This is a genomic window from uncultured Porphyromonas sp. (assembly GCF_900541275.1).
Classification (GTDB): Bacteria; Bacteroidota; Bacteroidia; order Bacteroidales; family Porphyromonadaceae; genus Porphyromonas_A.
In genome coordinates this window covers 1-45,781 of sequence record NZ_UQJH01000012.1, presented here as the reverse complement: position 1 = coordinate 45,781, position 45,781 = coordinate 1, and the positions used below count along the sequence as shown (strand labels likewise).

Here is a 45,781-nt window from a genome sequence, read left to right as displayed (position 1 = left end):
CTTTCTTGCTGTTCATTTCTGCTCCTCTATGTGTGTACTTTTCTAGGACACCACATCGGTATTAGATATGCCCCATAAGTAGACGGCAAAATCGGGCATCCTCTCAAGCCTAATCGGGAGCTCGGTCGGAGTGCCACAGCCCGTCGGGACGGCAGCTTCACTATCCCTTTGCGTGAGATAGCTTCCTTGAGAGCCAAAGTCGCAGCAAAACAGAAAGAAAATCGCTTTGAAATATATAGATTACACTTTGTAAGTAGAAAAAGTGTATATTTGCCATGTGAACAGAACTCAAATATCAATATAACTATGGGGCAAAGTCGTAAAGATAAGTACGTAAGCAAGGCCATTGACATACTCAAGCAAGAGGGCTTCCTCCTCTCTCTGGATGAGATGGCAGCAAGGATGGGCGTCACGAAGAAGACGCTCTACAACAACTTCTCCTCCAAGGAGGAGCTACTCAAGGAGTGCGTCCATGCCATCTCCGGTGACTTCCAGAGCGCCATTTCGCTGCTTGACGATGGGGAGAGGTCTGCCATAGAGAGCTTGGTCCTGTGCTTTAAGCAGCTGGATCGGCTCTTTGAGACGCTCAATCCCGTCTTCTTCTCTGACCTGATGCGCAACAACCCACATCAGGCGATGCTGGAGCATGCGATCGGATCCAATTTCTTTGGTGGCAAGATGCAGGCTAATCTACGACGAGGGGTGGAGACCGGACTTTACAGAGCTGATCTGGACATCCCCTTTATGTGCGAGTATCTCTCGTACTCTGTCTTTGGCTTCTACATCAATGCCGTGGTGCGTAATAAGCTACTCCCCGCAGGGAGCTACTTTGCCACCATACTGGGGTACCACCTGCGCGCCATCGTCTCCGAGGAGGGAAATCAACTCTTATACACCACGTACCATGATATCATCCAATAATCGCTTGGTGATGCTCGTCCTCGGCCTGCTCCTGCTCTCGGTCACAGGGCACGCTCAGGAGAGCTACACGCTACAGCAGTGCCTCGGCTATGCCGTGGAGCACAATAGCAATGTCAAGAAGTCCGCCCTTGACCGTGAGAAGGCTGAGCGAGCCCGTCAAGAGGTGCTCGGAGCTCTCCTGCCACAGATCAGCGGGTCCGCAGGGCTTAATGACAACCTGAAGAAGGCAAAGTTTATCATGCCCAACTTCATGAATAACTTCCTCCCCGAGAAGATGCGCGACCCCAATGCGTCAGAGTACATGACCATCGAGATGGGGACAAAGTATAGTGCCAATGCGGGCTTGGCGCTTAATCAGCAGCTACTCAATATGTCGCTCTTCAATACCCTCGACATTGCCAAGGTCTCCAAGCAGATGGCAGAGCTGGGCGCCCTCTCGACAGAGGAGGATGTGATCGCTCAGACCGCTACCCTCTACTATGGGGTCCAGGTCACTCAGTACGCTGCGTCACAGATGCTTCGGAGTGTGGAACTGGTGGAGCAGATGCTCCGCATGATGGAGGTCAACTACGCCTCCGGCTTGGTCAAGAAGGTGGATGTGGATCGGCTGAGGGTCAATCTCACCAACCTCAAGACCCAGCAGTCAGCGATAGAGAGCGGGCTCGAGGTGCAGAAAAACCTGCTCAAGCTCCAGATGGGCTTTGAGGTGACAGAGCCTATGACCGTGCCGCCCCTCGACCTCGGCCTCATGGCTCAGCAGGAGATTGCCACGGTAGGCTCCCCCACCTTTGACCCCATCAGGCATATAGCTTATATGCAGCTGCAGCAGAGGGAGAGGATGGCCGAGCTGCAGGAGCGGGCGAAGAAGTATGAGTACCTCCCGACGCTCTCCCTGGCACTCAACCTGCAGTACAATCACATGCGCGATCAGCTCTTCGGCGGGGCAACCAACTACGGCTACCCGACCGCCATGGTCGGGGTGAGTCTCCGGATGCCGATCTTCAGTGGCGGCTCTCGCCTCGCCAAGGTGCGCGAGAGTCACCTCGACCTGCTCAAGGCGCAGGAGGATCTGCACGCACTCGACCAGTCGCTTAGGATGGCTAACCTCAATGCCTCCCTTAAGCTCAGAGACACTCAGCGGACCATCTCCCTACAGAGGGATAACCAAACTCTCGCTGAGCAGGTCCTTGACTTGGCGCAGAAGAATTATAACCTCGGCGTCGCCTCTCTCTCTGATGTCCTCAATGCGAGCCAGTCTCTCGTGCAGGCACAGATGTCCTACGCCAGCGCCCTTGGGGATTATATGAAGGCCTTCATCGACCTCAAGAAGAGCCGGGGTGAGATACGAGACCTTATGGAATAATAGTCACACTTCATCATAATCACATTGTCATGAAACGAAAAATCTATCTCCCATTAGCCATCGTGCTGGCCATTGGTCTCATCGTAGTGACTTTGGTCCTCAATAAGAGGGCTACCGCTGCCAAGACAGAGGGCCTTATGGAGGGTCAGTCGGCAGTGGCTGTCCGCACCGAGACGGTAAGTGAGAGCGACTATAGCGCATCCTTTGTCTCCAATGGACTCGTGGCAGGAGCACACGATCTATCTGTCGTCGCCGGCACCGGTGGGCGAGTCGTGTCGGTCTATGCCGACGAGGGCGATCGTGTCGCTAAGGGGAAGCTCCTTGTACAGCTCGATGTGGAGACGCTGAGAGCCGATGCCGAGTCCGCTCGTGTCGCTTATGAGGCGGCGAAGCGAGACTATGAGCGATATAGTCAGGCACACAGCCAGGGCGGTGTCACCGACCAGCAACTCAGTGCGATGAATACCCAGATGGTAGCGGCTGAGGGTCGCTATGTCGCCAGCCGTCGCCGGCTGGCCGATGCCTCCCTGCAGGCGCCCATCTCAGGCGAGATCTATAAGCGGTATGTGGAGGTCGGCAGCTATGTCAATCCCGGTGCCAAGCTCTTTGATATCGTCGATGACTCGCAGCTCAAGGCTACCTGCTTCGTGACCGAGCGTCAGCGGCTGCAGCTCTCGGAGGGACAGACCGTCTCTGTGGCAAGCGAAGTCTATCCGGACCGGACCCTCTCCGGTCGTATCTCCATGGTGGGAAATAAGGCAAATCATGCCCTCGCTTTCCCCGTGGAGGTGGCGCTGGACAAGGAGGGTATGGAAGGACTGCGACCCGGTATGTATGTCTCGGTGTCCTTTGGCAGCAGTGAGGAGACGCACGGGATCCTGATCCCTCGCCGAGCCATCATCGGCAGTGTCAAGGATGCTCACGTATACGTCGTCGAGGAGGGGATTGCGAGAGAGCAGACCATTACGGTCGGTGGTCTCATCGGTGACCGGATCGAGGTCCTCAGTGGACTAGAGAGTGGTGACTGCATCATCGTCTCCGGTCTGATCAATGTGTCGGATGGTCTGCCCGTCAAGGCGGTTAATGACTGACAAGCAGAGTAAAGTATGAAAATCGTAAAGACATCTATTGAGCGCCCGATATTTGTCACGGTCCTCTTTATCCTGCTGACCGTGCTGGGCTTCCTGAGCTTTAGGAGCTTGAGCGCAGAGCTGATGCCGAAGTTTACGCCGCCGCTGCTCAACGTACAGATCATCTATCCCGGTGCCTCACCGACAGAGGTGGAGAACTCTCTGACGAAGAAAGCGGAGGAGGTCCTCTCGAGTATGGAGAGCATCGACCAGATGCAGTCCTACTCCTTTGAGGGTATGTCGATGATTATGGTCTCCTTTGACTTTGGGACCGATATCGACAAGGCGATGACCGATGCGCAAAATCGGCTCTCAGCCAGGCGTGCGGAGCTGCCTCGGGATATTATCTCTCCGATGATCTCTAAGGTATCGGTCGATGAGAAGCCTATCCTGATCCTATCTGCTACAGCGGACATCGGGTCGACCGACCTTTTTGACCTCATCGACAAGCGGGTCGTCCCCGAGCTGTCGCACATCAAGGGCATCGCTAATGTGGGGCTGGTCGGCGGCGTGGAGCGTGAGATCCAGATCAATCTCGACAAGGCCAAGATGCAGGACCTCGGCATCACGCCGGTCATGGTACAGGGTGCCATACGTGCCTCCAACCTCGACTTCCCCACCGGCTATCTCATGAGCGATGAGTCGCAGATGGCGGTTCGCCTCTCCGGTAAGATCACCTCCATCAACCAGCTCCGCAGGCTGATCCTCCGCAACGTCAATGGCACAGCCATCCGTCTCGAGGATGTCGCTGAGGTGGTCGATGGGGTCAAGGACCCGGTCAAGATGGGGCGTGTCAATGGTCAGGAGGCGATCCTCCTCAATATCCTCAAGCAGTCAGACGCCAACGCCCTCGACGTGAGCAAGGCGGTGGCGGGGCAGATCTGGACGCTCGAGGAGCGCTACGCCGCTGATGGCCTTAGGATAGAGGTGGCGCAAGATACCACCACCTTTATCCGCAATGCGATCAGCTCTGTGCTCACGGATCTCTTGCTCGCCATCCTCTTGGTGTCGCTGGTGATCCTGCTTTTCCTCCACAATGTCCGCAACGCCCTGATCGTGATGGTCGTGGTGCCAGTGTCCCTGATCGCCACCTTCATCGGGATGAGGCTCTTTGGCTTCACGCTCAATATGATGTCCCTCCTGGCACTCTCGCTGGTGATCGGCGTCTTGGTGGACGATGCGATCGTGGTCATCGAGAACGTCTATCGCCACATGGAGATGGGGAAAAACCGAGTCCGCGCCACCTGGGATGCCATGAATGAGATCGGCATCACCGTCATCTCGGTCACCATGGTCTTGGTGGTCGTCTTCCTGCCGATCATCTTCACCAATTCACTCGTCTCGGACATCCTCCGGCAGTTCTGTGCCGTGATTGTGATAGCGATCCTCTTCAGCCTCCTTGCCGCCCTGACTCTCGTGCCGCTGCTCACCTCCCGGCTGGGGAATGTGCAGTCCCTCAGGAGGGATAGCTTCATCGGTCGGATGCTCAGCGGCTTTGAGGAGGGCATCAGTCGCTTTGCAGAGCTTATCTCCACGGTGACCCGCTGGGGAATGAGTCACCGCTGGACGCTGGCACTCATTGTCGTTGTACTGATGGCCGGTGTGATGGCACTTTTCCCACTTGGTTTTATCAACTTTGAGTTTCAGCCCTACATGGATCGGCACGAGTGCATCATCCAGCTGGAGATGCCCAAGGACATATCTTTGGAGGAGTCCAATAAGCTGGTGCGCAAGGCTGAGGGCTGGCTCATGCATCGACCTGAGGTGGAGAAGGTGGTGACTATGGTCGGCCTGACCAGTGATAACGGTCAGAGCAGCAAGGGGACACCCTATCTCGCTGAGATGAATGTTAAGCTCAAGAAGGTCCCCGGTGGCACCGAGACCTATGTGGCTAAGATCCGGAAGCCTCTCTCGGACTATCTCGTGGATGCACGTGTGAGGGTCTGCAATGTCAGTATGACCGGTACCGTCTCCAAGGCATCCGTGGAGTATGTGATCTCCGGTACCGACAAGGACTCGGTGGCTCTCTATGCCGATAAGGCGCTCTCAGCGCTGAGTACGATCCCGGGCGTGATACAGCCGTGGCTCTCCGTCGAGAATGCCACGCCGGAGGTCACAGTGCGAGTCGACCGAGACAAGATGTCCAATCTTGGGCTCACCCTGGACAATGTAGGTATGATGATGCAGACGAGCTTCCAGGGTAATGATCAGCCAAGGTATACGGAGGGGGACTATGAGTACGCGATAAACATCCGTGCCGATAAGGTCTCTCGCCGATCCATCGAGGATGTCGCCGGACTTATGGTCGTCAATGGCCAGGGCGATCTCATCCGGCTCTCGCAATTCGCCGACATCAGCCTCGGTATCGGTCCCAGCCGACTGGAGAGGTACAATCGCAACAGCTCCGTCACGCTGCGCGCTCAGGCCTACGGTGTGCCTGCCGGCGCAATTGCCAAGGAATTCATGTCCCGGCTTGATGGTGAGGACTTGCCCGGTGGGGTGCAGATACAGACCACCGGTGATATGAAGAAAATGTCCGACTCGATGAGCGTCCTCATGACGGCGATCCTGCTCTCGCTCCTCTTCATCTATCTCGCGCTGACGCTGCTCTACAACAACTGGACCGACCCGCTCGTCGTGATGATCGCCATCCCGCTCTCGATCGTCGGTGCCCTGCTCGCCCTCGCCCTGACCAATACTGCCATGAGCATCTACGCCATGCTCGGTATGGTGATGCTGGTAGGTCTGGTCGCCAAGAATGCGATCCTGCTGGTCGACTTCGCCAACGAAGCACGCGCCGAGGGACAGCCGGTGGACGAGGCACTGATACAGGCGGTCAAGCTCCGTACGCGTCCGATCCTGATGACCGCCCTCTCGACCATCATCGGTATGCTCCCCGTGGCTCTCTCGCACGGCTCAGGCGCTGAGCTCCGTACCGGTATGGCGTGGGTGATCATCGGTGGTATGGCTCTCTCTACCCTGCTGACGCTGATCGTCGTGCCGGCACTCTACAAGGCTTTCCACGCCCGACAGAGGTCCGGCACAAAGCAGAAGGTGGACATCGAGGCCCTGCTGACGGAGTAAAAGGCAAAGCATATAAACAAGTAGTGGGCGGTGCAGAGATGTTTCTGCACCGCCCACTATTAGGATACCTCCTATTCAGGGGAGGCTATCAGAGGCCGAGCTTAGCGCGAAGGGCCTTGGGGAGAGCGTCCTTGTGGATGGCGATATTCATCGTCTTGCCGGCTACAAAGGCAGGGGTAACGTACCAGATGCCCTTGTACTTGCCACTCTCGCCCCAGGAGTTCTTGACCATATAGAATTTCTTACCATTCTGATCCTTGGCGATACCGTAGATCAGCATGCCGTGGTCATCGGTCAGCTCGAGGGTGTCAAAGCCCTGCTGGCGATACTCGGGGGTCACCTCGATCTCCTTGATACCGGGCTTGGAGATGCGCTCCATCACCATGCGGTGACGCTGGTTGTCAGAGGCACCTACCCAGCGCTCCTGATCGGAGCCTGCATTCTCCGGCAGGTCCAGGTCGGCGAGGATGCCGAGACCATCGCGGGTAAATCCGGGCTCGCTCACGTCCGTGCCCCAGGCGATGGTGAATCCGTTATTGATCGCATTGTCGATCGTCTCCATCAGCTCGTCGAGGGTGACGTTGTAGCTGGCGCTGTGACGCCAGTTGTCGGGGATCGGGATGATATAGGGCTCGTAGAGCGGCTGGCTCATGTAAGAGGTGAGGGATACATAGTTATTCGCATCGATCTTCATGGCCTTGCGGAGGCTCTCCGGGGTATAGGTCTTACCATCTACAGTGAAGGTCTTGGGTGCCACGCCGAGGTAGGAATCGATGATGCCGTCGAAGGCCTTCGTCCAGACGGGAGAGAGGCTGTTGCGACGATCCATCTGGTTGACCAGTCCGTCGAGGAAGCCCTTGGTGATGGCGTAGAGCTCCTGGTGGTTGTGGCGCTTGGTACCGTAGTTGAGTCCCTGCATCTCAGACATCGGGATGATGCCGTAGTGCTGCACGGCGTAGATGACGTCGTAGAAGCTTCCGCCCTCGGCAAAGTTCTGGTTGCCGTGGTAGCGCACATAGTCACGCGCCTTATCCTTATAGGACATAGAGGCGGTGTACATAGGTGCGGTGACCAGCTTGGGACCACCCTGACGGATGGACTCAGCCTCGAGGAAGGAGTGGGTGCTGAAGGACCAGCAAGTACCGGTGGATGCCTGATCCTGTACCGGGGTGATCTCGCATGCCTTCACGGTCGTGAAGACATACTCGTCAGACTTCTGATCAGAGGTCTGTGCTGCAGCCGTGAGGGTAAAGGTTCCTGCGACGGCAAGACTCATCAGTAGATAAGAAAGAGTTCTTTTCATGCTGTGATAAAATTAGTGGTTTGAAAAACTAAAATGTGGTTGAATGATATACTTAGCTGTAGGGCTTCAGGTCGAGATCCTCTGCCAGTCGCTCGACCCACTTATTCTTCTTGACGAAGTAGTCATACTTCTCGGCCGGTGTCGTGGGTCCCAGCTCCCTCGGGTCGTTGACCACGGGGAAGGAGATCGTCAGGAAGTCATTGCTGAGACTGTCTCTGAGGTACTGGAGCAGCTGATCCGAGACCTTCTCCATCTCCGCTTTCTCCGTCTCGCTGAAGACCTTCATCTCCAGTGAGTAGGGGGGCGTGAAGACCGGTGGATGATCCTTCATCGCCCCGGCAATCAGACGATCCACGTGGGGCTGATGTCGATAAGTCGTCCACGCTGCCTTGAGTTGCTCCTCGGTAAAGGGATTATTCCTCTTAGGCTGATTGGGCAATGGGGACGCAGTAGGCTGTCCCTGATCAGCGGTGCGCCGTCCCGTGGAGAGCGAGAAGCCATAGCGGCTCTGTGCACTCTGCTGAGAAGCGTTCCCGCTCGGCTGGTGATAAGGTGGTACCTGCGGTGACTGCTGTTGCTGCTGCGGAGTACCCCATTGCGGTTGCCCCGCGCTCTGCTGAGGTGCGCTCTGCTGAGGCGCTGCCTGCTGAGGTGCGCTCTGCTGCGGTGCGCTCTGCTGCGGTGCGCTCTGTTGAGGCGCTGCCTGCTGCGGTGCGACCTGCTGGGACTGTGGGGCATTCGGCTGGCTCTGTACCGGTGTGGGAGTGGCTTGAGCCTGCTTCGGTGGGGTGGTGGTCTCCGCTACCTCAGCGGGAGACTTTAGCTCGCTTGTCGGTGAGAGCTCGCACATATGGAGGAGAGCCACCTCGAGGGCAAGCCTTCGCTCGCTACTGCTCTTATACTTGGAGCCAAAGGCGGTAGAGATCTTCAGGTAATTCCAGATCAGTCCCGGCTTCAGGGCAGTGCTCACCTTGCTTAGGCGTTCCTTGATCGACTCCGGAGCCTCCACGAGGGCGATGGTATCCTTGGTCCGAGCCACGAGGAGATTGCGGAGGAAATTGGAGAACCCCCTCATCACCACGTCTGTGTCGTAGCCACGGCGGAGGAAGTTGTCCACCAGCTGGAGCACCTTATTATGATTGCCACGGGTGATGTAGTCGAGGAGTGAGAAATAGCCGTCCTCATCGAGGAGGCTTAGGTTTTTCCGCACCCCCTCGACCGTGACTGAGCCGTTGCCAAAGCCGGTGATCTGGTCAAACATACTCAGCGCATCGCGCATCCCGCCGTCGGCGCTGAGTGCGATCAGCTGGAGTGCCTCCTTATCCGCCTTGATCCCCTTATCCTTAGCCACATACTCCAGGTGTCGGGCAATATCATCGGAGGTGATCCGACGGAAGTCGTAGACCTGACAGCGTGAGATGATGGTCGGGAGGACCTTCTGCTTCTCCGTGGTGGCGAGGATAAAGATGGCATGCGCCGGCGGTTCCTCGAGCGTCTTCAAGAAAGCATTGAAGGCACTGGAGGAGAGCATATGCACCTCATCGATGATGTATACCCGGTACTTCCCTGTCGTAGGGGCGATGTAGACCTGATCGATGAGGTTACGGATGTCGTCGACGGAATTATTGGAGGCCGCATCGAGCTCAAAGATATTGTACGACCGCTGCTCATTGGCAGCGATGCACTCGCTGCACTCATTACACGCCTCACCCTCCGGCGTGCGATGCTCGCAGTTGATGGTCTTGGCAAAGATGCGGGCGCATGAGGTCTTGCCCACTCCTCGTGGACCGCAGAAGAGGTAGGCGTGGCTGAGCTTATCCTCCTTGATCGCATTGAGGAGCGTGGTGGTCAGTGCCTCCTGCCCCACCACGTCTCTGAAGGTGGAGGGGCGATACTTCAGTGCCGATACGACAAAGTCACTCATCGTCGATTACAGAGATGAGGCGTCAAAGTTGATCGGCAGTAGGTCTCGGCAGTCCTCGACCACAAGTGCCGACTCGGGCCCTGCGAGGATCACGGGGAAAGGGTGGTGATGGCGGTCAGCCATCTCCAGCATCACCTGGCGGCAGCCTCCGCATGGGGCGCAGGTCTTGATGATCGTGCCATCCTCCTTTGCACCCACGATCACGAGCGAAGTGACGGGGTCATCGGGATAGAGGGCACCCGACTGGAAGAGGGCGGTCCGCTCGGCGCATAGTCCGAGGGGGTAGGAGGCGTTCTCCTGATTGGTCCCAAGGACAATCCGTCCGCTCTCCAGACGGAGGGCGGCAGCGACGTGGAAGTGGGAGTAGGGGGCATAAGCTCCGGAGACAATCTCCTTCGCCTTAGCCACAAGCTCCTGATCCTCCGGTGAGAGCCGGTCGATCGGTAACTCCCTGACAGGTATCTCTATATCTCTACGCTCTGACATAAATTCGCTTTGCTTAGTACTCGTAGCGATAAAGATACGAAAATTCTCCCGATTTTTTGCCCTTTTTACTCTTCCTTTACGACCTTTATAGAGGATAAAAGAGCGGCAGGAGCCAGACCATCGCTGCTATGACGATGATCTGGAGTGGAAGTCCCACCCTCACATAGTCCATAAAGCTATACCGCCCGACACTCATGACCATAGCGTTGGGCGTCGTGGATATGGGGCTCATAAAGCACATACTTGCCGATACGGTGACACCGATCATGAAGGGTAGGGGATCCACTCCCAGCCCTGTCGCAGCCTGGAGAGCAATGGGGGCAAAGAGGACCGTCGTGGCGGTGTTACTGATGAACATCGATAGTACCTGCGTACCCAGCATGATCCCGCCGAGGACAGCGTAGGGTCCGTAGGCACCAAGTCCGCTGACAATACCGCCCGAGATCACCGTGGAGAGGCCGGTGTTGTCCATCGCAGTGGCGAGCGACATCATACAGGCGAAGAGGATCACACTCTCCCAGCTGATGGTGCTGACAGCATCCTTGGCGCTGCGGAAGCATCGGGTAAGGATCAGTAGCGCATCGGCAAGGAGGACTGCAATCACCGGTGGAAGCCACTCGAAGATCATAGCCAGGATCATCAGCAGGATGATCACCGCTGCCAGCGGTCCGCGCTCGCTGATGATTGCCTTGGAGGCCTCCGCGGAGGGCTCGCCCAGCACGATCAGGTCCGGCTCCTGGCTCCCAAGTCGCTCGATGTCCTCCCATGTGCCCTGCACCAGCATCATATCTCCCTCGTGGATCCGTACTCGGGAGAGTCTCTGCGTGATGTAGGAGTTGTGTCGCTGCAGTCCGACGACGCTTATGCCATAGTTTTGTCGGAGCTTTGTCTCGCTGATCTGCATGCCGATGAGTCGGGAGCTGTGCTTTACCACCACCTCGGCGAGCCCATACTCGCTGAAGGAGAGCTGTCCCGAGAAGGGTCTCTCCTCATCGAGGAAGGTGAGGCCTGTCTCCTCTGCCAGCCGCCGGACATCCTCGTATGCCCCGCTTACGTGGAGTACAAAGCCTCTCTCGAGGGTGGTCTCCGCTGTAGGTACCGTGGCGCGGGCACCTATGTGGACCCCCTTCACTCCGATCACGCTGCAGTGGAAGCGGCCCGTCAGGTCTGCTTCCGAGAGGGACTTTCCTCTCAGGTTACTGCCCTCCTCGATCCTCAGTCGATAGAGATCCTCCAGGAGGTTGTACTGATTACTGAGCTGCTCCGGGCTCTTACGCAGCCGTCGTCCGGTCGCATGACCATCGCTTCTCCTGCTCAGCACCTTGGAGAGCGGCCAGAGGAGAGCCCCGCAGAGCAGGAGGATGATCAGCCCGACTGGCAGGGTGGTGAAGAATTGTAGTCCCTCTCTCCCCGACTCGATCAGGGCATTGTGGACGATCAGTGTAGGCGGCGTGCCGATCAGCGTCATCATCCCCGAGATACTGCAGGCAAAGGCCATCGGCATCAGTAACCGGCGTGCATCCACGCCCGATTGCGAGGCTATCGTCACCACGATCGGCATAAGTATGGCGACGGTGCCGGTGTTGCTGACGAAGAGTCCCACGATGATCGTCACGAGGATGACGAGGTAGAAGAGCCTTAGCTCACTCTCCCCGGCAAGGGAGAGTACCTTATTGCTGATCAGTCGGGCGAGACCGGTCTGGGTGATGGCGCCCCCGACGATGAAGAGCCCGGCGATCATGATGACGACCGAATTGGAGAATCCTGCCAAACCCTCCTCCGGCGTGATCACTCCTGTCAGCACGAGCGCCACCATCGAGCAGAGCGCGATCACGTCCGACCGGATCCGCCCCCACATCAGTAGTACTGCCGTAAGTAATAGGATGATAAGAACTTGTACCATCGAAAATCAATTGTTGTGCGGTGGTGATTATTCTCTGTCGGTTTTCTACAAAGATACTTAAAAAGACCTTGTCTCCTGACTTGTTACCCCGATCATATTAGGATGGAGATGACGCATTTGAGCCTTACTGAAGCCATTCAAATGCTCCATCTCTGCCAATAAATTTAATCCCAAGAAAAACCATCATTGCCTAAGATGGTGCTTGCCGAACATAATATGGCCGGCTCGCAGTTTGATCTGCCGGGAGGGGGGTAGAGTTGATCCGAGAAGGAACGAACCAATACAGTAGCTTATAGAATGAAAGAGACCGGGGCTCACTTCGGCAGCACTATCGCAAAGGATCTCCTCCGGGACAAATGCCGATATTAGCTCCCTTATCTCTGTTGCTTACATAGGCCCTAACGGACTTTGCTGTGGAGCTCATAAGGGGAGTGGTGCCCAATGCCCGATGGATAGGCAGTCTATCTAATACCGATATTAGTGAAGTCTAATATCGGTATTAGGCTTCACTAATATCGGTATTAGAGATTTCCCTGAGGAGTGGGCTGTTTGGGTACGGGTGTTTCACTCTCCGGGTAGGCTTGATGGTGCGACGCCATTGCGGGTGCTTCGTTTCCCACTCTTCACAGTGAGTTGAGTGGCTTATGTGCCACTCATATGCGTCACCCCTGCCCCGATCACAGGACCGATCTGGGGGCCTGCCCGTCAGTAGACGCGACTGCATTTTTCATAATATGCTTATTATGCTTAACTTTGCGCACGCAAAAATTGAAGATTGAGATAACGTAATGGAAGCAGCATGGGAGGCGATATGGTCCTCCGGTACACCGATACAGACCATCCTACTACTCTGTGTGGTCTGTGCTATGGGCGTCTACTTAGGCAAGGCTAAGATCAAGGGCTTTACACTGGGCGTGACTTGGGTCTTCTTCGTAGGGATCCTTTTTGCGCACTTCGGTGCGCGGGTCAATGGGGATATGCTTCGGGTGATCCAGGACTTTGGGCTCATCCTCTTTATATATGCCCTCGGAGTGCAGGTGGGGCCGGGCTTTGTCTCGTCATTTCGTCAGCACGGGGTTTGGCTCAACCTCTGGGGCTTAGTGCTGATCGCCGGTGGCTTTGCGATGCTCTTTATCCTCCTCGAGACTACGGGGCTGGACCTATCCGGGCTCATCGGTACGCTCTCCGGTGCAGTCACCAATACGCCTGCCATGGCGGCCGCACAGCAGGCGGCGACGACGGCGCTCTCTGATCCGGCGGAGATCCTTCGGTCGACCAATGATATGGCGATCGCTACCGCCATCACCTATCCGATGGGCGTGGTGGGGGTGATCCTCGTCCTCGCACTCCTCAAGCGCCTTTTCCCCCACAAGACCGATCAGCACAGCACGCTGGTGGACAGCGAGTCACAGCATACGGCACGAGAGTATGTGGTCTCCAATCCCGCCCTCGATGGTCAGAGGATGAGTAGCTTGCAGGATATTCTGGGCGGGCACTTCATCGTGTCACGGCTCTTCCGTGACGGGGAGTATATCACACCGACCAAGGACACGCTCCTCCATACCGGAGACCACCTCCGGGTGGCTAGTGAGCGGGGTGATGTGGAGCGACTGACCTACCTCTTCGGTGCCGTGGAGGATCGAGAGGATGAGCTGAAGTGGGACAACGACCGCGATCCGCTGGTGATGCAGCGCCTCTTGGTGACGAAAGAGTCCTGCAATGGCGTGAAGCTGAGTCAGCTGAGGATCCGTAGTCGCTTTGATGTCAATATCACCCGAGTGACACGCAATGGCATGGAGCTGGTCGCGCGACCCAATCTTCGGCTCCAAATGGGTGATCGCCTGAGTGCCGTAGGTCGGGAGAAGGACATCAAGGAGCTGGCCAACGTCGTGGGTAACGAACTGAAGCCGCTGGATACGCCCTACGTGGTGTCAATCTTCCTCGGCATAGCGTTGGGCTGCCTGCTGGGTATGATCCCGGTCTATCTGCCGGGACTTGCCGCACCGCTGCGGCTGGGGCTGGCGGGCGGTCCGATCATCGTCGGTATCCTGATGGGGGCTTATGGTCCGCGCTTCAAGATGAATATCTACATTACCACAAGTGCCAATCTGATGCTGCGTAACTTAGGTCTAGCGCTCTTCTTGGGCGGTCTGGGTCTCAGCAGCGGGCAGCACTTCTGGGAGATGCTGGTGAATGGTCCCGGTCTGGAGTGGTTTGCCTGGGGTACTGTGATCACTGTCGTCCCGACGCTGATCGTAGGGCTGGTGGTGCTTAAGTGGACCAATATGTCTTACAATGTCGCCTCAGGGATGCTCACCGGTGCGATGGCCAATCCCATGGCACTCAGTCTCGTCAGCGATGGCGATGACGATGATGATCCGACGATCAGCTATGCCACCGTCTACCCGATGGCGATGTTTGCGAGGGTGATCCTGAGTCAGCTGGTGGTGGGACTCTTCCCCGGACTCTTGTGATTTAGTGCCTGAGTAGGCTTGGAGATTTCAGAAAATCATCCTACCTTTGCAGAGCAAAAGGGGACGGGAGGAAATGCTTGAATAGCTCAGTTGGTTAGAGCATCTGACTGTTAATCAGAGGGTCCTTGGTTCAAGTCCAAGTTCAAGCGCAGGTTGAGTAAGCGGCTGAGAGATCACTCTCAGCCGCTTACTTCGTTTGTTGGCAACTGCCACCTCGAGACCTACAGAAGTACCTACGGGCGGCCGAGAGCTCTTTTCTCGACCGCCCGTAGGTGTCTTATGTAGGCGGTATGCTTACTTCCTCAGTCGCACATTGAGCTCGTCCTGAGCCATATCCCTGAGCTTGCTCAGCTGCTCATCGTCCGGCTCCCGCTCCAGCCCCTCCTGTGCCGTGTCGAGGGCGTGGGCGTAGTCACCGAGACGGAAGTAGCTCTGGGCCGCCTTACGGAGGTAGAAGAGGTACTTCGCGATGTCCCTCTTCTTCGCGCAGAAGTTGATCACCTCCTCCACGACGTCGATGTGAGCGGAGTACTCGCCGAGTGCAAAGTAGGCGTTCTCCAGGACGAAGAGCGTATTGATGTTATTGGGCAGCTCGCTACGCTTCTCGTTGATGAAGTCGAGTGCTGAGTGCCTCGTGGTCTCCTTGACCTCCAGATCCTCTGTCGCGGTGTACATACGCACATAGGTGGTTATCGCCTGCTTGATCGCCTGCTCTACGCGCTTCCCCTCCTCGATCGAGGCTAAGAAGCCCTTGAGTGCTCCCTCAAAGTCTTTCTCGTTCATGAGGCGGATCCCCTCGTTGTAGGCATCGTCCCCATCCTCGGGGTCACGATCCTTGTCCAGCACTTTCTCGAGAGCCTCGAGTACCTCCTTGGCACTTTGGTTCTTGGGGTACTTATCCGTGATCAGGCGCAGGAGGTTGCGCGACCGAAAGAGGTCCCCCTGCGTGGTCCGCTCCATCACGGTATCCAGTAGCTTGTCCACCGTCTGGGGACGGACGATAGCCTTCGCCGTCAGCCCCTTGTGGTTGGAGGCGGGGAGGAATACCACCTCAATATTCTCTCCGGAGAAGTCTCTGAGAGAGCTGTCGATAATATCTGATCGATTAAAGTAATAGCGTCGTCCGTCTGAGATGTCGATGAAGCCAAATTGGTAGGATGGTCGGAGCTGCACGATCTTGCCGATGGGGGAGATCACCACTTGGTCCTCTTTCCTGCTGGCACTCTTTGCCTGGACATAGGCTTCGCGGACGCCCTTGACCGCCTCCTCATTTCTCTTTTTTGTCTCACCCTTCTTGCTCCAGTCGTTGAGCAGAGACGGATCCCGCTCTGTCAGCACTGAGAGAGGGACGCGATCGCCCGGCTTGTATTTGGTAAAAGGCTTGGCCGGCTCTGTCTCCTCGGGTGAGGTCTCAGTGGGCGACTTCTCCTGCTCCTCTTCTTTTTCGGGTGCGGCATCGTCCCGGGCATCGTCGGGGCGGGTCTGCTCGCTGATGGAGGAGAATGTACGTATGCTAGACTCGCTGATGCCCTTGACTTGATTGTTGCTAAGTCTCAGGACGATGTAGTCGGGGCCGATGAATTCGATCTGACCCTGTACCGTCTCAGTGTCCGTGGTGATCTCGATGGGATCACCGACTGTGAAATTGGACTTTAAAAATTCGATCATAATAAACTCAGGTAACCTCAGAGGAAATCTAAGCACAATAGGTGCCACCACTCTAAGTATTACAAATGTAATAAAATCATCGCATAAGTTCCTTTCGGAATAGGCAAAAGAGGGGTGGAGGGGGCCTTTTTCGACTTAATCGCATCAGGGAGAGTGAGCTTGATGGCGTTCGTTGCAATTTGTGTAACTTTGCACGCACATTTTAGGACGAAAAAGATGGAAGAAAATAAGATCAGAAATATCGCGATCATCGCTCACGTCGACCATGGTAAGACCTCTCTCGTGGATCGTATGCTGCAGGCGGGTAACCTCTTTAGGGACCCGAGTGAGAAGCTGGAGCAGGTACTGGACAGCAACGATCTGGAGCGTGAGCGAGGTATCACGATCTTCTCCAAGAACGTCTCCATCCAGTACAAGGACTACAAGATCAATATCATCGACACCCCCGGGCACGCTGACTTCGGGGGTGAGGTGGAGCGCGTCCTCAATATGGCGGATGGCTGCCTCGTGCTGGTGGATGCCTTTGAGGGTCCGATGCCGCAGACCCGCTTTGTATTAGAGAAGGCCCTCCGCATAGGGCTTAAGCCGATCCTCGTCATCAATAAGGTGGATAAGCCCAATTGCCGACCCGATGAGGTGCAGGAGAAGGTCTTTGACCTGATGTTTGACCTGGACGCATCTGAGGAGCAGCTCGAGTTTCCCACCTTCTACGGCTCTGCCAAGGAGGGCTGGATGAGCACCGACTGGCATAAGCCGACGAAGGATATCACTGAGCTGCTGGACGGCGTGATCAAGTATATCCCTGCGCCACCCATCAACGAGGGACCGCTCCAGATGCTGATCACCTCCCTGAGCTACTCCTCTTATGTGGGGCGTATCGCCATCGGTCGTGTCCATCGCGGCACGATCCGCGCAGGGCAGGAGATTGCGCTGATGAAGTCTGATGGCACGATCGAGAGGCAGCGGATCAAGGAGCTGGATATCTTCAGCGGTCTTGGTCGGCAGAAGGTGGACGAGGTGCACTCCGGCGACCTCTGTGCCGTGATCGGCATTGACGGCTTCGAGATCGGAGAGACCATCGCCGACCCCGAGTCCCCCGAGATGCTCCCCACGATCGCCGTCGATGAGCCTACGATGAGTATGCGCTTCACGATCAATAACTCCCCCTTCTTCGGTCGTGAGGGCAAGTACGTCACCTCGCGTAAGATCGAGGATCGGCTGATGCTGGAGACGGAGAAAAACATCGCTCTCCGTGTAGAGCAGACCGATAGCGCCGACAGCTGGATGGTCTACGGCCGTGGCGTCCTCCACCTCTCCGTCCTGATCGAGGAGATGCGTCGTGAGGGCTATGAGCTACAGGTGGGTCAGCCTCAGGTGGTCATCAAGGAGATCGATGGTCAGAAGTGCGAGCCTATCGAGGAGCTGGAGATCGAGGCTCCCGAGGAGTGCGCCAGCAAGTTGGTCGACCTCTGCATCCGCCGCAAGGGAGAGATGGTGGCTATGGAGACCAATAACGGTCGTGTCAGCGTCACCTTCCACATCCCCTCTCGAGGGATCTTTGGGCTCAATAACGCTGCCCTCACGCTCTCGAGCGGTGAGGCCATTATCTCGCACCGCTTCCTCTCCTTTGAGCCCTGGAAGGGGGATATCCCCGGTCGCACCAATGGCTCTATCGTCTCGCTGGAGACCGGCAATGCCTTCGCCTACGCACTCAACAACCTGCAGGACCGCGGACGCTTCTTCATCGCTCCGGGTGAGGACGTCTACGAGGGTCAGGTGGTAGGGGAGCACAATAAGGACAACGACCTCCCCTGCAATGTCTGCAAGTCAAAGAAGCTGACCAATGTACGTGCTGCCGGGAGTGACGACAAGGTGGTGCTCGCACCGCCCATCATCTTCTCGCTCGAGGATGCGCTGGAGTATATCAAGTCGGACGAGCTGGTGGAGATCACCCCGAAGAGCCTCCGTCTGCGTAAGATCCTCCTCAGTGAACTCGATCGCAAGCGGTCAGGAAAGTAAGCAGGCACATTGCGGAGTTGCGATAAAATCGTAACTTTGCGTCACGAAACCGGTGGGGGAAGGGTTTTGCGGAAATAGCTCAGTTGGTAGAGCGCAACCTTGCCAAGGTTGAGGTCGCGAGTTCGAGTCTCGTTTTCCGCTCTTTTGATTCACCGCCCGAATGGTGGAATCGGTAGACACGAAGGACTTAAACTCCTTTGACCCGAATAAGGTCGTGCGGGTTCAAGTCCCGCTTCGGGCACAGAGAGAGAGGGGTGGGGGAGAGTCTTCTCTTGACACAGATAAAAGCGCACGTCAGGCACTACAGTCCGACGTGCGCTTTTTTTGCTCTCTTCTCGGCCTTACTCTGTGAAGTAGTGCCTGGCGATGCGACTCGAGAGGCGGGAGAGGATCTCGTAGTGTATCGTGTCGCAGGCATCGGAGAGCCGGGTGATGGGGAGCTGGTCGTCAAAGATCACCACCCGACTGCCCTCGATGGCGGTCGGTGCGTCGGTGAGGTCGAGCATCACTGCATCCATACAGACGTTGCCCACCGTGGGGACGAGGGCGCCTGACTCCGTCCGGAAGAGCGCCCGACCGTTGCCCAGCTGCCTTGGGAGCCCGTCCGCGTAGCCTATCGGGATTACTCCTATGCGGGAGTCGCGCTTGAGGAGTCCCTTGCGCCCGTAGCCGACAGTGGCACCGGCGGGTAGATTGCGTGTCTGGAGGATCACGGAGGATAGTGACGCTACCGGCTCCAGCCCCATCGGGTCCACCTGCAGGGGGGAGAGCCCGTAGAGCCCACACCCGAGCCGGACCATATCGGACCTGTAGTCCGGGAAGCGTGTCATGCCGGCGGTATTGAGGGCATGCTTGAGGAAGGGGTGAGGTAGCGCCTGACGAAGTCGCTGCTCCACACGATCAAGCATCGCCAGCTGTCGGTAGGTGTAGTCGTCCTCAGTCGGCTCGTCTGCGACCGAGAGGTGGGTGAAGATCGAGGCGACGCGGACCGCACTGGTCCGTGAGAGGATGGTCAGCACCTCCTCCACCTCATCCTCGTCAAATCCGGTCCTGTGCATGCCCGTATTCCACTTCAGATGGATGGGGTAAAGGTGGGCGCCATACCGCTCAGCGGCCGAGATAAAGTCGAGGAGGAGGTGCTTATTGAAAATATTTGGCTCCAGGTGGTTGCTCATGATCTGCTCATACGACCCCGGCTCCGGATTCATCACCATGATTTGCGTGGTGATGCCGAGGCGGCGCAGCTCTTTCCCCTCATCGCAGACAGCTACGGCAAAGTAGTCCACCCCACCGGTCTGCTCGAGGTATCGCGCCACCTCGTTGCTCCCGAGACCATAGGCGTTGGCCTTAAGCATGCAGGTAAATTTCATCCCCTTCGGAAGGTGTGCTCGGTAGAGGTCGAGGTTGTGTCCGAGACGAGAGAGATTGACACTAAGGATCGTCTGGTGCACTCGCCGGACCATCCTCCTCACGATCTCCTCGAGATGGCTCTCGTGAGCGCCCTTGATCAGCACCACGTGATCAGCGAGGTACTCCTCCGGATGGTCAGCGAGGAAGTCCTCCGTCGTGCGGTAGTATCTCGCACTGGGGTCAAAGGAGGCCCGGTACTGTCCCATCTCGTCGCCTATCAGTATGATCTCGGAGAGGTCAAAGTGGCGGAGGAGACTCGAGATCGTGGAGTAGAGCCCCGTCTTGTCGTGGCTGCTCTCGCGGAAGGCTGACAGAATGACGGCAGATGGCTTGGAGAGTAGCTCTTGTCGGCGCCTAAGGGCAGAGAGCGCGATGGAGAGGGAGTCGAGATCGGCATTGTAGGTGTCGTTGATGATCGTCATGCCATGCTCCCCCTCCAGGGTCTCGAGGCGCATGGAGACCGGCTCCAGCCTGCGGGTAAAGGAGAGATCCTCCAGTCGCTCCGGCGCCAGCTCCGTCAGCACGGAGAGTGCCAGGTAGCAGTCCTCGATCGTCCCGTCGTCAAGGAAGGGTAGCTCGAAGTGAACCTCCCTTCCATTCAGAGTCGCATCCACATCCACGCCTCCGGGAGTATGCACCTCCTTGCAGATCGAGAGGACCGCATCCTGACGACTTCGGCTCCAGCCGGTGAGTACAAAGGGGTAGCTCCCCTCCCGCAGGACGGTCTCCAAGTCAGGATCCAAATCAAGGCAGCCATAGACCCGGTCGCAGTGGCGGAAGAGCTTAAGCTTCTCCCTGATCAGCGCCTGCCGGTCGGGGAAATTCTCCATATGGGCCGTCCCAAGGTGGGTCAGCACTCCCAACGTCGGCAGTATGATCCGCTCAAGCCGATCCATCTCGCCCGGTCGTGAGATGCCCGCCTCGATGAGAGCGAGGTCGGCGTCATCGCTGATGCCCCAGAGGGAGAGCGGCACGCCGATGGCAGAGTTGTAGCTACGAGGGGAGCGAGCCACATTTCGCACCCCTCCGATCATCTGATAGAGCAGCTCCTTGACGGTCGTTTTGCCATTACTCCCCGTGATGCCGACGACAGGCATCGACAGCCTGTGGCGGTGGAGGGAGCCCACCTGCTGCAGGGCGGCGAGGGAGTCTGGCACCACGATGAAGGAGGCATCGCGGTACTCATCGGTCGGGAAGTGCCGGTCCGATATGACAAAGGCACGCACCCCCCGGCTGTAGAGTGGCTTGATGTACCGATGCCCGTCCTGCTTCTGGGTGACGAGAGCAAAGAAAAGTGTCCCCTCAGGGAAAGTGAGTGCCCTAGAGTCGGTCAGGAGGGTGGTGATCATACGGCTGTCTCTGACCGTCGGGCATCCCAGTGCCGAAGCTATATCGGTGATAGTTACTGATGTCATAGATGTGATAGTATCTCTTGTATCCGCTGTATCTCACGATCGAGATAGTCTCTCGGCAGCTCTGCTCGGATCTCAAGGAGGGCACTGAGGAGTGAGTTGTAGTGGTCTCGTAGGCTGCCCGGACTGTCTGTCAGCGGTCTGTGAATGAGCTGCTTGCGCACTCTCGCCCACCTCTGCAGCGTGGGCCCGCTCTCCTCTCGGAGGTAGCACTCGCGGAAGCGCTCGATGATGTACTCCGCTGCTTGGTCGCTGGGATGCGCCATATCTCTGTCGTAAAACCGGTAGTCCCTCAGCTCGTCCTGCATGATCTCATACGAGGGAAAGTAGGAGACCCGATCGGGGAAGAGCTCTGTGAGACTCTCGGCAGCCAGCAGCAGGATCGCCTTGCTGAGGCGACTCTCGTGCGCCCCATCCCTGTAGTGAGGGATCGGGCTGACGGTGAGGAGGATCCTGATGCGGGGTGCCTGCTCGATCAGTAAGGGGATCAGTCGGCTCCAGTCGCTGACGATCTCATCGACCGACAGCCGCCGGCGGGTAAAGTCCTCGGCGGGCAGCTTGTGGCAGTTATTGACCACCTCCCCCTGTCGCTCGTAGACCCAGGCGGTGCCGAGGGTCAGGATGAGTAGGTCAGTCTCCGCAAGTGCGGTCCTTGATCTCTCAAAGGCCTCCTGCATCCCCTGTAGAGCCATCTCCCTACTACTGTGAGAGAAAGCCCCATGGTGCATCATAGAGTGCCACCGACCATCTCGGAGGATCATCTCCTTCTCACGCGGTGCTCTGCCTGAGAGCAGACGCTCCATACCCTGAGCGATGGAGAGAGGGTTGTACATGATCCCATAGGGCGAGTCCGATACATCGTAGAGCTCTCCCATAAGGTAGTCCCTCAGACGGGTGGAGAAGCAGGAGCCCCAGAGCGCGAACCGATCTCCTCGGTCGTAGAGCCTATCCGGCTTTTTTATCTCGATGACTTTGCGAAAAATCATACCCCAAAGGTACCGATAAATACCGCTATGTGCATTGAAAAACGATCGCAAAAAGGGGGCAATGAGGAGCCTTCCCCTCAGCCTTTTCTCTAATACCGGCTAATTCGCATTTTGATGTGCTGGGACGGGAGGGGAAAAGAGATTACCTTTGTTGAGGAGACAATAGATAATAGATGAGGAAGTTGTTAAGAGGCTATGGAAGCAGCAGAGATAAGGGAGCTGATATCGGCATTTGTTCCGGAGGAGATTCTTCACGACTTTGAGCTGAAGGAGGTGAAAAAGGAGTGTGGGGTGTACCGACTCTATATGGAGACGAGAAGGACGATGAGAGCCATTATCCTCCGGAGCTGACGGAAGCCAAGGAGGTGGTCCGATGTGGCTATATGAATCCCTGCGAGATCCAGACTTTTTCAGCCGGTTGCGAGGCATTCATCTACATACGACGGCGGCGGTGGAAGGAGAAGGGTGGTCGAAAGTCCTTTTTCAACACCTATAAATACACGATCGAAAGGATCAAATGCACACCGAAGTTCGGTGCTTTTTTAAAAGAAATTGGTCGAGGGGAAGCCGATAAGCATTGGTAGTATCGCCTATGTCCTCGGGACGGAAGCGAAGCGTCTTGACCGGTGGTACAAGGATTACCTGAGTGGTTTTCGTGAGGCAGATCGGGACGGCAGGATCGGTCGAGACGACATTGAGGTCCGGCGAGAGGGCTGTCGAAAAAAGATAAGGGTGCCGATCCTAATTTGTAAGGACAAAAAAGCATGAAGTCGAAAGAAAGTTCCTCACATATGGCATGCCGGAAACAAAAGAACAGAGCTCAATGGGGACAAGTCCAAACTTGACCTGGTAGTGAGGATTGATAAACCAAAGTCTACTGTCAAGGATCTCTAATTTGGACTCTTCACAGAGTCTGAGAAAGCTTTCCACGGACACACCGGACTCCTTGATCTCCAATAGCTCTCTAATTGTACCCTCTCTTTCTCCAGCCAATGAGAGCAATCCTCTATAAACCTGCTTGGGCAAAAGATGTATCCACGGCAGGTGCGAGATGATCGGATGGTCACACATTTGCTGATGCCCTCCAAAAGGCATTTGCCAAGCAGGAAATCCTATGAATGCGACACCAGACCTCTCCTTTAACAGCGCACCTAAGCGTTGCATGAATGGCAACTTTTTGGACGGACTAATATGCTCTATGACATCGTGACAAATCACCACATCAAAGCCTCCACAGTCTAATGGACAGTTAAGGAAATCATCTGTCAAAAATACTCCTTGAGCCTTGTTAAGCCTGAAATATCGCTTTGCAAGAGCGATTTTCTTCTCCGATAGATCAACACCGGTAACCCTCGCTCCGGAACGGAAGAAGGGGAGCAGATTGCCCCCCTCGCCACAGCCAATCTCAATAATGTCTAAAGACTCAAGAGAACCAACAAAACTCCTGACATAAGGCAAATAGAATGCCTGAGAGGTCGCAACCTCTTCGCCGAAATAGGCGAGCCTATCCAAATGACGTCGCTGCATTACAATATAGTCACTTGACCACCGTATTCAATATCAAAGGGCGCATCAATAGTCAACTCCCTATCATATTTGAATGTCAAATAGCCATTGGAGAACACTTTTACATGGTCTGAAACAATCCTCCCTCCACTCACGGACACATCACTATACACTTGTTTATTCTGAAAATAAACTACCCCCTCGTCATTATAGGTTGAGGCTGTCAACAAGGCTGAATAAGCATCAAGCCTTCCATAGCCAACTTCATTATTCCAATCACCATACTTATCCTGTCTTGAAAAATCATACGCAGGAATCTTTACGGCAGTCTTGCAAAGGATCTCATTCACCTCCGACCTATTCAGAAAGGGGTACTTAGAGAGAACAAGTGCCGCTACTCCAGCAACGTGAGGACATGCAGAAGATGTCCCGTTAAACTCTAGGAAATAGTCGCTAGGATCATACCCTCGAGAACCTTGGATATCGGTTGTGGGAATAAAAACCCCTGGAGCAATTAAATCGAGTCCTTCCCCGTAATTTGAACCCCAGTTAATATTGTCAAATGCCATTGGTCTCTTTCTATTTCCATTTGGATCCATTGCTCCGACAGCTAAGACTTCTGAAATAGCACGGGCAGGGTATGAAATCTCAGCAAGATCCTCGTTGCCAGTCGCAAACACCACAATACAACCGAGACCATTTCTTCCTGTATTAAGAGATCGTCGAATGGCATCCTCCAGTATGCTCATCCCTGCAGATCCACTACCTCCCCAAGAGTTAGAAATAACAGCTACTCCTTGTTCTACTGCAAAATTGAACGCATTAGAAATAGCTTCGTATATCCCTACCCTATCACTAAAGTTAATACTTATAGGAAGTATAGGGCACTCGGGAGCTATACCCGAGATCCCGAGCGAATTACTACATCTAGCACCTATTATGCCGGCACATGCAGTCCCGTGGCTTCCATAGATTTTGCAAGGAGATGTTCTTGAAACCGCATCGTAACTCCTTGAAAAGAGGTTTAAGTCCGGATGTGTCAGATCAACCCCTTCATCTATCACTGCGACTACGATGTCCTTGCTACCAGCTGTTATAAGGCGAGCGTTTTCGTAAGAAATGTCAACACCAAGCGTGCCATTTCGTTGACCTGTATTGTTAAGCCCCCACTGAAAATGATAAAGTGGATCATCCAAAGTGGTATTGAGCATACTCCTAAGAGGAAATAGATCCGGCTCCGAAGCCTCAAACCTCTTCGTTTCAGCAAAAAGATTGGCATAGTCTAAGGCATCCCGATCCCCTGGTGCATAAAGACAAGAGAGCACAAACCATAACGGCATAAACTCATTCTGCCGCACCACGGTCAGCCCATAAGTCTTGGCCAAATTCCGCAAAAAGGTCTCGTCTCTTGGTGTCTTTAGTTTCACATATACAGTATAGCCTAAGCCATACTCCTCACCAGAGCTGTCCTTTAAGGTAGATGTTCTGTATACGATATCATTGGAGGAAAGCTTTTGCAAGGATGTGGTGGGGACGACAGCCCATCCGAGACCAGATTCTATAGCATTGGGAGCACCCCCCCCGCTTGGTGTTTCAGCAGACAACACAGAGCCTGAAAATATGGCATCAGACCTCTTTTCTGATGAGAATGATGAGATGTCGCGATAGACGACAAACACTTTCTCAAATGTAGGGGTTAGGAATAACTTCTCTCCTCTATAGTAATAAAAGCGCGTAGCAACGTTACGAGCCTCTGTTTTGGTACTGCGTTGCTCTGATGAAGTGACAGCACTCATCTCCTCACCGATTGGATCAGAGCACCCAAGAAGGCAAAACAGTCCACAAAACGCTACAAGAGCGTAAGGTAGCTTAAATCTCCGAATCATAATCAATGCAAGCTCTGCAAATAGTTGACTTCTCGCTTAAGGTCTTCAACCTGTGAAGAGAGACTCTTCACAGATTCAATGAGAACAGGAATAAGTGCATCGTAGTTAATGAGCTTGTGGCCCTCCTCATCGGTGTATACGATTTCAGGAAGAACTGCTTCTACTTCTTGGGCAATCAATCCAATCTCCTGCGATCCGGTAGCTGTACGCTTTAGCAAGTACCGTTCGTCTGCAAATCTATACGTCACCGGCCTGAGCCGATTAATGATCATCAAACCATCACTGAGTGACCGAATGTTCGTTTTGGCGCGAACATCTGAGTAGGTGAATACTTTTTTCACCTGTATGCTATTGAAAGAACTGGTTGCAGTATTATAGAAAACCACCTGATCCCCTGTGCCGGAGATCCTTGGGTTTGAAGGCATAACATCCATCTTGAGGAAATTACCGCCTTTGCATGTAAAAAACAAGCCGTCGGTGACCATAGTAAGCCCATATGAGTCATATGGCTTTATGTTACCGATGGTAATCTTGTTCAGAGGACGAAACCGCACTTGTGCGGATACGTCTTTTGTGCTTATCAGCGAAAACACAAACAACGCTAAGCAGATAGGGACAATGTGATCAATTCTCATAAGACTATAAATGCTAAGGGTTATGATTATAAGTTTTAGCAAAGGTAAACAAATTCTTCATTCTAAAAAAAACAATACACAATGTGGGTCTGTCCCCTCAGCCTTTTCTCTAATACCGATATTAGTGTGATCTAATATCGGTATTAGGCGAGACTAATATCGGTATTAGATCACGCTAATATCGGTAAAAGAAATTGCCCTTGTAGGAGGGTGACTCAGAGGACCTCAGCCGGGCGCATCGGTGGAGGGAGCAAAGGGGGTGTCTCGGCAGGTGATCTCTTTGCCCAATGACCAAAGAAAGAGGGATGCATCCGCTCGGACACATCCCTCTTTTTCGCTTGGTTATCCGACCAAGGTCTGTGGATTACTCCATGGTCTCAGCGACCTCAGCCTTCTTGACGAGGGTGTAAGCCTTTACATCCTCGGGGAGGGTGCCGTCGGCATTGACGACGATCAGGTTGCCCTGCTCATCCTTCTGCATGCGGATGAAAGGGGTAGCCTCGGTCTCCTCATTGATCTGGCTCATCAGGACGATGATGCCATTCTCATCGATGGTGAAGGTACCATTGTCATGGAACTTCTGCTCACCATCGCTGACGAGAGCCTGATCGTAGGTGTAGCCACCCTCGGGGGTAACTACAAATACGGTACGAAGACCGGAGGCGTCTGCTGCGGGCAGCTCGCCCTCGTAGGTGCCTACATAGGGAGCAGCTACGGCGGCACGTACAGCGGCGATAGAGTCCTGACGTGCTACCTCAGCGAGAGAGTCAGCCTTGGCCTGTGCCAGAGCTGCGTCCTCCTTGCTTTGCTTACCATCGCAAGCAGCCAGACCGAGTCCGAGTGCCAGTGCGATTGATGCGATTGCGAAAATCTTCTTCATGATTATAACTACTTAATTATAGTGATAAGTTTCTGCTCTTGTTGATTCTGAAGTTAGTAGTTAGCTAGCGAACCAATTATTGTGCAAAGGTAAGCAATGATTTTGAATTACGTATATAAATTTGCAAGAACTTTTACCTCCCCGCATCCATCACAGTATCTGTAGGATAAGAAGTACGAGACCGATCACTAGGGAGACAATGTTGGTGTACTTAAGGAGCTTATTGAGCTCCGTGCCGCGCCATCGGTAGATGCAGATGGTCAGTGCAGCGACGAGAGGGGCAATACTCAGCACTATGGCGGTCAGTCCCAGACTCTCGGTGGCGAGGTAGATCCCGGCGGTTAAGAGTATCACCGTCAGGAGACTATTGAGGAGGTACATCGTGGGGCCAAAGCGCTCCCCCATGCGGACGATGATTGTCTGCTTGCCGCTCTCCCTATCCTCTGCATAGTCTCGGTAGTTGTTGCAGACGAGTATGTTATCCTCCCAGATCCCTATGCCGACCGACATCAGGAGGAGGTAGAGCGGTGGGGTGCCACCGATAGCTTCGTAGGTGGCAAGTATCGGCGTCATCCCGTAGAAGAGTACCACTGCCACGTCTCCCAGCCCGTGGGTGGAGAGTGGGTAGGGCCCGTAGGAGTAGGCGTAGACACCGACCAGCACCAGCAGTCCCACTGCGATGAGCCACCACGCTCCCGTCAGCAGCACTGCCGCGAGACCGGAGAGGATGGTGATCCCGGTGGAGATCACCATAGCGATCAGCATCTCTCGAGGGGTCACCTCCCCGGTCACCAACACTCGGCGGAAGCCGATCCTCTGGTCGGTGTCTTTCTCTCCCTTGTAGTCGAAGTAGTCGTTGGCAAAGTTGCTGGTGATCTGCGCCGATAGCGCGACTAGCAGGGCGAAGAGGTAGGGCCAGAAGTCGAATACTCCCTCAGCGATCAGCGCTCCCAGCACCACCAGCATCGGTGCGATGGAGGCGCCCAGGGTGTGTGGCCTTGTCGCGTAGACCCAGGTGCTAAGCCGATTATTCATCCCCTGGCTCCATGAAGAGGTGCTTGTGGAGCTGATTCATCGCCAGCTCCTTGTCCTCCGCTCGCACCACTACAGAGACGTTGTGGTCCGATCCTCCGAAGGAGATCATCCGTACCGGGAGATCCTTTACCGCCTCGATGACGCGGGACTCAAAGCCGACGTTTTTCCAATTGAGGTCACCGGCAATACAGAGGATAGTCATCGGGTAGTCGAGGGTGACGGTGCTGAAGCGTCGGAGATTGGCGAGGATGTCCTCCAGCCGGTCCGTGTCGGTGATGCTGACCGATACTGACACCTCACTGGTGGTGACCATATCGATCGGGGTCCTATTGGCCTCAAAGACCTCGAATACCTTGCGTAAAAAGCCGTAGGAGAGCAGTAGTCTCGTGCTGCGGATCCGCAGCACGGTGACGCCGTCCTTGGCAGCGATCGCCTTGAGTGCACCCTCGTCCATGCGGTTGGAGATCAGGGTCCCTTTTGCCTGCGGCTCCATGGTACTGAGGAGCTTGACCGGCACATTTGCCATCTTGGCAGGGATGATGCAGGAGGGGTGGAGGATCTTGGCACCGAAGTAGGCCAGCTCGGAGGCCTCGTCGTAGTGGAGTGTCCTCACGGGTCGGGTGTGCTCCACGACACGCGGGTCGTTATTGTGCATCCCGTCGATGTCGGTCCATATCTGGATCTCCTTGGCATCGAGGACGGAGCCGATGATGGTGGCGGTGTAGTCGCTGCCACCGCGCTTGAGGTTGTCCATCTCGGAGTAGGCATTGAGGCAGATGTAGCCCTCGGTGAGGAAGAGCGTCTCCGTCGGGTAGTCGGCCATCGTCTGCAGGAGCCGGTCCTGTATGCGCGGGAAGTCCGGCTCCCCATACTGGTCGGTGCAGATGAAGTCGAGTGCGCTGAGTCGGATCGGGTTCTTCCCCTGCTCCCTGAGGTAGAGCTCCATCATCCGCACGGAGATGATCTCGCCCTGACCAAGGACCTGCTTGGTCTCGTAGTCACTGAAGAGTCGCTCCGTCTCAAAGCTCCTGAGGAAGCTCATCTTCTCGTCGACGAAGACCTTTGCCAGTGTCTGCGACTCCTTGCTCTCGTAGAGGGTGTCGATGGTGTGGTAGTACTTCTGCTCCAGCTCGTCGATCAGGCTGAGTGCGCCCTGGACATTGGAGTGGGCAAAGTGGTCACTGATCTCGACCAGCGTATTGGTGACGCCACTCATAGCACTGAGGACGACGATCTTGAAGCGATCGTCCTCAATCAGTGTGGCGACATACTTGATGCGATCGGCGGAGCCTACCGAGGTGCCGCCAAATTTCATGACTATCAGCTCTGAGAAATCTCTCATCTCTCTGTACTCTCTTGCTCCTTCGGCTCCTCCACCGGTGTGCGGACGGTCATCTCGTGCAGCTGCTCGTCCTCGATCTTGAGGATGCGGGAGGGATACTTCCGCATCATCTCGTAATTGTGTGTGCTCATGATCACGGCTGTGCCACTCTCGGTGATCTTCCGGAATAGCTGGAAGATCTGGTCCCCGGTCTCAGGGTCAAGGTTTCCCGTCGGCTCATCGGCGAGGATGAGCTTGGGCTTATTGAGCAGGGCTCGAGCGATGACCATACGCTGCTGCTCACCGCCCGACAGCTCGTGGGGGAGCTTGTAGCCCTTGTGGTCCATCCCCACATTTGCCAGCACTTCATCGATCCGGTGGCTGATCTCTCGCTTGTCGGACCAGCCGGTGGCGCGGAGGACGAAGCTCAGGTTGTCCTCGATCGTGCGGTCGTGCATCAGCCGGAAGTCCTGGAAGATAATCCCCATCTCGCGCCTCAGGTAGGGGATCTGTCGCCTCTTGATCCGCCTTAGGTCAAACTTCCCGAAGTGTGCCTCTCCATCGCTTATGGGCACGTCAGCGTATATCGTCTTGAGCAGCGTAGACTTCCCCGATCCCACGCGTCCGATCAGATACACGAGGTCACTCGCATTGATCTGAAGGTCTGTGTGGCGTATGATGACATTCTCCGCTCGGCGGATGGTGACGTCGCGATACTCGAGTACAGAGTTTTCAGCCATAATCATTGATTGCTGTATAGTAAGAGTCCTACTAAGGATCTTAGGCAAAGGTAGCGATTTTCATTCTGTTGTGGGAACGGCTCGCGAGACTCTAAAGCAAAGGGACTGCATAGAGAGTTACCCTCTCTATGCAGTCCCTTTGCTTTACCAAACTTTTCTCTAACCTTAGCTCTCGCTTAGTCGATACTGATGGCTCTCTCGATGCTCGGCTTCTCCTCAGGCTTTACCTTGGGGATCACCACCTCGAGGATGCCGTCCTCCATCTTGGCTCGGATGCTGTCAGCGTCCGCATCCTCGGGGAGGGAGAAGCGCTGCATCGAGCTCTGGTGGTAAAACTCCCGACGGAGGTAGTGTACCGGCTTCTGGTCGGTCGTGGCCAACTGCTTGGAGTCTGTGGCCTTATCCTCATCGGTGTTGGCCGTCTTTTCCTCGCTCTTCTTGTCCAGCGAGATCACGAGGTTGCCGTCCTGGTCAAGCTTCACATCCACATCCGCCTTTGTGAAGCCGGGTGCCGATACCTGTAGCTTGTACGCATCCTCCTCCTCGATCACGTTGGTCGCGGGGCTGGAGGTTCCGCGCGTAGTGCTGTAGTCGGGACGGAGGAAATTATCGTTGAAAAAGAGATCGTTGAAGAGATCAAATCCTGTACGTGTCATAATCCTTATGCTTTGGTTGGTTTACTATCCTATTCAGTCTCAGGCTCAGAAGCCATCGACACTAAGTATAGGACAAGATCGATGCCGGATGCACCGATCTGACAGTTAGGATGTTATGCTGACAAAGCTGTCCGACCCCAATGTCCGACGCAGAGACAGGATGTCCCTTGGAGGCATCCGTTTTGTCACGGATGTGTCACTTATGTCGTCCCGTAGGTGTGGATGCTACCCTTGGCGGAGGGGAGGTAATTGACCCCATACCAGCACATCTGCAGGAAGAGAAAGCTTAGGATAAGCAGCCAGATCGAGGTCCTGAGGTCTGCCGGGTGAAACTTCCTGTGGTGGAGGAAGAGCAGGTACGCTGCGAGGGTTATCGCTGCCCAAGTCTCCTTTGGATCCCATCCCCAGTAGGTCCCCCACGCTGCTTTTGCCCAGATTGCGCCGAGGATAAGCCCGATCAGGAGAAATCCGATGCCGGTGTAGGCGAGATTGTCCATCACCCTGAGCAGCTCCGTATGGTCGCCGGACCTCTTATACGCAGCGTAGAGCCCGATAATCAGCGAGATGCCAAGCATCCCGTAGGCAAACATATAGGAGATCACATGGGGGACAAAGTAGGGGCTCGCAAGTGCCGCCATCATCGTCTTGGAGTGGATCTGAGGCTTGACGATATTGATGATGATGAAGACTGTCGCCAGTATGGTGCTGAAGGAGAGGATCCACCGATACCTCCATCGGCTGTAGACGAGGATACCAGCAATCAGGACGAAGAAGGAGTAGAGCAGTCTCGTCTCGCCCTGTGTCCGCATCGGCGGTCGCCCCAGGCTGACCCACATACCGGCAATGAAGTAGGTCATGACGAGGAGTGCTGCGGTGGAGAAGAGTAGAGCGAGAGGTCGACGCCTGGTCCAGCCCATACCGGCTCCGACGGCGGAGAGGAGTATCACTGTCACGCCGTACCATACGAAGTGGTCCCAGTGGGTCTGGGATAGTAGGTTGAGTATCTGATCCATCACTTATCCGTAGGCGGGCTAAATATGAGTAAGATCGCCCCGAGCAGGAGCATCACCAAGCCGATGTAAATGTGCGGCATATAAGGGTCTCTCACCAGCTCCAGTTGAGTCAAGTCGCTCCACCGCCCCTTCCGCTCGTCGTAGCTGAGCTGATAGATGTACCAGTCGCCGAGTCGTAGAGGACTATTGACAGAGATTGTTGCCTGACCGCTACTTCCCTCCCGGGTGTAGTAGACGACGTCGGAGTAGTACTGCTTCGGCTCGCACTCCGGCATCACGAGGGTCAGACTGTCCTCCAGTGAGAGAGCACGATAGGGGATGAGGTAGCTCCCATTGCTGACCCATCCCGAGACAAGTTCGTCTCCGTCTCGTGAGACTATGACGTGTGCCGCCGTCGTCGCACCATCGCTGCCCCACTCGACATAGCGCAGGGTGTCGCCACTCATAACCGGTGCGGCAAGAGGAAGTCGATCATCTACCGTCACGTGCCACTGACCGAGCAGACCACTCTGCGGGAGTGGCTGGTCAAGGAGCAACTCAAGGGGTGTGCCGCCCTTTCCCTTTACCAGCCCCTTTGTGCCGTCAAGGAGCATCAGCTTAGGCGGATACTCCTCCATCCGGAAGTCCTTAAGCTCGATCGCTATCGGTAGCTCCACCGGCTCCTGGCGCCCATCGATCAGTCCCCTCCACTCAGTGTCGCCCTCGGTAATGGTCATCCGGTAACGCTCTATGGCACTGGAGCTGAGGAGGGCAAAAGTGAGGAAGTAGGCGAGTCCCAGGTGATTGAGCACAAAGGCACCATCACGGACCGGTCGGCGGAAGTGCCACACGCGGCGCATCGTCACGCAGAGTAGGACAAGTAGCAGGTAGAGGTATGAGGTGATGAATGGATAGGAGTGTACCACTGAGGTGGCTCCCATATGATGAAGTACTCCACCCATCCCGATGGCCATCTCCGGTGGCACCTGCGTCGTCAGTCCTGCCACTAAGGTCACCCCCATAAAGAGGGTGATGCTGCAGATGGTGGCTGCAGGGCTAAAGAGGTATCGGATCGCCTCCGGCACCACTCTCCGCTCCCTGAGACCAGTGCAGATCCCCGCTGTCAATAACAGGATGATGACAGCTCCGATGACGGTCGAGTGGGGGATCATCCCTCCCGGTAGCGGACCGAGGATGCCCTGCCAGAGAAGTGCGATCAGAAGCAATCCGCCTGTGATGACCCAGCCCTCTCTGTAGCCCCACCTCCCGCTCCAGAGGCTCTTTCCCTTACTCATCGCAACGGCTTCCCTTTAGGGCAAGAGACGTCACCCGAGCTACCGGAGAAGGTCTCTTATCAGAGTAAATGATACCCATATTGTCTCATGGCAATAGGACTCACTGATTCATGGCGGTGTAAATATTGCCCTTAGCCTTGGCCTCTTCGATCCACTTCGGGACGATGGTTTTCTTGAAGTCCTCCTTCTTCTCTCGAAGCTTATTCATATCAAGACCAATGTACTTCTGTGCCTTCTCCTTCGTGCTGATGTCAGGCATTGGTACCTCGCCGGTGAAACCATTCTGCGCCAGTACCTGTGCCAGCTTCACCCGAGCCTGAAGAGCTCTCTCCAGTCCACCGCTCAGGATACGCATCACCTCCTGTGGGGCGTGGAATGACGCACCGTGGCTTGCCACCCCATAATCCCAGCGAAATTGGCTCTCCCTGATCAGCTTGAGCACCGGTGCCATCTGGCTCTCCGTCGCTCCCTTCTCCCAGGCAAAGGCTGCCTCTATATGTGCTCTAGAGAGCTCTTTCTCGAGGCTGTTCCGTACCTCGAGTGCTTTCTCTTGTCTGTCGTAGACGTTCCTTAGTAGCTCCTCCTTGCTCTCTCGGTGACAGGTCTGACATGTACGGTCGATGTGAGCAAGAGGACTCATGATATGGTGGTCGCTAAACTTTACTCCCCCCTCGCTGATGTAGGGCATATGGCAGTCTGCGCAGGAGACTCCTCTCTGAGCATGGATCCCGTGCTGTGCCAGCTCGTAGTCCGGGTGCTGAGCCTTGAGGATATGCGCCTTGCTCAGCGGATGGATGTAGTCGTAGTAGTCCTGCTCGTCGTAGTAAGCCTCCACGTCCTCAAAGGTCATCCCCTTGTCCCAGGGGAAGGTGAGGTAGTTACCGTCCTTCTTGAAGTAGTACTCGACGTGACACTGAGCACAGACGAGGGAGCGCATCTCTTGGTGAGAAGCCTTGGTGATGTCGATCCCGCGACGCTCCATAGCCTCTACGAGTGCAGGGCGGCTGATATGCAGCTCCATCGTCTCCGCATCGTGGCAGTCGGCGCAGCCGATAGGATTGACTATCTCGCTCCCCCAGTCGGACCAGCGTTTCTGATAAAACTCCTGCAACCCCACCTGCTGCATCATCCTCGGCACATCCGGACCCTTGCAGGTCCAGCATGTGGCTGGCTGGAGATCCTCCCCGTCCGGAAGTCCCGGGGTACCCGTTCGCAGGGTATTGGTGACGTCCTCGATAGCGTGCATATGCCCTCGTGGCGTGGAGTAGTCGCGGCTGAAGGCATATCCAGCCCACAGGACGACCATCTCCGGTCGCTCTGACAGCACATCCACCGCCTTGCTCCCATTGTGTCGGCTCTCAAAGGTCGTGTCTGCGGTCTCCCTCCAGGTGTCGTACTCTCGGGGATAATTGATACCGTAGACCTCGCTCTTTGCCTCGCCGGGCTCAATGTCGATCTTCTTATTGGCATAGATCGATCGGATCTCTGCGCGTCGCTCAGTTACTGAGGCAGCAAAGAGTCCCAGCAAGAAGACGATCACGAGGGCGGCTCCAAAGAGGAGCCAGCCTTGCCAGCTTTTTAGTCGTTTGGGTTTCTGCTCGTTCATAATGCGGATATATGAGATAGTGGGGTGGCTTATTAGTCGAGGTTACTCTTTTTCGCTCTCTTGATCCAGTCGGGGACGGGGCTCTTGGGGAAGGGGACGATGGCGTTGGGTGTATTGGAGAGGCTATTGACTCCGCCGTGAGGTACATCACGATGGCAGTCCCAGCAAGCCATCTCCGTCCCGTCGGTGATAGACGCACCGCGGAGCATCCCGGTCTTGACAAACTCTTGATTGAGCTGCGAATGGCAGCGAATACAATTCTCGTAGATCACTTTCTGACTCTCGGGGATTGCCTTCATACTCTGCGGCTCGCCCCTCATCGTGAAGACGTAGGAGTGCCGGAGCCCGTCCGTCGCCTTGAAGAAGTACTTCCTCACAAAGCTGTCGTGCGGGACGTGGCAGTCGTTGCAGGTGGTCTCTGTGCCGTGCGAGCTGTGCATCCAGGTGGCATAGTAGGGCTCCATGACGTGGCAATTGATGCAGGTCCCCGGATCGTCTCCTGCATAGCTCCAGACACGCGACATATAGACGAGGTAGGAGCCGATCCCGGCTACGACCCCGAGTAGTACAACGATCGCTACCCTGCTCTTGTAAGTAGGAAGCAAGGTGTCGATGAGGTGTCTCCAGCGGTCTCTGAGGCTCATAGTCTATGCTGTCGTGTATTGCTTTTCTTCACAAATCTACTAAAAATTTATATATGAAAAACGATTTCCGGCACAATGTCCCACCACACTATAAGTCAATGCAGTCCCTCAGTGGCACAATGACCACCAAGGAACTGCATTAACCAAAGGGAAGGGGGTTACTCTTCCTTGTCCTCGGGCATCGCCTCTTCCTCACTCTCGTCTGAGTCGGCGTCTGCCTTGTAGGCATCAAAGGCGGTGTGGAAGATCAGGTCCACGTCGTTACGGAAGGGATCCAGGGAGTAGAAGTCCGGCATCACGCAGCCTTGCAGGTACTCCGGGAAGGAGTCGTTGAGGAAGCGATGCTCGTTCTTTGTCTTCACCTCGTCGATCGGGTAGCGATAGATCGGGAGCCCATCGTAGAGGGTCAGCTTATTCAGCGCATTCTCCACGTGCGTCCTGAGGCGGTCACGGTCGTGGTGGAGGGCGGTGCGCGCCTCGGGATAGAGCTTGTAGAAGATATTGAGCAGGTCCTCAGCTCCGAGATTGACATCGCTCTCGTAGGAGATGGTCATCTGGAGGAGAGAGATGCCGGTGAAGGCGCCCTCGTCGATCAGCTTCTGGAGTAGATCTCTGCGGCGACGAGCGAAGCAGGAGTTGATCACAGCGTACTCGGAGGCATTGACCAGCTTGTGTTGCCAGGGGAAGGTCTCCCTGAGCTTCAGGATCTCCTCCACGGCACGATCGAGGTCACCTAGCAGGAGGTGGCGCTCCAGACCATTGTAGTAGAGGAAGACGTAGCCCCACTTGCCGCTCTTGTCCTTGCGGGTGAGCCAGTCGAGGTACTCATACCGCTGCTCCGGGGTGAGCTCGAGATAGGAGGGGGAGTACTTCAGTCTCCCGCCTTCGCCCTCGCTGATCGGCGCCTCAGTCCATATCGTACTCGGCTCAAGGAAGTAGGGCTGGCGCTGCTGCTCCTCAGTCCCTCCGATCTGCTTATTGCCCTCCTCATCGTAGCTGATCTCCGGCAGATCCTTGTCGTAGGAGACCCAGACGAGGGACTCTCTGATCGCCTGACGCATCGGCTCCGGCAGGTCGATATCCTCGGGGTGATCCTGTGCCAAGGTCCTCTCGGGGATCACGGTGTCCAGCTTACGGAAGTCGAGCGAGCGCCACTTGTCGCGCTCCTCGTCGTGGACCACCTCTGCTGTGCTCAGTACATACTCAGAGAGCTCGGTGGCGCGGGGTCTCTCCTCGATGCGGCTTCTCCGCTCGCCTCGGCGGTCTGCAGGGCGGCGACCACGGCGATTGCTGTCCCCTGATCGGCCTCTGCGGCGACTATCCTCACCGGTCTCGTTGTCGGGCTTGGGCTTCCGCTCATTGTCTGAGGGTCTGCGGCGCTGCTGATTTCTCCTCTCCTCGGGGTTATTGCTGCGGCGACGTGAGGGGCGCTGAGACCTCTCTCTCTCTACTTCGCTCCTCTGCGACTTAGGTTCGGGTGTGGCAGAGGGCTCGGGGCGTCTCTCTTCCCGGCGACGGTCATCGTCCTTGCTGTCGTTGTTGTCACTGCCGACGCCGAAGAGTCTCTTTAGGAAATTCATGCTGTTGATTCACTAAGTGGTTACTTATCTGCGATCACCCTGTCCCCTGTCCGGTTGTGAGTAGAAGACGGGAGGTCGCTCTGTGCTATGTTCGTAATGGTAAGTGGAGGTCGCTACCCCACACTATGTCACAAAGATAATAAAAATGACTACACGCGATTGACTACTTGGCATGGATCCTCCAAGTGAGCCCCATATCGAGGAGCATCTCCCGGTCCAGCACCGCCGCCTCGGGGTGAGTATTGGTGCCAAAGGCGTAGCCGATATTGCCGTGCAACCTGAGGCGGTTGTCTCCGTAGGGGAAGTACTCCACCCCGCAGCCCACCTGGCTGATCTCGGTCCCGTTGGTCACCACATAGTCGGCATCGAGGCCGCTCTTATTGGTATCGTAGCCGGCTCGTAGGATCAGCTTGAGGTAGTCAGAGGGGTAGTACTTCAGCCGAGCGGTGAGTGAGTAGTCGGAGAAGAAGAATGGCTTTTGTCCAAAGGTCGCTCTATTCCCAAGGTCAAGGTCCAGCTCGGTCTTAGAGCCGATGTTGAATCGATTGCCGAGGTAGAGGTAGTTGATGAACTTCCCAGGCTGGTACTCGATCACATTGGCTGACCAGAGCGGGTCGTACCATCCGTGGTCCCCTTCCCAGAAGAAGTTATAGGCATACATACTTGCCGGCGTCCCAGACTTCTGCTGCCACTCGCGACGGAATGGACTCTCGCAGAGTTGCGCTCCGAGTGTGTCCTTCTCCCCCGGGAGGGTGTAAAAACCGGTCACGCCCCAGGCGTAGCAGGGTATGTGGTAAAGGAAGACCGACAGCTGGAAGCAGTCTATCGGAGCCAGCTCCGGCTCCCAGCCCGCCACGTAGATCGTCCACTTGCCCGCCAGCAGGGACAAGCGGTCGGTCAGCTTGTAGGAGAGGTAGAGCCAGTCTGTGGCGTCGAAGAAGGAGTAGTCGCTATTGACGCCATTGAGCCGCACACGAGCCTTGTACTCCAGCTTTGGCGCCAGCTCGCCCCACATGATGTAATTGAAGATGTCGCCCCTAAATCCTGTCCGCCCTTCATTCAGAGTGCCGGCGACGTAGTCCAGGTGGTAGCTTCCCCGCGCCTCTAGATCAATGTGGATCGGGTCTAGCCTGCGTCCCTCCGCCTTTGAGGGCAGGGCTAGACAGAGTAGGGTGAGGAGCGCAAGGAGTGGTCGCAGTACAGTCTTATCCATCGGGATTTACTCCGGCTTGATGCGGTGACTATTGGGGATGGTCACCGTGTTCTCAGCCTCAGCCTCCTCCTCCAGCTGCTTGAGGTGCGGCTTCTCCCTCCAGATCCCATAGACGTCGCTCACCGGATCGGCGGTGACGAAGGTATTCTCCGTCGTGGTGCTGAGGTACTGCCGCAACTTCGTGAAGTCCTTCTGATCCAGCTCCGTCTCCAGCTGATACTTCTTCTTCCCCGTATAGCCACCATAGACCTCGTGGATCGTGACGCCACGATTGATCGTATGGAGGATGTAGTCCTTGGTCTTCGTCGGGTCATCGACGACGATCATCACGCGGATCTTTGTGCTCATCTTGCTCATGAAGTAGTCGATGATCAGTCCATTGATCCAGGTGACTAAGATGCCCATAAGCACGTTGCCGAGAGAGCTGGTGAGGAGTGCGGTGAAGCAGGAGAGTATCCCCACGATCGCCACCGACGTGCCGATCGCCATATGGGTATACTTTGTGATGATCTTCCCCACGATGTCTAGTCCCCCGGTCGAGGCATTGACGGAGAAGAGGATCGCCTGAGCGATGCCGATGATGAGGACAAACCACAGTGCATCCGACCAGAGATCGGAGTACATCGTCCCGGCTATCTCTGTGGCAAAGAGAGATCTCTCTAACGGTGCCACGTCAGCCAGGAAGTCGACAAAGGGACCGAGGATGATCGATGTGTAGACCGTCTTGGCGCCAAACTCTGGCCCCAGTATGATGAAGGCGACAATAAGGAGCAGGACATTGATGATCAGGATGAAGTTGCCTGTCGTGATGCCCGGCATAAGACGATTAAAGACGATCGCCACTCCTGTCGCAGATCCGGTGATGATCCCACTCGGGTAAAGGAAAAAGTGGATGGCCACGGCGCACATAAATACCGCTGCAGTCATAATGAATAGCTCGGACCAAAACTTAGTCGTCTTGAGTGTCCGGACCGTTGCGTCAAGCGCACGCTTCCACTTGTCGGTCCTCTCCCCCGAAGGTGGTACGGTGTTACTCATCTTTGTTGCTGAATAAAGGGTCTCTTTGGATTAGATAAGGTCTTTTCTCAAAAGAACTGCGCAAATGTACCTATTTCCTCTCGTAATTATCGCTATCTCTTGGACTCTCAGCCGGGTGTGTCGGAGTGCGAATTTCCGACTTTAGTTCCGGATGAAGTGGTCCTATCCCGCTCTTTCTTCTGCTGGTTGGACGTTTGTCTGGTTTTTCTCACGCAACGCGAAAATCATTCGTGATGCAACGAAAAGTGCATAGAGACCTGATATAAAAAGAAGGACTGTCCATACTGCTTGTGTGGACAGTCCCTCGCTCAGAGATGTTTGGGGAGGACTTACTCTCCCTTGATAGTATTGATGCCGAGGAGCTTGAAGAGGTTGACGATCACGATCGGGACAAACATCAGCCCAAGGACTATCAGGAAGTGCTTCGGATCGGGCATCTCGAGGTGGAAGATGTCGTTGACGCCCGGGATGAAGACCACCGCAGCCATCATCAGCGTGGAGACGAGTAACGCCCAGAAGAGCGGCATATTCTTGAAGGGTGAGGTGTGCCAGCTCGGTAATGTGCTGGAGTGGAGGTTGCGGATGTTGAGCATCTGAGCCATACAGATGACGATGAAGGCCATCGTCTGTCCTAGCTCGACTCCGCCATCACTCTTTCCGATCAGGTAGCCGACAAGGGCCAGTAGTCCGATGATCAGTCCCTGGTAGCATATTCGCCAGATGAAGCCGTGGGTGAAGAAGCCCTTCTCGCTGTCGATCGGGGGACGCTTCATGATCCCCTCCGCCGGGGGGTCGAGACTGATGGCGAGAGCGGGCAGGCTGTCAGTGACGAGATTGACCCAGAGGAGATGGATCGGGAGTAGCGGGTTGCCGAGGTTGAAGACAGTGGCGATGAGGATCAGCATCACCTCGCCGATATTGGAGGTGAGGAGGAACTGGACCGACTTGACGATGTTGTCGTAGATGCGACGTCCCTCGCGGACTGAATTGACGATCGTAGCGAAGTTGTCGTCCGTCAGCACCACGTCGGCTGCATCTTTGGAGACCTCCGTGCCGGTGATACCCATGGCGATACCTATGTCGGCTCGCTTCAGTGCCGGGGCATCATTGACCCCGTCTCCGGTCATGGCGACCACCTTGCCGTGCTTTTGCCACGCCTTGACGATGCGTACCTTATGTTCCGGTGCCACACGGGCGTAGACGGCACAGTGGGGGACGAGGTCGTAGAGCTCGTCGTCGCTCATCTTCTCCAGCTCGGTGCCGTTAGTTACCCGGTCGCCCTCCTCGAGGATCCCGATCTGTCGGGCGATGGCAGAGGCGGTCACCTGGTGATCACCGGTGATCATCACAGGCTTAATGCCGGCTGTGCGGCACTCGGCTACGGCGGGGATTACCTCCGGGCGAGCCGGGTCGATCATCCCCACGAGACCGACGAAGGTCAGGTCTCGCTCCACTGCCTCGGAGCTCTCCTCTGCAGGTAGTGAGTCAATGTCGGCATAGGCGACGGCAAGTACCCGGAGCGCCTCCTCCGCCATGTGGACATTGGCTGAGCGGATCTTCTCCGCCACTTCATCGGTCAGCGGGACACGCTCACCTGCGCGGAGGTAGTGGCTGCAGCGGGAGAGCACCTCGTCGGTACCGCCCTTGACATTGGTGCGGAGCTCCTTTCCCTCCATGGCATTGATGGTGGACATCATCTTTCGCTCGGAGTCAAAGGGGACCTCGGCACGGCGCGGGTGCTTCGCCTCGAGGTCGTTTTTGCTCATCCCATCCCGACGATTGGCGAGGTCGAGGAAGGCGATCTCCGTCGGGTCACCGCTGTAGGGGCTCTCCGCATCGGGGTCATCAGACTGGTGCGCCTCGTTGGCGAGTGATCCCACCTCGAGGAGCTTACTCAAGCTCTCCTCGGTTGTCTCCGGCAACTCCGCTGCCTCGTCTATGGCGATCATCTCGTCACCGGGTAGCCAGGCGTGGGTGATGGTCATCTTATTCTGCGTCAGGGTGCCGGTCTTATCGGAGCAGATGATGGAGGTACTACCGAGTGTCTCGACAGAGGGCAGGGTGCGGACGATGGCATTGTGCTTCACGAGTCGCTGCACGCCCATAGCGAGGACGAGCGTTGCTACCACCTGTAGTCCCTCTGGGATGGCGGCCACGCCGAGGGAGACTGCCATGAGGAGCATATCGAGGATGTGCTGACCATAGAGGACGCCGAGGATAAAGATCAGTACGCAGATGCCGAGGGCGAGGAAGCCGAGGACCTTGCCGAGCTGATTGAGCCGTTTCTGGAGTGGCATCTCTTGCTGCTCAGTCTCGGAGAGCATCTCGGCGATGTGTCCCACCTCGGTCTCCATACCGGTCGCCACAGCGATACCCTTACCGCGGCCATAGGTGACGAGTCCGGTGGAGAAGGCGATATTGGAGCGATCACCGATGGGCAAGTCAGGGTCAGCCTGCAGTGGGTCGGCACTCTTGTCGCTGGAGACCGACTCCCCGGTGAGAGCCGCCTCCTGGATCTTGAGGTTGACGCAGTCGGTCAGCCGTATGTCAGCGGGCACGATGTCGCCCACGTCGAGCACCACCACGTCTCCCGGGACGATCTCCTCAGAGCTTATCTCAGTGATGTTACCCCCGCGGATCACCTTGCTGTGGGGGGCACTCATGCGATTGAGCGAGTCGAGGGAGACCATCGCCTTATGCTCCTGGATCGTGCCGATGACCGCATTGACGATCAGTATGGCGAGGATGATGAAGCTGTCGGTGAAGTTATTCGTCTTGTCGACAATAGCGATCACGGCCGTGACGATGGCGGCGAGGATCAGGACGAGCACGAGGGTGTCCTTAAATTGGCTCAGGAATATCTTCCAGAGCGGGGTCCGCTTCTTCTCCCTCAGCTTATTGTGTCCGTACTTCTCCAGTCTCCGCCGCACCTCCTCCGGGGAGAGTCCCTGCTCTGTCGAGGTGTCGAGATCCTTCGCCACCTCGTCTTCGGTCATACCGTAGTATATCTTTTCGCTCATAGTATCCTAAGTGATGGATGAATGCTCAGCAAAGGTACCCAAACCCCTCAGTTTACACTATTTTTAGTATAAAAAAAGAGGAGCCCCATCCGATCGGATGAGGCTCCTCACAGGTATCGCTAGTCAGCGCCTTGCCACGGGGAAGAGGCAGATCTCCTGACTATAGCTGCCGTAGGGCAGGCGCCACCGCTCCGGAGGGATGGATCCCCAGGAGTCGACGCCCCCGAGACAGAGATGCTCTGCATCGATATGGAGGAAGACCCTATCCTTACTCGGGATCAGCTGCTCGGAGTGGTGCTGTGCCTTCTCGGGGAAGTCCTCCAGCTGCGTGGTGCTGTAGGGCAGGGCGGAGGCGTAGAAGTCCTTGCCCGACACGAAGCCCAGCCCCTCGCCCCGTTCATTGATGACAGACCAGTAGCGCAGGTCGCTGTGGAGACCGCTCTCCTGAGGTCTGTCGTAGGAGAAGTAGGCGTCGCTGACAGCGAGGTCGTACCAGCCGATGAAAGCATTAGCCTTACGGTCGGGGTAGGTCTCGATCGGACCTCTGCCGTAGTAGTGGATCTGGCTGTAGGCGACAGGCATCTCCATCTGCAGACCGAAGCGGAAGAGCTCCGGCATATCCTTGTCGCTACTGCGGGGATCGAGCTTCTGAGAGACGTAGACCTTTCCGTCTACATCGATCGTGTACTCCATCGTCAGGTCGCACTGTACGCCCGGCAGGTCGTACTTCGTCACCACATGGCCGCGACCGCTCAGCACCTCAGCGCTGATCGAGGAAAGCTTCATCTCCGGATCTCTCCACGCCTGCCACTTCCGCTGGAGACCGGCACCCTCGTCATTGTCCGTGGGGGCGCGGTAAAAGGATGGCTTCAGGGCAGACCCCTCTGCTAGATACTCACTGTCTCCCATACTGTAGCCGGTGAGGAAGCCGCTCTTCTTATCAAAGGTGACGACGCAGTCGTGATTGACCAAGAAGTAGATCGTCTGATCCGAGCTGTCCTCCATAGTCACATAGCCATACTGACCGAGTGAGAGCATCCGCTCGGTATGCTCTGCAAGCGTGAGCTGATTGCGCGCCACGAGGTGGTCAGCGGGGATGAGTGGCTGATCCACCAGAGTGCGGTACTCGACATTGAGGAAGACATCCTTACCGGTGGCATCGATGGACGGGAGCTCGATCTCCAGTCGCTCTGTCTCACCGGGCCTGACGGCAGGGCAGGCCATAGAGCGGGACTGCACTTCCTGCCCGTCTACAGTGATGGCGTAATTGAGGGACAGGTAGTCAAGCGGACGGAAGTCATTGTCATTCTTGATCAGGAGTGTGACACGCCCGAGAGAGAGTCCTCCCTCCATTGTGGTGAGGACCGGCTGGTAGGCGTACTTTGCCTCCACCGCATTGGGCTTAGGCATGCGGGTGCAGTCGAAGAGTCCGTTGTCGCAGAAGTTGTTGTCGCTCGGGTCGTAGTCGTTCCAGTCGCCACCATAGCCTCTGACGGTGGTGCCATCCGGCTTCTGCATATACTGCGATTGGTCAACAAAGTCCCAGATAAAGCCGCCCTGCAGGACCGGATAGGTATGGAAGAGATCCATATAGTAGGTCATGCACCCTTGGCTATTCCCCATAGCGTGAGCGTACTCCACGAGGATGTAGGGCTTGGTAGGATGGCTCTGTGCATACTCCACGAGCTCACTCGGACGACGGTACATATTCCCATAGATATCGGTATTGGAACCATCAATGGCACGCTCGAGTATGATCGGGCGACTGGTGTCGAGCTTCTTGATTGCCGATCGGGCGGCGGTGAAGTTTTGCCCATCTCCGGCCTCATTGGCCATCGACCACATGATGATCGAGGGGTGGATGCCTCTCGAGGCGACGTGACGGACGTTCCGCTCCACATGCGGGACCACCCACTCCGGCTGCTTGGCGAGAGACTCCGCTCCATAGCCCATGCCATGGGACTCAAGGTTAGCCTCGGCACAGACATAGAGTCCATACACATCGCAGAGCTTGTAGAAGTAGGGATCATTGGGGTAGTGGCAGGTGCGGATGGCATTCATATTGAATTGCTTTGCCAGCTTCACGTCCTCCAGCATACGCTCGCGCGACACAATGCATCCGGTATTGGGGTCGGTGTCGTGGCGGTTAGCACCCTTGATGAGGACCGGCTTGCCATTGACCTTGAGCAGAGAGTCCTCGATCCTGATGTTGCGGAAGCCGATGTCAAAGCGGGACACCTCGGAGAGCTCTCCGTTGACGAAGCTCTTGATCTCGAGCTTGTAGAGGTTGGGGGTCTCGGCGGTCCAGGCTGCGACACCGGGGATGATGGCCCGGATCGTATTGACGCTGAAGCCCGGCAACGAGCGCTCCCAGACCCTCTGTCCGAGGGCGTCGGTGAGGGAAAGCTCGTATCTGGGAGAGCCTACAGACTTGAGCCGGAGAGCCAGCAGTCCGTCCTTGTAGTCATTGATCAGGTCCTGCGTGATCGTAATATCTGCCAAGTGGGACTTGGGACGGGCGTACAGGTAGACGTCGCGGTGAAATCCCGTGTGGCGAAACATATCCTGATCCTCGAGGTAGGTGCCATCGCACCAGCGGAAGACGCGGAAGGCAATAGTATTTGTCTTTCCCGGCTTGATGAATGGGGTGACGTCAAACTCCGCCTCCAGTCTCCCATCCTCCGTATAGCCCACGAAGTCGCCATTCACCCATACATAAGCACAGGAACTGACCGCCCCGATGTAGAGTGTGATGTCCTCGCCACTCCAGTCAGCCGGCACGACGATCTCACGGCGGTAGGAGCCGACGATATTGTCCTTGTAGGGCACCGGCTCCTTGGCTAGAGGTTGATTCTTGAAGTGTCCGCGCCAGGGATAGCCGACATTGAGGTACATCGGGTCGCAGACACCATTTTTCTCCCACAGTCCCGGGATGGGCATCGTCCGCCAGTCTCTGTCATCAAAGCCCGGCTTCATGAAGTCGGTGGGGTACCCCTTGACATCCCTTGTGGCGACAAACTTCCACTCGCCCTCGAGCGACAGGGTGCGACTGGAGCGTAGCGGGTCGTCCACCCTCGCCTCCTGCTCCGAGGCGTAGGGAAAGAAGCGTGCCCTCATCGGTAGGCGATTGATCTCATTGACAGCCGGATCCTGCCACTCCATAAAGGTCTGTGCACCTGCTCCGATGCTGAGGAGAGCACTTATGGCGACACCTAATATCTTTGACTTCATAAGGTTGAATGCTAAGGTGGTACTCAATTCTGTCCCTACAGACCTTTTTTCCAAGGTCCTCGGATAGCAAATATAGCTCTATTAACTGACATTTTTGAGTAATAACAGCCCTGAGGATGGACTTAATTCGGCTAAGTGGGTGGGCTATGTGGGAGAGAAAAAAAGGAGAGAGCCGACACTAAATGTCAGCTCTCTCCTTGCCTGTGGCTCGCTCGGGGCTCGAACCCGAGACCCCAACATTAAAAGTGTTGTGCTCTACCAACTGAGCTAGCGAACCAGTGGATGAAAACATCCGTAGACGTCGCAAAGGTAGCAAAAAATTGCCCACGTGCCAAGATTCTATCCTTGCCCCCTTGCCCCTTTTTCGGCTAATTCGCATTTTGATGTGCTGGGAGGGGGAGGAAAAAGAGATTACCTTTG

At 55.9% G+C, this 45,781-nt stretch carries 31 protein-coding genes and 4 tRNA genes; 10 read left to right on the top strand and 25 right to left on the bottom strand.

Annotation, left to right across the window (positions count from 1 at the left end; translation table 11 throughout):
• Positions 1–306: 306 nt before the first annotated feature.
• Genes QZR17_RS06045 through QZR17_RS06030 form a run of 4 tightly spaced genes read left to right on the top strand, consistent with a single transcriptional unit; the run spans position 307 to position 6,498 of the window.
• Positions 307–921, top strand: coding sequence for a TetR/AcrR family transcriptional regulator (locus QZR17_RS06045; protein ID WP_297128921.1), 615 nt, complete (start codon positions 307–309; stop codon positions 919–921).
• Positions 905–2,284: a TolC family protein gene (locus QZR17_RS06040; RefSeq protein ID WP_297128918.1), complete on the top strand. Its 1,380-nt coding sequence runs from the start codon at positions 905–907 to the stop codon at positions 2,282–2,284. Before QZR17_RS06045 ends, QZR17_RS06040 begins: the two co-directional genes overlap by 17 nt.
• A gap of 29 nt (positions 2,285–2,313) precedes the next feature.
• The gene (locus QZR17_RS06035; RefSeq protein WP_297128915.1) at positions 2,314–3,375 is read left to right on the top strand and encodes an efflux RND transporter periplasmic adaptor subunit; all 1,062 of its coding nucleotides are present in this window, start codon (positions 2,314–2,316) and stop codon (positions 3,373–3,375) included.
• Between the two features lie 15 nt (positions 3,376–3,390).
• Positions 3,391–6,498, top strand: a complete 3,108-nt coding sequence (locus tag QZR17_RS06030) for an efflux RND transporter permease subunit (protein WP_297128910.1) — start codon at positions 3,391–3,393, stop codon at positions 6,496–6,498.
• An 88-nt stretch (positions 6,499–6,586) separates the two neighbouring features.
• On the opposite strand, the gene QZR17_RS06025 is transcribed toward QZR17_RS06030, so the two are convergent.
• The 4 genes from QZR17_RS06025 to QZR17_RS06010 all read right to left on the bottom strand — a co-directional run bounded on the left by QZR17_RS06025 (position 6,587) and on the right by QZR17_RS06010 (position 12,114).
• Entirely contained in the window at positions 6,587–7,801 is a 1,215-nt protein-coding gene (locus QZR17_RS06025) for a C1 family peptidase (protein ID WP_297128907.1), read from the bottom strand.
• Positions 7,802–7,853: 52 nt separating this feature from the next.
• Positions 7,854–9,725 (bottom strand): DNA polymerase III subunit gamma/tau, encoded by a 1,872-nt coding sequence (dnaX, locus tag QZR17_RS06020; RefSeq protein ID WP_297128904.1) that lies wholly within the window; start codon positions 9,723–9,725, stop codon positions 7,854–7,856.
• A gap of 6 nt (positions 9,726–9,731) precedes the next feature.
• Complete coding sequence (locus QZR17_RS06015; RefSeq protein ID WP_296158663.1) at positions 9,732–10,211, bottom strand: cytidine deaminase; 480 nt, start codon at positions 10,209–10,211, stop codon at positions 9,732–9,734.
• A gap of 85 nt (positions 10,212–10,296) precedes the next feature.
• Entirely contained in the window at positions 10,297–12,114 is a 1,818-nt protein-coding gene (locus tag QZR17_RS06010; protein WP_297128902.1) for an SLC13 family permease, read from the bottom strand.
• A gap of 788 nt (positions 12,115–12,902) precedes the next feature.
• On the opposite strand from QZR17_RS06010, the gene QZR17_RS06005 reads away from it, so the two are divergent.
• Positions 12,903–14,588 (top strand): putative transporter, encoded by a 1,686-nt coding sequence (locus QZR17_RS06005; RefSeq protein ID WP_297128900.1) that lies wholly within the window; start codon positions 12,903–12,905, stop codon positions 14,586–14,588.
• 75 nt (positions 14,589–14,663) lie between these two features.
• Positions 14,664–14,737: transfer RNA gene (locus QZR17_RS06000), tRNA-Asn, on the top strand.
• Positions 14,738–14,882: 145 nt separating this feature from the next.
• On the opposite strand, the gene QZR17_RS05995 is transcribed toward QZR17_RS06000, so the two are convergent.
• Positions 14,883–16,256: a tetratricopeptide repeat protein gene (locus tag QZR17_RS05995; protein WP_297128899.1), complete on the bottom strand. Its 1,374-nt coding sequence runs from the start codon at positions 16,254–16,256 to the stop codon at positions 14,883–14,885.
• A gap of 216 nt (positions 16,257–16,472) precedes the next feature.
• Here QZR17_RS05995 and typA point away from each other — a divergent pair, with 216 nt between their 5' ends.
• From typA to QZR17_RS05980, 3 genes are all read left to right on the top strand, one after another.
• Positions 16,473–18,275, top strand: coding sequence for a translational GTPase TypA (gene typA, locus QZR17_RS05990; RefSeq protein WP_297128897.1), 1,803 nt, complete (start codon positions 16,473–16,475; stop codon positions 18,273–18,275).
• A 68-nt stretch (positions 18,276–18,343) separates the two neighbouring features.
• Positions 18,344–18,416 (top strand) — tRNA-Gly (locus tag QZR17_RS05985).
• 13 nt (positions 18,417–18,429) lie between these two features.
• Positions 18,430–18,516 (top strand) — tRNA-Leu (locus QZR17_RS05980).
• A gap of 100 nt (positions 18,517–18,616) precedes the next feature.
• Here the strand turns inward: QZR17_RS05980 and QZR17_RS05975 are convergent.
• Complete coding sequence (locus QZR17_RS05975; RefSeq protein WP_297128894.1) at positions 18,617–21,100, bottom strand: bifunctional UDP-N-acetylmuramoyl-tripeptide:D-alanyl-D-alanine ligase/alanine racemase; 2,484 nt, start codon at positions 21,098–21,100, stop codon at positions 18,617–18,619.
• The gene (locus QZR17_RS05970; RefSeq protein WP_297128892.1) at positions 21,097–22,083 is read right to left on the bottom strand and encodes a GSCFA domain-containing protein; all 987 of its coding nucleotides are present in this window, start codon (positions 22,081–22,083) and stop codon (positions 21,097–21,099) included. Before QZR17_RS05970 ends, QZR17_RS05975 begins: the two co-directional genes overlap by 4 nt.
• Positions 22,084–22,278: 195 nt before the next feature.
• On the opposite strand from QZR17_RS05970, the gene QZR17_RS05965 reads away from it, so the two are divergent.
• On the top strand, positions 22,279–22,434 hold the full coding sequence (locus QZR17_RS05965; protein WP_297128889.1) for a hypothetical protein: 156 nt from the start codon (positions 22,279–22,281) through the stop codon (positions 22,432–22,434).
• A 390-nt stretch (positions 22,435–22,824) separates the two neighbouring features.
• Here QZR17_RS05965 and QZR17_RS05960 read toward each other — a convergent pair whose 3' ends face one another.
• From QZR17_RS05960 to QZR17_RS05875, 18 genes are all read right to left on the bottom strand, one after another.
• Complete coding sequence (locus QZR17_RS05960; protein ID WP_297128886.1) at positions 22,825–23,610, bottom strand: class I SAM-dependent methyltransferase; 786 nt, start codon at positions 23,608–23,610, stop codon at positions 22,825–22,827.
• Positions 23,610–25,385 (bottom strand): S8 family serine peptidase, encoded by a 1,776-nt coding sequence (locus tag QZR17_RS05955; protein ID WP_297128883.1) that lies wholly within the window; start codon positions 25,383–25,385, stop codon positions 23,610–23,612. Before QZR17_RS05955 ends, QZR17_RS05960 begins: the two co-directional genes overlap by 1 nt.
• 92 nt (positions 25,386–25,477) lie before the next feature.
• Positions 25,478–26,110, bottom strand: coding sequence for a tail fiber domain-containing protein (locus QZR17_RS05950; protein WP_297128880.1), 633 nt, complete (start codon positions 26,108–26,110; stop codon positions 25,478–25,480).
• 364 nt (positions 26,111–26,474) lie between these two features.
• On the bottom strand, positions 26,475–26,990 hold the full coding sequence (locus tag QZR17_RS05945; RefSeq protein ID WP_297128878.1) for a copper resistance protein NlpE N-terminal domain-containing protein: 516 nt from the start codon (positions 26,988–26,990) through the stop codon (positions 26,475–26,477).
• Between the two features lie 150 nt (positions 26,991–27,140).
• On the bottom strand, positions 27,141–28,025 hold the full coding sequence (gene menA, locus QZR17_RS05940; RefSeq protein WP_297128876.1) for a 1,4-dihydroxy-2-naphthoate octaprenyltransferase: 885 nt from the start codon (positions 28,023–28,025) through the stop codon (positions 27,141–27,143).
• Positions 28,018–29,349 carry an aspartate kinase gene (locus tag QZR17_RS05935; protein WP_297128924.1) on the bottom strand — a complete coding sequence of 444 codons (1,332 nt, stop codon included), beginning with the start codon at positions 29,347–29,349 and terminating at the stop codon, positions 28,018–28,020. Before QZR17_RS05935 ends, menA begins: the two co-directional genes overlap by 8 nt.
• Positions 29,350–29,363: 14 nt before the next feature.
• On the bottom strand, positions 29,364–30,086 hold the full coding sequence (locus QZR17_RS05930; protein WP_297128871.1) for an ATP-binding cassette domain-containing protein: 723 nt from the start codon (positions 30,084–30,086) through the stop codon (positions 29,364–29,366).
• A gap of 176 nt (positions 30,087–30,262) precedes the next feature.
• On the bottom strand, positions 30,263–30,742 hold the full coding sequence (locus tag QZR17_RS05925) for an Hsp20/alpha crystallin family protein (RefSeq protein ID WP_297128869.1): 480 nt from the start codon (positions 30,740–30,742) through the stop codon (positions 30,263–30,265).
• A gap of 200 nt (positions 30,743–30,942) precedes the next feature.
• Positions 30,943–31,755 (bottom strand): cytochrome c biogenesis protein CcsA, encoded by an 813-nt coding sequence (gene ccsA, locus QZR17_RS05920; protein ID WP_297128866.1) that lies wholly within the window; start codon positions 31,753–31,755, stop codon positions 30,943–30,945.
• Positions 31,755–33,029 carry a cytochrome c biogenesis protein ResB gene (locus QZR17_RS05915; protein ID WP_297128862.1) on the bottom strand — a complete coding sequence of 425 codons (1,275 nt, stop codon included), beginning with the start codon at positions 33,027–33,029 and terminating at the stop codon, positions 31,755–31,757. Before QZR17_RS05915 ends, ccsA begins: the two co-directional genes overlap by 1 nt.
• Positions 33,030–33,129: 100 nt before the next feature.
• Positions 33,130–34,635, bottom strand: coding sequence for an ammonia-forming cytochrome c nitrite reductase (gene nrfA, locus QZR17_RS05910; protein WP_297128860.1), 1,506 nt, complete (start codon positions 34,633–34,635; stop codon positions 33,130–33,132).
• A 32-nt stretch (positions 34,636–34,667) separates the two neighbouring features.
• Entirely contained in the window at positions 34,668–35,279 is a 612-nt protein-coding gene (nrfH, locus tag QZR17_RS05905) for a cytochrome c nitrite reductase small subunit (protein WP_297128857.1), read from the bottom strand.
• Between the two features lie 158 nt (positions 35,280–35,437).
• Positions 35,438–36,859, bottom strand: coding sequence for a TerB N-terminal domain-containing protein (locus tag QZR17_RS05900; protein ID WP_297128855.1), 1,422 nt, complete (start codon positions 36,857–36,859; stop codon positions 35,438–35,440).
• Positions 36,860–37,022: 163 nt separating this feature from the next.
• A complete protein-coding gene (locus QZR17_RS05895; protein WP_297128852.1) occupies positions 37,023–38,072 on the bottom strand; it encodes a porin in 1,050 nt (349 codons plus the stop codon).
• Between the two features lie 6 nt (positions 38,073–38,078).
• Positions 38,079–39,110 carry a YitT family protein gene (locus tag QZR17_RS05890; RefSeq protein ID WP_296163944.1) on the bottom strand — a complete coding sequence of 344 codons (1,032 nt, stop codon included), beginning with the start codon at positions 39,108–39,110 and terminating at the stop codon, positions 38,079–38,081.
• Positions 39,111–39,439: 329 nt separating this feature from the next.
• Entirely contained in the window at positions 39,440–42,130 is a 2,691-nt protein-coding gene (locus tag QZR17_RS05885) for a calcium-translocating P-type ATPase, PMCA-type (RefSeq protein WP_297128849.1), read from the bottom strand.
• 123 nt (positions 42,131–42,253) lie between these two features.
• Positions 42,254–45,361, bottom strand: coding sequence for a glycoside hydrolase family 2 TIM barrel-domain containing protein (locus QZR17_RS05880; protein WP_297128846.1), 3,108 nt, complete (start codon positions 45,359–45,361; stop codon positions 42,254–42,256).
• Positions 45,362–45,565: 204 nt separating this feature from the next.
• Positions 45,566–45,638, bottom strand: a tRNA-Lys gene (locus QZR17_RS05875).
• Between the last annotated feature and the right edge of the window lie 143 nt (positions 45,639–45,781).

What these genes read in the sequence shown, in the direction of transcription:
- typA (WP_297128897.1), top strand. Translation starts at nt 16,473, where the DNA reads ATGGAAGAAAATAAGATCAGAAATATCGCGATCATCGCTCACGTCGAC.
- QZR17_RS06040 (WP_297128918.1), top strand. Translation starts at nt 905, where the DNA reads ATGATATCATCCAATAATCGCTTGGTGATGCTCGTCCTCGGCCTGCTC.
- QZR17_RS05925 (WP_297128869.1), bottom strand. Translation starts at nt 30,742, where the DNA reads ATGACACGTACAGGATTTGATCTCTTCAACGATCTCTTTTTCAACGAT.
- QZR17_RS05890 (WP_296163944.1), bottom strand. Translation starts at nt 39,110, where the DNA reads ATGAGTAACACCGTACCACCTTCGGGGGAGAGGACCGACAAGTGGAAG.
- dnaX (WP_297128904.1), bottom strand. Translation starts at nt 9,725, where the DNA reads ATGAGTGACTTTGTCGTATCGGCACTGAAGTATCGCCCCTCCACCTTC.
- nrfA (WP_297128860.1), bottom strand. Translation starts at nt 34,635, where the DNA reads ATGAACGAGCAGAAACCCAAACGACTAAAAAGCTGGCAAGGCTGGCTC.
- QZR17_RS05955 (WP_297128883.1), bottom strand. Translation starts at nt 25,385, where the DNA reads ATGAGTGCTGTCACTTCATCAGAGCAACGCAGTACCAAAACAGAGGCT.
- QZR17_RS05895 (WP_297128852.1), bottom strand. Translation starts at nt 38,072, where the DNA reads ATGGATAAGACTGTACTGCGACCACTCCTTGCGCTCCTCACCCTACTC.
- QZR17_RS06025 (WP_297128907.1), bottom strand. Translation starts at nt 7,801, where the DNA reads ATGAAAAGAACTCTTTCTTATCTACTGATGAGTCTTGCCGTCGCAGGA.
- QZR17_RS05975 (WP_297128894.1), bottom strand. Translation starts at nt 21,100, where the DNA reads ATGACATCAGTAACTATCACCGATATAGCTTCGGCACTGGGATGCCCG.
- QZR17_RS06005 (WP_297128900.1), top strand. Translation starts at nt 12,903, where the DNA reads ATGGAAGCAGCATGGGAGGCGATATGGTCCTCCGGTACACCGATACAG.
- QZR17_RS05965 (WP_297128889.1), top strand. Translation starts at nt 22,279, where the DNA reads ATGGAAGCAGCAGAGATAAGGGAGCTGATATCGGCATTTGTTCCGGAG.
- QZR17_RS05945 (WP_297128878.1), bottom strand. Translation starts at nt 26,990, where the DNA reads ATGAAGAAGATTTTCGCAATCGCATCAATCGCACTGGCACTCGGACTC.
- QZR17_RS05930 (WP_297128871.1), bottom strand. Translation starts at nt 30,086, where the DNA reads ATGGCTGAAAACTCTGTACTCGAGTATCGCGACGTCACCATCCGCCGA.
- QZR17_RS06045 (WP_297128921.1), top strand. Translation starts at nt 307, where the DNA reads ATGGGGCAAAGTCGTAAAGATAAGTACGTAAGCAAGGCCATTGACATA.
- QZR17_RS05915 (WP_297128862.1), bottom strand. Translation starts at nt 33,029, where the DNA reads ATGAGTAAGGGAAAGAGCCTCTGGAGCGGGAGGTGGGGCTACAGAGAG.
- QZR17_RS05950 (WP_297128880.1), bottom strand. Translation starts at nt 26,110, where the DNA reads ATGAGAATTGATCACATTGTCCCTATCTGCTTAGCGTTGTTTGTGTTT.
- QZR17_RS06010 (WP_297128902.1), bottom strand. Translation starts at nt 12,114, where the DNA reads ATGGTACAAGTTCTTATCATCCTATTACTTACGGCAGTACTACTGATG.
- ccsA (WP_297128866.1), bottom strand. Translation starts at nt 31,755, where the DNA reads ATGGATCAGATACTCAACCTACTATCCCAGACCCACTGGGACCACTTC.
- QZR17_RS05960 (WP_297128886.1), bottom strand. Translation starts at nt 23,610, where the DNA reads ATGCAGCGACGTCATTTGGATAGGCTCGCCTATTTCGGCGAAGAGGTT.
- QZR17_RS06015 (WP_296158663.1), bottom strand. Translation starts at nt 10,211, where the DNA reads ATGTCAGAGCGTAGAGATATAGAGATACCTGTCAGGGAGTTACCGATC.
- QZR17_RS06035 (WP_297128915.1), top strand. Translation starts at nt 2,314, where the DNA reads ATGAAACGAAAAATCTATCTCCCATTAGCCATCGTGCTGGCCATTGGT.
- nrfH (WP_297128857.1), bottom strand. Translation starts at nt 35,279, where the DNA reads ATGAGCCTCAGAGACCGCTGGAGACACCTCATCGACACCTTGCTTCCT.
- menA (WP_297128876.1), bottom strand. Translation starts at nt 28,025, where the DNA reads ATGAATAATCGGCTTAGCACCTGGGTCTACGCGACAAGGCCACACACC.
- QZR17_RS05995 (WP_297128899.1), bottom strand. Translation starts at nt 16,256, where the DNA reads ATGATCGAATTTTTAAAGTCCAATTTCACAGTCGGTGATCCCATCGAG.
- QZR17_RS05970 (WP_297128892.1), bottom strand. Translation starts at nt 22,083, where the DNA reads ATGATTTTTCGCAAAGTCATCGAGATAAAAAAGCCGGATAGGCTCTAC.
- QZR17_RS05880 (WP_297128846.1), bottom strand. Translation starts at nt 45,361, where the DNA reads ATGAAGTCAAAGATATTAGGTGTCGCCATAAGTGCTCTCCTCAGCATC.
- QZR17_RS05900 (WP_297128855.1), bottom strand. Translation starts at nt 36,859, where the DNA reads ATGAATTTCCTAAAGAGACTCTTCGGCGTCGGCAGTGACAACAACGAC.
- QZR17_RS05885 (WP_297128849.1), bottom strand. Translation starts at nt 42,130, where the DNA reads ATGAGCGAAAAGATATACTACGGTATGACCGAAGACGAGGTGGCGAAG.
- QZR17_RS06030 (WP_297128910.1), top strand. Translation starts at nt 3,391, where the DNA reads ATGAAAATCGTAAAGACATCTATTGAGCGCCCGATATTTGTCACGGTC.